This window comes from Tardiphaga sp. GW822-FHT04G09, assembly GCF_058800725.1.
The window spans coordinates 1-54,087 of sequence record NZ_JBXAMO010000020.1 but is presented as its reverse complement, the minus strand read 5'-3'; the positions used below and the strand labels follow the sequence as shown (position 1 = coordinate 54,087).

Below are 54,087 nucleotides of genomic sequence, written 5' to 3'. Positions count from 1 at the left end.
TTCAGCGAGCTGGCGGCATGTCGCTGGTTTGTTTCCACGAAGCGGCAATCAGGGATGTTCGCTGCAACCCTGGAATTTCAGGCAGCCGTGAAGCCATCCATGTCGTTGTGCATGATTTTCTGACTGCCGCGGCTTTCCCATTTGACGGTGACGCTGCTCCAGTCCTTGGCGATGACGGTGCCGAAATCGTCCCTATCGTTCTTCCAAAAGACTGTCGTTCCAACAACGAGTGATCTTGATTTTTCACCGGTCACCATGCGTCTCCCAAGACTGTGTTTTCACCGATTGACGACAAGCATTGATCTTTGAGCAGAGCGTTCGGAGCCGCATCCGGCTCCATCCCAATTGAAGCTCAGTCGATCGTCATCTGTCCATCGCTGCGAGGAGGCTTCTTATATCGATCGTCGCGATGTTCGAATAACTGTCCGAAATGGCATATGGAAAGATGATCCGGTCACCATGCCGCATCGCGCCACATGTGTAGACGACATTCGGCACATAACCTTCGCGTTCGGATGGCGCGGGTCGAAGTAGCGGTTCGTGCAGGCGTGCCAACACCTTCGTCGGGTCGTTCTTGTCGAGGAGCGCCGCTCCGATCGAATATTTGCGGACCGGGCCGACACCGTGGGTCAGCAACAGCCATCCTTCATCCAGCTCGATAGGCGAGCCGCAGTTGCCAATCTGCACGAACTCCCAAGGGGCGGCCGGCTTCAGAATCGGCGTGCCGCCATCCCATGTGTAAAGATCATCCGAATAAATCAGGTAGAGATTCTCGTTGTCCTGCCGCGCGATCATCGCGAACCGGCCATCGATCTTCCGGGGAAAAAGCGCCATGCCCTTGTTATGTGACGCGCTGCCTCGAAGGGTCGAAAAGCGAAACGTGATGAAGTCGGACGTTTCGATGATTTCGGAGCGGATCGCCCTGCCGCTATAGGCCGTGTAAGTCGCGTAATAGACCGTTCGTCCCGAATGGGTGAATTTCACGAAACGCGCATCCTCGATGCCGTTCGATTGTGATTCCGTAATCGGAAAAATGACCCGCTCGCTGATTTCCTCGCCGCTACTGAACGTGACGTCGACATCCTCGCCGCCAGGCCCGGAGCCAAGGCGTCGCACTGTCGGATTTGATGCGAGGCGCGCGGTCGGATCGATGCTGACAGTTCCCTCGGCGCCCACGAGCCCGGTGCGAAACGTCAATGATGAGACATGGCCTTCTCCGACCGCGCGCAGGCTGAGGATGAAGCGCAGGGCGCCGGCTGTCGTTCCGGATTGATCGGGATGAGGTACGATGCTCGGATTGAAGAGTGCCGACGCTTCAAACGAGTATTCACTCAGGAAGTAGGCGCCGATCAGCTGACGCTGAATCGTCGTGAACCGGCTGTGGTCATGAAACGCATCTTCCATTTCGTCGGCGCGGGCCTCGAATGTCTGAAGCAAATTCCGGTGGCGGCCCAGAAAGTTCTCAAGCACGTCGGCCAATTGGTGTTCTGCCTGCTCGGGACTGAGTGCAAGGATCCGATCGACAATATGATTGGCACGCGTTTTATCTGTCGGATTGAGGTCGCGTGGCTCCGTTGCAGGTTTGAATGGCCGTACGATGACACGGGACGCGTCAGGCCGGAGATAGAGCTCCTGGCGATTCAGTATCGGAGATGAAGACAAGTGAATCTCATTTTTCTGCTGAAGGAGGCTACGTTATTAGGCCACGCGAGCCGCGGACTTCGATTGATCCTCGGCGATACGTGCCATGTGTCGAATTTCCGATAGCCCGAGCAGGTAGGACACGACTGACTCCCCACCACGGTTCTCATTGGCGCGGTCCGGATGCAGTCCGTCGCGGCAGCTTCCTGTCTCCAGGTCGACGAGCGAAATCGAAAGGTCATTGCTGCCGAGGAACCACGCGAATACCCGAGCGGCTTCGCTCTTCCATTCAGCGTCCTGATCGGCGCGCCACGCCGCGAGACTGGCTGCGATGGTGGCGGCGGCCTCTACAGGCTGTTGATCGAAGCTGCGCGGCTGGCGCCGGATGTCGTGAAATCCCTCCGTGCCCACCGGCCTGAACTGACCGCTGGCCGAGGTCTGCTGTGCCAGCAGCCAGCGCAGGCTTCTCAGCCCGGCATTCAGATAATCAGGCCTCTTCATCGACATGCCGGTGAGAATCAAGGCCTGGCACAGTCTCGCATTGTCATAGGAGAGCCCTTCCTCGAACCACACCCAGTCGCTCGTCTCGACTTTCTTCAGAAGCGACACCAGCCTGTCGGCCAGATCCGTCCGGATCGTGTTGGCGCTGCCATTGTCGGTGACGGTCGCGCAATACGCATCGAGTCCCAGCAATACGAATGCCCAGGCACGGGGCGAGAGGAAATCGCCGACCTTTGGCAGGGCCTCGGCAAAGAGTGCTGCGGCCCAGGTTCGCCGTGACGGGTTCGCATCGGAAAGAGCGCAAACGCCCAACGCCCAAAGCGAGCGTCCATGACTGTCTTCCGATCCGCTTTCTTCCAGCCAGCTGCGATCGAAAGCCATGAAGTTCCGAAACCGGTGCGTCTCAGGGTTCCACGCATGCTGGACGAAAGCTGCAAAGCGGGAGGTCAGGACCTCCGGCAGACGCAGTTCACCCGGCGTGTTCAACGCGCATGCCAGCAGCAGCGCGCGGGCATTGTCGTCGATGCAGTAGCCGTGCGAGCGATCCGGAACACAGTGGACCGCATGCTGGAACAGGCCGGTGTCATCGCACATGGACAGGAAGTGACCGATCTGCATCTCGGGCGGTGCGCGACTATCTCGCAGCAGCGTGCTCGTATCCGACTTCGCGATGGTCTTGAGCCGATGGCGACGACCCGCGTTCTCGAATACTGACATGTATCGATCGGCCGTCCGCTCCCAGGTCATGGAGCGGCTGCTGGCATAGGCGCGCTTGCGCATCGCCTGGCGCAGCGGCGCATTGGTCAGAAGCTTTTCGATCTCGATGCCGATTGCGTCCGCGTCCGCGAACGGGACGATGATGCCGCGGCCGTCGGCAAGCAGTTCCCGAGCGTGCCAATAGGGGGTCGATACCACGGCTTTTCCCAGGCCAAAACTGTAGGCGAGTGTGCCTGAGGTCATCTGGGCTTCGTTCAGATAGGGCGTGACATAGACGTCGCACATCGAAATGAAATCGAGCAGAGTCGCCTGGTCAACGAAGCGATCAAGGAACACGACGTGATCCGCGACGCCAGCTTCGCGGGCCCTTGCAATGAGGGATTCGCGATAGGTCTCGCCTTCGTCGCGTACCAGATTTGGATGGGTTGCACCCAGTACAACATAAACGGCATCCGGACAGGTGCTCAGGATGGACGGCATCGCATCGATCATGAATTCGATGCCCTTGTTGGGCGAAAGCAGGCCGAACGTCAGAATGACAGACCTGCCGGCAAAACCGAGCCTCGCCTTTGCGTCGTCGGGCTCGACAAACGCAAATTCGGGAATTCCATGTGGGATGACCTCGATCTTCTCTTCGGCGACCTGATAGATGGTCCGAAGCAGTTCCCGACCCTTCTCCGCCATCACCACCACCTTCGAGGACATCTCGACAACGCGGGTGAAGACGTCCTTCTGTGCGGCGGTGGGCTCTGCAAGAACCGTATGAAGCGTTGTCACGATCGGCATCTTGAGCAGCGAGAGAAGCTGGATGATATCGCTTCCCGCTACGCCGCCGAAAATGCCGAATTCATGTTGAAGCGACACCACGTCGAAACCGCCGGCGTTCAGGAATTCCGCGGCGCGTATGTAGTCATTGATCAGCCCGTCATTGATCTGGATGCCAACGGTGGCCGGATAATCATACAAATGACCGTGATCGGTCATGGCCACGATGGTGGTCTTGGAGTCTGCGCGGGCGGCTGCCACTGCGCTCTGCAGATCGGTGGTGAACGTGGCGATGCCACATCGGCGTGGAAGTGAATTGCCAATAAATGCAATGCGGCCGAACACCGTCAATCTGCAGCCTCGCGATTTCAAAGGTTGGAAGGAGCAATGGCTCAAAATTGGCAATGCTGCGCCGGCCGCGGCATGTCGGACAATTTCGTGGCAAGAGCAGCGCGCGCTCGGCAGGGACCGTCACGGTCATGAATGCGCGCGATCGCAGCGTGCGCTCTTTCCTCGCGAATAGCCATCAGTATCTTCAAGGACCGTGAGCCGGAACAAGTCGGTGAGAGGTGAGCGAGAGAATGATGATAATAAATCGGCCTTTCAGTGCCAGCCGTGGTAACGCTCAGGATCACACAGCGGGAGTACGACATGGCCAAGGGAAATCGCGAGACCAAGAAGCCGAAGAAGACGGCGGTCAAAACGATCGCTGCCGCAGAGAGCCTGAAAGGCGGCGGTCCCAAGATCATGCCGTCACTGGGGGCGGTTAGAAAGAAGTAGTGCAGATCCTATCGCGCCAGCACGGGATGTTTCCCGGCGACGATCAAGTCGTGGGCCTGCTAACGCAGTGAAATGCGTCAACGCCGCGACGTTGCAAGCTCACAGATCGAGGAACAGATGTCGATCAAGACGGCCATTCGAGATGCGTACGGCATTCCTGCGATGTTCGCCGGTTCCAAGACAGGCGGGGAAGATGCGCCGTTTGTTTTCATCAATGTCGGGGGCGAGGAACGGCGGATGAGAGCCGCCGAGTGGGACGCGCTGCCGCCATGGTTAGGGGAGCGCCCGGCCTGGGCAGGTAAAGGCTGACATTCGAGGTCTTTCCCCGCCCGCCGGAACATAATTCCTTACGGCGACTTGTCGGGCGTGCACAACCTCAACCAGAGAACGCGAGGCCCCTGCATCAGCAGGGGCTTTTTTATTGGAGAGATTCCATGGCCAAAAAACCCAAGCTGCTCGCCGACCTTTTTCACGACACCCTCAAGGATGTGTACTTCGCCGAGAAGAAGATCTTCGCGACCCTGCCGAAGATGGCCAAGGCCGCACAGGACAAGGGCCTGAAGGCGGCCTTTCTCAAGCATCAGAAGGAAACCGCAGGTCAGATCAAGCGCCTTGAGCGCGTGTTCAAGATCGCGGGCAAGAAGCCGGTCGCCAAGACCTGCGCAGCCATCATGGGCATCACCAAGGAGGGCACCGAGATCATGACCGAGTACAAGGGCATGCCCGCGCTCGATGCCGGACTCCTTGCTGTCGCCCAGGCGGTGGAGCATTACGAGATGTCCCGCTACGGCACCCTTCGCACATGGGCGCAAGAACTGGGGATGTCGGATGCGGCATCACTGCTCGATGCGACGCTGCAGGAAGAGAAGGCGACGGACGCTGCGCTGACCAGTCTGGCAGAATCGGTCGTTAACGTCGAAGCTGAAGCCGAGATGTGATACATATCCCGGCCGCTTCGGCGGCCGGGATATGCTTGTCGACACGAGGTGTTCATGTTTGCGCGCATCAAGAGCTGGGCGCGAAACGTCAGGACGGACGCGCACGCCATCTATCTCGCGGCGCGGGATCCGCGGGTGCCGTGGTTTGCGAAAGTTCTCGCGATCACTGTCGCCGCCTATGCGCTGTCGCCGATCGATCTCATTCCGGACTTCGTGCCGGTTCTCGGCTATCTCGACGACCTGATCATCGTGCCGCTGGGCATCTGGCTCGTGGTGGCGCTGGTTCCGGGCGAGGTGATGGCGGAGTACCGGATCATGGCGCGCGAGGCTGCGGAACGCCCGACCAGCAGATCGGGCATGATCGCGATCATCGCATTGTGGCTGGCGAGCGCATTGCTGATGGGGTGGCTCGGCTATCGCTACTGGATGCGGGCCTGATCGCCCGTGCCCGTCAGAACCTCACCTTCACGCCGGCATAGAAGGCACGTGGCCGCGCCGGGCTGACCGAACGAGCGTCCGTGAACTGAGCGCCGCCATTGGCAAAATTCGGCACCGAGTCGGTGTCGAAGAAAGTCCCGTAGGTCGAATAGCGTCGGTCGAGGATGTTGTCGACGCGGGCGAACACCTGCACGGACTTGTCGATCTGATACGACGCATGGGCATTGAACACGGTATAGGCTTCGAGTTTCGGCGCCTGGTTGGAGTCGTCGCCGACGAAATACTGGCTGCTGACGAACAGTGCGTCGCCTCCGACCTTGAATGCGTCGGTCAGTGCATAATCGAACCCGGCCTTGACGCGGTGGCGCGGGATTGCGGGAATCTGGTTGCCGGGCTGGATCTGGACGTTGCCGTCGTCATCCTTGAACGGGCTGTTCGATCCGATCGCAAGCGGATCGAGGAAGCGCGCATCGACGAAGGCATAGCTGGCATAGAGCTGCAGGGTCGGCGCACGCAATGTGACTTCCGCCTCGATGCCTTGCCGGCGTGTCGAGCCGACATTCTGGAAATAGCCGTAGCCTTGCAGCACCGGGCTCGGGATCGCGAGAATGTCATCGGTGTTGGTGGCGCGGAAGGCGCCGAGCTTCCAGCCCAGCGTGCCGGCATTCAGCTCCTTCGTGCCGCGCAGGCCAGCTTCTATCGTATGCGAAACCACCTGCTTGAGCGGCGGATCGGAGATCAGGAAAGCACCGACGATACAGGGATTGGCGGGATCGGCGCAGCCGAGTTCCAGCGGGGTCGGCGCGCGGTTGGCTTCCGAATAGCCGGCATAGGCGGTCAGTTCAGGCGTGATCTTGTAGGTGCCGCCGATGATGGGATTGAAACGATTGAAAGTGTGGTCGCCGTTGAGCGCGGTGCCGATCTGGTCCTCAAGCACGATCTGCGCCGTGTTGAAGCGCCCGCCACCGGTGATCGAGAAGGCATTGGTCACATCGAAGGTGTCGAGCGCGTAAATGCCGCCATAGCGATTGGTGGTCCGCAGCGACACCGGGCCGATCGCGATCGGATCGCCGGACTGACCGAGGGAAATCCCGCTGCCGGTGACGACGTAATCCGGGCCGATCGTACCGAGTTCGGCGCTGGCCGTGAAATGACTGGCGCTGGACGAGTAGCTGGCGCCCACGACGAAGCGGTTGTCATGGCCGAACAGCTGATCGGTATTGGTCGCCTGTAGCGAGCCACCCACCGTGGTCGAGCGCGTCGAGGTGCGGTCATTCTCGCCAAGAACCGCACCGGGGGCGAAGGGATTGGCAATTTGCGCACCGTTCAGGCCGTTGGCCGGCGTGTCGTCATTGCCGAAGCACAGGAGGGTCGGATCTTCGCAGGGGCGGGTGCCGGTCGGATTGCCATCCTGGGTCTTGTGCCTGAAGAATCTCAGATGCGCCGCCGCCTCCACCGTCCAGGTCGGCGTCGCCTCGACCTTGCCAGTGAAATTGAGATAGCCGACGCGGTTATTCGAGGTCTGCGGCGTCGTATAGGTGGCGCCATAATTCTGCTGCAGCAGTTCGACCGGAACCGTCGCCGTGGCGCCAAACTTGTTGTCGGCGACACCCATATTGAGGTGAAGCTCGGTGCTGTCGCTGCGATAGCCGACATCGCCATAAAAGCGTCGGACGTCCGATGTCGCAAAGTTGCGAAAACCCTTGTCATGCAGGCCTTCGAGCGCGCCATAGACGGCGAATCCCTCGACCTGCTTGCCCCATTGCGCCGAGCCCTGGATGCGGCCGAACGAGCCGCCCATGGTGCTGAGCTCGGCTCCCTGATAGTTGAAGCCGTCCTTCATCTGGATGTTGACCGCGCCGCCCAGCGCGTTGAGGCCGAAGGCGGGATTGTTGGTGACCACGCTGACCGAGCGGATCGCCGCGGTCGGGATCAGGTCCCAATTGACGGTGTCGCCGAAGGCCTCGTTGATACGCACGCCGTTCTGATAGACCGCGAGCCCCTGCGGCGTACCAGGCACCGGCGACGCCACGAAGCCGCGAAATTGCAGATCGGGCTGGAAGGGATTGCCCGCGACTTCGTTGATCAGAATGCCGGGCACTTGCTGCTGCAGCGCATCAGTGACGTTCAGGGAATTGGCACGCTCGATCGCGCGGGCATCGACATAATTGATACTCGCCGTGACCTTGTCGACGTCGATGCCGGAACGCGACGTCGGCGTGGTCGGATAGACATAGACCGTCCGCGGCCGCTCGGCGACCCGCTGGGTCGTCTGGCGCCGGGGAGCGCGCCTGCTGGCGGTGGCAGGGGCGGACACTACGACCGGTGGCAGTACCTGCGGTTCTCCGGGCGGACTTTGTGCAAAAGCTGTTTCGGAAACCGGTAGAAGACCCGTCGATAGCGAAGCCACGACCAGCACTCTTACGCGCATCTGTCTCATCCCATTCCGCGTCGGCGCTCTGATGGCACCATCCGGTAGCGTGATACTAGCGAGTGAGAGAGACTGCGCTATCTGCAAAGTGTCGAAATCCGGCTCAGCTATTTTCCCGATAAAGTCGGGACAAATTCCCGATCGCGCGTTACAGGCGCATTTGGCAGCGGCTCTGTCGCGGGAATGATGGCTTCGACAGTCACGCCGTCCATATCAGATCTGACCGTGAGCGTTCCGCCGAGGGCCCAGACCCGCTCCCTCATGCCGATGAGACCAAAGCCGCCGTTGCGATCAGGGTCGAAGCCGCGGCCATTGTCGCGCACCCGGACCAGCACGTTGTCGCATACAGGCTTCGTCACGGCCCCCATCACCGGTTCGATGACCACGCTGACGACAGACGCTTGCGCGTGGCGGAACACATTGGTGAGTGCCTCCTGAACGACACGATAGGCGGTCAGCTCGGCGACCTCACCAAGGGGAGCCAGAGCCGGCGATACTATGCTCTCGATCACGACCTCCGGATGGGATTCGCGCCAGAGACGCAGCAAGACCGCAACGGCACCGGACAGGCCGAGATCCGTCAGCCCGACCGGTCGCAATCGCTCGAGGATGCGGCGATTGAACTGCTGCAGGACATCGACCTGCGCCAGAATGGCAGTGCCGTGCCGCGACAGGGCACCAGTGCCCGACGGTTCGTGATCGGCGAGACGCATCACGGCGCCTGCATGGGCGCGCAGGGCGAACAGATACGGCCCGAACTCATCATGCAGTTCGCGTGCGATATCCCTGCGCTCGATATCCTGCAGCGAGACGGCCCGTTCGGCGAGGCGTCGCCGATCCTCGAGCACATCGCCCAATGTGGTAGCGAGATGATTGAGACGGATGCAGAGCGCGGCGAGTTCCGGTGCTCCCGCGGGTGCAACGCGCGCCTGATAGTTCCCCGCTTCGATATCGACCATGGCCTGCGACAATGCATCGAGCGGCGCCAGTGCCCGCCTGACGACCAGACTCGTGACGACGAACAGCACCAGTGCAACGATCAGACTGAGCGTCAGCTGGGTGACGATGCCATCCCATATCTCCCGCATCTCGTCATCGGGATGCGACGTGATCATCAGCGTCTGCCGCTTCTCGCCGACCATCACCGACACCGACTCCGATATCCGCTCGGGATGGATCAACGATACGAACCACGATGGCGGAGAACCTGCACTGTCGCTCCGTTCCTGACCGTCGCTCTTCGGGGAGGGCATGTTCCCATCGCCTTGTCTGACGATGCTGACATGTCGCAATCGATTGAGGTCGGCGACGATTTTATCGAGCCGCGCATTCGGATCCGGCGCTTCGTTCAGGCTCGTTCCGATACTTTCGATTACTTCACGTGTCAGCCGGATCACGCTCTGGTCCTCGGCCTGGACGCGCGGGCCAGCTTCCAGCGCAAGCCGCACGACATTGGCGACCAGGCCAAGAGCGAGCACGAGTGCCACCAGAAGATTGATCCGCGCGCGCAGCGAAAGTTTCTGCCACATAACCATGCTTTCACTCGCATCTCGCCTGCATGCCGCGACTATGAACTTGACAGCGAAATTCGACGGCGATCATATCGGATCGAGGCGACCTTCGATTGTCAATCATGTCACTCCAAAGGCGCGCGGCTGATGCAGCGCAGCAATCGAGGAGCAGGTCGAGACTTTCTGACAGAGTTTCTGGCTGACAGAGTTTACGGGGGTAACCCATGCGCGTTCTGATCGTCGATGATCATCCCATCGTCACATCGGGCTGCCGCGCGGTGTTCGCGGACGATCCGGAGATCGAACTGCTGGAAGCGTCCGATGCCGCGAGTGGGGAGCAGGTCTTCCTGACGGGCGATCCGGATATCTGCATCATCGATATCAATCTGCCGACAGTGTCCGGATATGAACTGGCACGGCGCATCCTGCTGCGCGACGACACGATGCGCATCATCATGTTCAGCATGAATGACGATCCGATCTTCGCGGCCCGTGCGATTGAGAGTGGCGCCAAGGGCTATGTCTCCAAGACCGGCGACCCACACGATCTGCTGGAGGCCGTCTATGAGGTTGCGCGCGGCGGCGTGTATCTCCCACCGGCGATGGCTCGAAGCCTTGCTTTTGCCGGGCCTGCGCTGACGCAAAGCCCGCTGTCGAAGCTGAATTCGCGCGAGATGGAGATCCTGCGACTGCTCGGTGCCGGCAAGAGCCTCGCCGAGATTGCCTGGATGGTTCACGCCTCCTACAAGACGGTGGCCAATACGTCGTCACTCATGCGGCAAAAGCTCGGCGTCCGCAGTTCGGTCGAGCTGGTGCGCTTCGCCATCGAGCGTGGCATCGCCTGACCGGGCCTCCCTGACCGGACATCACCTGTTTCTGCGGCGTCGCATCGCTGCCGCATCCAACCTGTAAAGTCATGACCATGCAGACAGTTTCGCTCAATCGATCATATGGCGGCACACAGGGTGTCTACAAACACGCCAGTCGCGCGACCGGAACTGACATGACATTCTCGGTCTATGTGCCGCCGCATCAGGACGGCGCCAGGCTGCCCGTGGTCTGGTATCTCTCGGGCCTCACCTGCACCCACGCCAATGTCACCGAAAAGGGCGAGTTTCGCGCCGCATGCGCCGAGCTGGGGCTGATCTTCATTGCGCCCGACACCAGCCCGCGCGGTGCCGATGTTCCCGGTGACGCCAACAATGCCTATGACTTCGGGCTGGGCGCCGGCTTCTATGTCGATGCCACCCGGGAGCCCTATGCGCGCAACTATCGCATGTGGAGTTATGTGACCGAGGAGCTGCCGCAGCTCGTGGCCGACCAATTCCCGATCGATAGCAATCGTCAGTCGATTCTCGGCCATTCCATGGGCGGGCATGGCGCGCTGACCATTGCGCTGCGTCATCCCGATCGTTACCGCGCGGCCAGCGCTTTCGCGCCGATCGTGGCGCCGTCGCAGGTGCCGTGGGGGATCAAGGCGCTGGGCGGCTATCTGGGTGACGACAAAGCGGCGTGGAGACAGCACGATGCGGTTGCCCTGATCGAGGATGGGGCGCGATTCCCCGAATTGCTGGTCGATCAGGGCGACGCCGACAATTTCCTGACCGAACAATTGCGGCCTGAACTGCTGCAGGGCGCTTGTAAAAAGGCAGGCATTGCGCTGACGCTGCGCCTCCAGCCCGGCTACGATCACAGCTACTATTTCATCTCGACCTTTATGGCCGATCATCTGCGCTGGCACGCGGCGCGGCTCAAAAAGTGAGTTGCGGCTCGCGTTACTGCGGCTGCGGGGCGCCGTAATTCGGTGCGAGCAGGCGGTTGCGCACCAGATAGCTCATTGCCCGAGACCAGCTTTCATCGGTGTTGCCACGCAGGTCGGCGCTCATAGTGGCGACCAGCCGCCCGGTGTGAACATTTCGCAGGGTGATGTTCATATTGAGAATGAGGTTCGAGACCTTCTGTACGAGCCCCGTAATGACGAGGTCGGCACCGATCTGCTGCGCGAGTTGGACGTCACAGCCGCCGCATGCCTGCAGGTTTCGGCCTTGCGCCGCAACATTGAGCGATGACATATCCAGCAGCTCGAAACGGCCGGATTGCTTCATCTCCTCGCGCAGCTGGTCGGCAGCATGGAGCAGTCTTGCCTGCTCGTCGCTGCGGCGTCCCTTCATCTCGCCTTCGAGGCTCGTGTCCAGCCATTCGAAATTGAACACCGCCACTTTGGGCGCTGCGGCCTGAGCCGTCGCCGTCATCATCAGTAACAGCACGGTGATCGATAGTGCTCTCATCGCAGACCTCGCATCGATAAAATGCAACGTGTCGGCAGAATCCGAGGTTGCAAGCTACGATAATTGGTTCATGTTTCAAGCTACGAGACCCTTCACCGGTGCCAAGCCAGGAAGGAGTAGTCGGAGGGAACATGATACGGTGGTTGATCGGCGCGATCAGTCTCTGCGCCGTGACGTCGTCTGCGCTGGCGGCCGAACCGCTGACGATCAGCATTGGTTATCTCGGTCAGGCCGGCATCAAGGCAACCCTTTCGCTGGTCGAATTACCGTCCGAGAATGATGGCATCGCCGGCGCGCGGCTCGCCATCGAGGACAACAACACCACTGGCAGGTTCCTGAAGCAGCAGTTCGGGCTGGAGGAGATTCGTGTGAAGGAGGGCGACGATATCGCCGCAGCCGCACGCGATCTCGCTGGTCGCAGCACCTTCGTCATTGCCGACCTGCCGCCCGATGCATTGCTGCAGGCGGCCGACGCGGTGCGTGACCGCGGCGGCATCCTGTTCAATGTGGGTGCTGCCGACGACCGCCTGCGCGAGGCGGACTGCCGGGCCAATGTGATCCATATTGCGCCGACGCGGTCGATGCTGGCGGATGCGCTGGCGCAGTATCTGGTGTGGAAGCAGTGGAAACGCTGGCTGCTGGTGACCGGCTCGCATGACGACGATCGGCTTGAAGCCGACGCCTATCGCCGTGCCGCCGCGCGGTTCGGCGCAAAGATCGTGCAGGAACGTGTCTTTGAGGACACCGGCGGCGCGCGGCGCACCGATAGCGGCGTCACATTGATCCAGCGCCAGATCCCGGTCTTCACACAGCAGGCACCGGCCTATGACGTCATGATCGCTGCCGACGAGAGCGAAGTCTTCGCTTCCTATTTGCCGTATCGCACCTGGGATCCGCGGCCGGTCGCGGGATCGGCAGGTCTGGTGCCGACCAGTTGGCATGCTGCACAGGATCAATGGGGCGCGGTGCAGATCCAGAACCGCTTCACCAAACTGAATGCGCGGCGCATGACAGCGCGCGACATGCAGGCCTGGCTCGCGACCCGCATGATCGGCGAAGCCGCGTCCCGCACGAATTCGGGCGATGGCAAAGCCATTCTGGCGTTTCTGAAGTCGCCTGATTTCTCCATCGCCGGCTTCAAGGGGCAGCGGCTCACGATCCGCGACTGGAACCTGCAGCTACGCCAGCCGATCCTGCTGGTCGACGGGCGCATGGTGATTTCGGTCTCGCCGCAGGAAGGTTTCCTGCATCAGGTCTCGGAGCTCGACACGCTCGGTATAGACCGTCCGGAAAGCAAATGCAGGCTGCAATGATGATGAACAGATCGAAGATGCTGTGCCGTGTCTGGCTGTGTGGAGTGGCAACATGGCTTGCAACGGCAGCGCCTGCATCGGCCTTTCTCGCTTATGTGTCGAACGAGAAGAGCAACACGGTCTCGGTGATCGACACCGAGAGCTGGACCGTCACCGCGACCATCAAGGTCGGTCAGCGCCCGCGCGGCATCGAACTGACGCGCGATGGCAAATCTGTACTGGTCGCGGTCGGCGACGACGACACCATCCAGATCATCGACGTTGCCAGCCAGAAGGTGGTCGACTCGCTGCCATCCGGTCCGGACCCCGAGCTGTTCACCCAGGATGCCGCCGGCAAGGTTCTCTATGTCGCCAATGAGAACGACAACACGGTGACCGTGATCGATCTCGAAAAACGCGTGCGCATGGGCGACGTGCAGGTCGGTGTCGAGCCCGAAGGCATGGCGATCAGCCCCGATGGCAAGATCCTGATCAACACGTCCGAAACCACCAATATGGCGCATTTCATCGACACGACGACGCGCGAGATCGTGGCGAATGTCCTGGTCGACGCACGCCCGCGCTTCGCCGAATTCAAGCGCGACGGCTCGGAACTGTGGGTGTCGTCCGAGATCGGCGGCACCGTGTCCGTGATCGATCCCGCCAAGCGGGTCGTGACCGACAAGATCGAGTTCAACATTCCCGGTCTGCGGCGCGAAGCCATTCAGCCGGTCGGCATCGGCATGACCTGGGATGCCAAAACTGCTTTCATCGCGCTCGGCCCTGCCAACCGGATCGCCGTCGTCGATGCGGCGACCCACAAGGTGATCAAGTATCTGCTGGTGGGCCAGCGGGTCTGGCACATGGCGTTTACCCCCGACGAGAAATATCTGCTGGTCACCAACGGCGTCTCCAACGATGTCTCGGTCATCGACGTCGCGGCGCAAAAGGTCATCAAGACCATTCAGGTCGGCGAATTGCCCTGGGGCATCGCCATGGCACGGCCATGACTACGATCGATACATCCCGCCCTGAACAGGTCGCGCACGACGCGCCGAAGCCAATTGGCGTGCCGGCAGTGACACCCGCTCTGTCGGTCGCAGGCATCAGCCATTGTTATGGTCGTCGGCAGGCGCTGTCGGATGTCTCCTTCAATGTCGCACCGGCGAGTTTCACGGCTCTGCTCGGACTCAATGGCGCGGGCAAGAGTACGCTGGTGGCGCTGATCACCCGGCTGTTCGGCATTCAGGCTGGACGGATCAGCGTATTCGGCCACGATATCAGCGATACGCCGGGCGATGCCTTGCGGCTGCTTGGCGTGGTGTTTCAGCCACGCACGCTCGATCTCGATCTGTCTGTCATGCAGAACCTGCTCTATCATGCCGCGCTGCAGGGCATCGCGCGGCGCGAGGCGCGGCTGCGCGGTGACGAGGTGATTGCGCGCATCGGCCTTGCCGACCGGGTAAACAGCCGGGTGCGCGATCTCTCCGGCGGACAGATGCGACGTCTCGAGATCGCCCGCGCATTGCTGCACCGGCCGCGGCTGCTGTTGCTGGACGAAGCGACCGTCGGGCTCGACGTGCAGGCGCGCGCCGATATTCTTGCGCATGTCCGGATGCTGGTCGCGGAACAAGGCATCGGCGTGCTGTGGGCGACACATCTGTTTGACGAGATCGCCGCCAGCGACGATCTCGTCGTGCTGCATCACGGCCATGTGCTCGCGCAAGGTCCCGTGACACAGATCCTCGGCGAAACCGGCGCTGCCAATTTCGACTCCGCCTTTCGGAGCATGACCGAGGCGGCCGACCAGCGCGGGAGGTCATCGTGAGTACGACATTCGTCACGCATGAGCGTCGCAAGCTGGGCTTCGGCAACTATGTCACCTGCCTCAATGGCATCCTGTGGCGGGAGGCGCTGCGCTTCCTGCATCAGCGCGAGCGTTTCGTTTCGGCGCTGGTGCGTCCGCTGGTCTGGCTGTTCATTTTTGCCGCCGGCTTTCGGCAGGTGCTTGGTATCTCGATCATCTCGCCTTACGAGACCTATATTCTCTATGAGGTCTATATTGCGCCCGGCCTTATCGCGATGATCCAGCTGTTCAATGGCATGCAGTCGTCGTTGTCGATGGTCTATGACCGCGAGATGGGGAATATGCGGACGCTTCTGGTCAGCCCGCTGCCGCGCTGGTTTCTGTTGATATGCAAACTGCTGGCGGGGACAGTCGTTTCCCTGCTGCAGGTCTATGCGTTTCTCCTGATCGCGTGGTTCTGGGACGTCGCTCCGCCGCTTATCGGCTATCTCACGGTTCTACCGGCGCTGATCCTGTCCGGATTGATGTTGGGATCGCTGGGCATGCTGATCTCGTCGCGCATCAAGCAGCTGGAGAATTTTGCGGGGGTCATGAACTTCGTGATCTTCCCGATGTTCTTTGCGTCGTCCGCGCTCTATCCCTTGTGGCGCGTGCAGGAGGGCAGCCCGATGCTCTATTATCTCTGCCTGTTCAATCCCTTCACCCATGCGGTCGAACTGATCCGCTTCGCGCTCTATGACAAGGTCAACTGGGTCTCCCTTGCGGTTGTCGCGGGCTGTACCGCCGTATTCATGATCGGTGCTATCATTGCTTACGATCCCGGCCGCGGCTTCGCCCGCCGGGCACCAGCCGGGGGCGAGACATGAACGGACCGTTTCGCATCATTGCAGTCCTCTCGTTGATCTGGTCGGGCGCGGCGCTGGCTGCCGATCCGCGTTATCCCGACTGGCCGTGCGTTCAGGCCAAGGTGCCGGAAATCTCGCTGGCTGCCGTCTGGGCCGGACCGCCGATCGACGATGTCGCCAGTGCCTGGAAGGACGACGCCGAGGTCAGCGCGCTGGTCGAACGTCTGGCGACGCGGCGTGTCCCCCTTGAGGAAGCGCAGAAGGCGATCATGGATTTTCTCTCGCGATCGCCGGACAAGGCGAGATCAGGCAAACTGGTCTTTGCCGGGTTGTTCGACAGTTTGAATGCGCAGCGCGCGACGGTGCTGGCCGGTCTCGAACGCGTCACGCGTAAACAGCGCGAAGCGGTCGACCGGGTCCGCGCCGACACGGCCATGCTGCAGACGCTGCAGAACGCGTCGCCACCCGATCAGGCGAAGATCGACGAACTCAACAACAAGCTGCTATGGGAAGCCCGCATCTTCGACGACCGGCGCCGCGTCGTCACCTTCGTCTGCGAGGTGCCGACGCTGATCGATCAGCGGCTGTTCGCGCTCAGCCGCACCATTCAGCAGGAGATGGAATAGCGCCGGGCGCTATTTCACGGATGATGTCGGCCGTGGCTCGGGCTGCGTATCGTCCAACGGCAGATCAGCCTGTTCCCAACCGTCGGTGCCTTCCGGATACCAGACGACATTGCTGTAGCCATAGGACACCGCGCGCTTTGCGGCATTCCACGACATCCAGCAATCGGCCTGACAGTAGATCACCAGAAGCGCAGCACGGTTGCCGGCCGATGCGCGCGCGAGACCATCCCGCAGATAGGCCTCGGTCTCGGTGGCCAGCCTGCCGTAGCCGGTGTCGGGCAGCCACAGGCTGCCCGGAATGTTGTGCCGCGGCTTATCGCGCCAGACCGTTTCCGGCGGCAAATTGGCCGGCTTCGGCGGACGCGGCATGACATCAATGAAAGTGCCACGTTTGTCGCGCCAGATCGCTTCGGCGTCTTTCGTCGTGATGACGCGTCCGCCTTTCAGCGTCGCGGGCACCGGCGCGCGATAATTGTCGGTGCGATAGTCATCGGGCTCCGGCACCACGTCTTGCGCCTGTGCCGTCGTGACCATAACGAGTGCCATCGCGAGAAGGATGGCGCAACGCATGGTCACGGCGACTTGGCCGCCGCCTCCGGCCCGATCGGACGATTGTTCTCATCGAGAATGGGAACACCGAAATCGAGCAGGATCTTGTTGATGGCCGGCTGGTTTTCCTGAATCAGCCGGTTGAGTTGCCGCTTCCAGTTCTGATCCGCGGAGCGCACGCCCATGCCGATGCGATAGACGAGGCGGGGCCCGGTGGTTTCCTTGACCAGCGGCGTGACGTGAAGCGGAGGATTGGCGTTCCTGGCATAGAAGCCCGCCATCGGCCCCCACAGGATTGCCGCGTCGATATCGCCAGATGTGAGGTCCTTGATCATGGCCTGTGCCGATGAATCGACGCGGGTATCGATCACCAGCGGATAGGGTTTCGCATTCACCATCAGGCCGTTGACCGCCATATTGGTGGCCGGCGGCGTTCCCGCCACGATGCCGATATGCTTGCTCTTCAACCTGGCGTCATCCAGCGTCGTGACGTCATCGAGACCGGCGCCGGTCTTCGATACCAGCGCATAGGCCGTCCGGTAATAGGGATTGGTCCCCTGGACGAGGTCGTCGCCCTGCGGGAAGCCCATGATGACATCGCAACGATGCGCGCCGAGAGTCATGCGAACGAAGCCCGTCGCCTGCGGAAAATAGACGTAATCGAGCTTCTTGTTCAGTTTGGCTGCGAACAGCTCGGCGAGCTTGTTCTCGAGACCCTCGCCCTTCTCATTCGAGAACGGCATGTTACGCGGATCGGCGCAAACACGCAGCACCTGCGGATCGACCAGTTCGATCGAGAGATCGTCGGTAGCAGCAGTTTGGGCAAGCGCGCTGCCTGCAAGCAATAGCGCACTTGCGAAGAGCGACGTCAGCAGCGCGCGACATATTCCGGATCGTTCCACTCGGTGCTGCATGCGCTACTTGCCGTTCACATTTTGATGGGTGACACGACAAAAACCTAGGCCTCTCATTTTGAGCGTGCAAGATGCAAATGGGCGCTTCCAATATTGCGCTGCACTTTCCAGGCGATTGCGAGGACGCTCTTTTCCGGGTGATATGGAGTTGCAAATGACATCTCGCATTGCGATGCACGTTGCACTCATGATGCTGGCAATGCTCTCAACTGCTCGTGCGCAACAGCAGGCTCTGGCGATCAATGAAGTCGCAGCAGGCGTCTTCATGCATCAGGGACGCATCGCCTTGATGTCGTCGGAGAATGACGGCGCCGTCGCCAATATTGGCTTCGTGATCGGCGATCAGGCGGTCGCCGTGATCGACACCGGCGGTAGTGTGCGCGAGGGACGGCAATTGCTGGCGTCCATTCGCGCACATACCGACAAGCCCATTCGTTACGTCATCAACACCCATGGCCATCCCGACCATATGTTCGGCAACGCCGCCTTCGTCGCCGGTGGAACCGAGTTTGTCGGTCATGTCAGGCTGCCGCAGGCACTGACCACACGCGGGCAGTATTATCTCGACGCATTCAGGCGCAGCATGGGCGACGCGCTGATCGATGACGTCCGCATCGTTCCGCCGACTCGCCTCGTCGATGGCGAGTTGACGCTAGATCTCGGCGGGCGCACGCTGATCGTCAAAGCCTGGCCCACCACCCATAGCGATAGTGATGTCACGGTATTCGACCCGGCGACGAAGACGTTGTTCGCTGGAGATCTGGTCTTTCTCCGCCATATTCCCGTGCTCGATGGCAGCATCCAGGCGTGGCTCAAGCTGCTGGACGATCTCGCGGCGCTGCCGGCCGAACGCGTCGTTCCCGGCCATGGTCCAGTGAGCGATTGGCCGCAGGCCCTCGCCGGCGAACGCCGGTATCTCGAAACACTCGCGTCCGATGTCCGCAAGGACGTCATCGACGGCAAGCCGATCGCGGAAGCTACGAAACGCGCGGCAGAAGCCGAACGCGGCAAATGGGAGCTTTTTGACGAATATAACACCCGCAACGCAACTGCAGCATACTCACAATTTGAATGGGAATGACCGCCGGTTGGGTTAGTATCAAGCGCGTCGCTACTTCCCTTGCGAGGCCCTACCATGCCGGGATTTGCACTCCGCAGCGTCTGTGCCGCCATCCTGCTGAGCGCCGTACTCAGTCCGCATTCCGTTTCCGCGGCCGGTCCGGAGCCTTACGATCCATGGCCGGGGCTGGTGCAGGACATTTTCGACAGCCGACCGATGGAAGACGGCAGCAACCTGATTGTACTCGAGATGCCGACGCGCGCGGAGGATGCCGCCATCGTCCCGGTGACGTTGCGCCTCAAGCCCACGTCGGACGCACACTCGCGAGTGGTGATGATCACGTTGGTGATCGATCAGAATCCGGCGCCCATGGCCGCGAAATTCAGGCTCGGGGCCGACGCCAGTGTCTCGGAGATTTCAACGCGTGTCCGAATCAACAATTACACCAATGTCCACGCCGTGGCTGAGACCAGTGACGGCAAGCTCCATGTGGTGCAAACCTATGTGAAGGCATCCGGCGGCTGCTCTGCACCAGCGGCGAAGAATGCCGAAGAGGCCAAGAGCCGGTTGGGCCAGATGCGCTACAGGCAGTTTGCCGGACCGCAAAACGAGGAAACAAGCGGTACGCGCGAGGCGCAGGTCATGATCGGCCACCCCAATAATTCCGGCCTGCAGATGGATCAGGTCACGCAACTCTATATTCCGGCCCGCTATGTCGATCGGCTCCAGCTATGGCAGGACGACAGCCCGGTCCTGTCGATGGAGGGTGGTATCTCGATCTCCGAAGATCCGAATGTTCGCTTCACTTACGTCTCAAATGGCGCAAAGACCTTCCGTGCCGAGGCCAAGGACACCGATGGGCACCAGTTCAGGCATGAGTGGAAGGTCAATGGTTCCGGCATGTAACGCAGCGCGTCATGCAGATGGCGGACGATAACCGCTAGAAGCAGCGCACCTCAGCCTCGGCCTGGGCGCGCCGGACGTCATTGATGGCGCTGGTGGCCTGTTCCGAGGTTCGGAACTGGGCGCTCAGATTGCCGCGCACCTGCGACATGCTCAGCGCCGTTTCCGCGGTGATATAGCGGGTATAGGGCACCAACGACGCCACGACATCGATCGAGCACGAACATTGCTCGATCGACTGCCGGGTCTCGCCATTCGCCTTCATGCAGCCGAAGACATATTCGGCGCGCGCGGATGTCGGATAGTCATTGATCTCCGCTGCTCCTGCCGACCCCGACAAAACGGCAACGGCCGCAAACGCGACGAGATATCCTGTCATGCGATCGGGTCCCACGAGAGCCTCGCAAAGCTGGCGAAGACGACCGGCAAACTATACTAAGAAAACGAAACGGCTCAATAAGCCGAACAGATATGGAGGGGACATGTCGCGCACATCTCTATCGATGGCTGTCATATTGCTGCTCATGGCAGGCAGCGCTCATGCCCAAGGCAAAGCCGGCAAGGGCATCAGGCTCTGGAACCTGACGACATCGACCATTACCGGATTCCAGCTATCCCCGGCCGGAAAGCAGCAATGGGGCGCCAATCTCACATTGGCGGACAAGGATAAGGAAGTCGATCACGATGAGCGGCTGCGCATCACGGGGATAGAGCCTGGCAGTTACGACGCCAAGGTCAGCTATCCCGAGGCGCGCCAGTGCGTGGTCAGGAATATCGAGATCAAGGCCGATGCCGTATTCTCGATTGCAGACAAGGACCTGCAGGACTGCAACAAATAGTCCCTGGTTGTTTGGTCAGCCGGCCTTTGTTCCCCGGGCAGTGTCAGCCCTGTCATGACCATGTGGATATTCGCAGCGCCACTTCACCGCGGTCCATTTCGGATGATCGCCGATCCACTGGGCGATATAGGGCGGCGCCGCCATGGCGCATTGCTGCAGCGAGAAGTTCGCCGTGAACGACAGGTTTCGCTCTTCGCAGGCGTTTGGTGACATCACCGCGCAGACTGTCAGGACCAGATTGATCATGTTCATGTCGGGGCATCCCAGATCATTCGCCGGACGATAACATCTCAAATACGCGCCGGGCAGGGCGAAGTTTCGGCGATCCCTGCGCTAAAAATTGACCCCATAGACCAGCCGGGCCTGGTGGCGTTCAAAATTGACCAGATCCAGTGTCGATCGTGGCAGCTCCGAGCGGCCCCATAACTGCGTGCTCCAGCTTGCAGTCAGCCGAGATCGTTCCGAGAGCTGGAAATAGGCGGTTGGCCCGACGAACAGCGCCTGACCAGCAAGTTCGTCAAGGCCGATCCCCTCATATCGGCGCATATAGCGCGCTTCGCCTCCGAGAAGGATGCCGGGACGCACCTGCATCATGACGCCGAGCGCCGCTCCGATGCTCGCCTCGCGTTCCCGCGTTCCGGTATCGGCATAGCGCGTCCATTCCGGCTGATAGATCAGATTGAGGGCCGCAACAGCGACGTCAGGGACGATCTCCCGATCGAAGGCCAGCGTCAGTCCTGTGCCGTAGCTCCTGACCCGCGCTGCGCTCGTTTCGTCGATCCCGTTGAACTGCGTCTCGATCGCGAGGGTCATGCCGAGGGGGGCCGTCTCGCGATCAAGAAATCTGTAGCGAAAGTCCACCGATGCGCCCTGCCAGCCGAGCGCGCGCTGATCGGTGAGCCCGGGAACACCAGCGATCCGATAGGCTGAGAAGCTGCTTCCGATCTCGATGCGAATGTCCTTGACGGGAACGAATTCCAGTTCGAATTCCTGCTCGCCCGCACGATAGCGACCGCCGGATTTCCCGAACCGTCCGGTCGTCTCGCTCTGGAATTCCCGTTCGCCCACCCGGCCGATGTCACTGCCGATCATGAAGCCGAAAATATGCTCGGTATCGATGTCACCCGCCTGCGCGCGCGGCACGGCGAGCATGCTCAATGCAAGAATCGCCGCGTAGACTGTCCTGACGCCGCGCTGCACCTGCATTCAATCCCGTCATCGAAGAGAGACGTCTATATAGAGATAACGCACCGTGCGAGGCTAGTCGAAATCGGCCCGGCCGCGAAGACGTCCTGCGATTGGCTTGAACATCGCGCCAGGATCGGTTGCTATATGCACGCGGCACGCACCGTTAGTGCCACTAGTCAGGGAAGGATAACGTCCATGGCGAGACTCCTGGTCCTTTACAAGACACCGAAGAAGCCCGCAGCCTTCGACAAATACTATCAATCCGTACATATCCCGCTGGCGAGGAAGATTCCGGGGCTGAGACACTATGGTGTCAGCACAGGGAGCGTCACAACGCCGACGGGAGACGGCGACATTCATCTGGTCGAGGCGCTGGATTTCGAAACGGTTGCGGTGCTCAAGCTGGGCCTCGCCTCGCCGGAAGGGCAGGCTGCCACTGGCGATCTCGCGAATTTTGCGGATGGCGGCGTAGATCTCCTGATCTTCGACACGAAGGACGCCTGACAGCCGCAGCGCGCGTTCAGCAGCCTCTGCCCGGCTCACAGACTTTCGCCTGCGAGCCGGGAGAGATCGATCAGGATGAACGATCCGTTACTTACGGGCCGCGCAAGCGTACATGTTGATTTCCATGCCGACCTGCACTTCCACGATCTTCGGAGTCTTCCAACTCATCTTGGTCTCCTCAGAGTTTGCGCAATGATTGCGCCGCCGGACGATAAGGAGTGAGGCGACTTCTTTCAACATAACTCCTCGCGGTTGCGGCGCGAAATGTGCACGGCAGCCGAAGTACAGTTACATTTCTTCAGCGAGAGCAGATCGCTGATGGCCGTGATGCGCTCTGTGAATAGCGGAGGGAACCACGCCAAAATATTTCCGGAACACGCGACTGAAGTGCGAGGAGCTTGAGAAGCCCCAGGAAAAAGCGACGTCCGTGATCGTCTTTCCGTTCTGCGCTTCCAGTTCCTGCCGGCAGTTCTGCAGCCGCGCCTGCCAGATATAGTCGCTGACCGTCATCCCGCGGTCGCTGAACAGCATATGCAGATAGCGTTTGGTGCAATGCAGTGCAGTGGAAATCTGATCGATGCTGAGCTCGGGGTCACGCAAATGTTCCCGAATGAAACCCTGCGCACGGACATACATGGCTTCCGGCCCGACGCGATCAAGCGTCGTGTCGACTTCCCGGAGCGGTAACAGCAACAGATCAATCAGCGAATCCGCAACGCCGATGGCATTGTTTGGCGATAATCTGGTCGCTTCGCTGAAGGCGGCCTGTACGAATTCGTGGGCGATGCGCCCCGTGCCGGCGCGGGCCGACAGCTTACAGGCGGCGATATTTCCCGCGCCGAGGCCACGCTCGTGCAGCAACTCCTTGGGTACGATCACGACGTCATGACGCGTAAAGGCCGGGCTGACGATGGTATGCGGGCACGACACGTCATAGACGAGGCAATCCCCGGGCCCGATATCGATCCGACGACTGTCCTGTTCGAAATGGGAGACGCCATAGGTTTGAAACAAGATCTTCACGTATGGATGGTCGCTTTGCCGAACCCGTGGGGCAGCGTGACCGATTCGATGCTGGCTCGCCTCGATCTGACACAATTTCAGTCGCGACACCGATGTGTAATTGATCAGTCCGTCGAATGTGGATGCTTCCAGCGGATCGACGTCAAATCGTCCACACAGATCGGTCAGAGCATCTGACCAAACCTGGATCTGCTTTGTCGGCGTCAATCCGGAGGTACTGAGAGAGCTAAGCGTATCGGACATGAACTGTTCACCGATGAAAGACCATCACGTAACGGTCGGCCACGAGATGGAACTATACTTACAGAACGAAGCACATATGGAACGACGCATATATGGAACAATGTGCGATACAATATGTGACGGCACAGCCCGCAGCTCAGGAATCGCGATCAGAGCAATCGACTTTTCCAAGTCAATCCTCTGACTTGATACCAGTCACGTCAAGTGAAACATCAGCCACGGATCGCGCTGCGGCGATCCGTGTGCAGTGCGAAAGACGCCGGCTTTTCAGGCCCGTTCAGGTTTCTCGTCCGCGCGCGAGAAAATTATCTTGCACAGGTTCTCTGTCGAGCAAGCCTGCTTCGCTCTTGGGCAAGTAAGCAGCAGCGGAGCTGGCTAATTATAGATTACCAAAATGAAGCTGGGCCGCTCGACGAGACCCGGCATTATGTCTGGGAGGACATCACAATGCGTAAGGTGCTGCTTGCGACCTGTCTTGGCACGATGGCGGCCTCTGCCGGAGGCGTTGCCATCGCCAATGATGAACTGACAAAGATGGCGCAGAACCCGAAAGACTGGGTGATGCCGGCGGGCGACTACGCCAATACGCGCTATTCGAAATTGAACCAGATCACGGCGGCTAATGTCGGCAAGCTGCAGGTGGCATGGACGTTCTCGACCGGTGTTCTGCGTGGCCACGAAGGCGGTCCGCTGATCATCGGCAACATGATGTATGTGCACACACCGTTCCCGAACAAGGTCTATGCGATGGATCTGTCGCAGGACAACAAGATCGTCTGGAAGTATGAACCGAAGCAGGATCCGAACGTCATTCCGGTAATGTGCTGCGACACCGTCAATCGCGGCGTTGCCTATGCGGATGGCAAGATCTTCCTGCATCAAGCCGACACGACGCTCGTCGCGCTCGACGCCAAGACCGGCAAGGAAATCTGGACGGTGAAGAACGGCGACGCCACCAAGGGCGCTACCGGAACGTCAGCTCCCCTCGTTGTCAAGGACAAGGTGCTAATCGGCATTTCCGGCGGCGAATTCGGCGTTCAGTGCCACATGACCGCCTATGACCTGAAGACAGGCAAGCTGGCATGGCGAGCCTTCTCGGAAGGACCGGACGACCAGATCATGGTGGACCCGGAGAAGACCACCGCACTCGGCAAGCCCGTCGGCAAGGACTCCAGCCTGAAGACCTGGCAGGGCGATCAATGGAAGATCGGCGGCGGCTGCACCTGGGGCTGGACCTCCTACGATCCCGAACTGAATCTCGTCTATTACGGCTCGGGTAATCCCTCCACCTGGAATCCGAAGCAACGTCCCGGCGACAACAAGTGGTCGATGACCGTCTTTGCGCGTGATGCCGACACCGGCATGGCCAAGTGGGTCTATCAGATGACGCCGCATGACGAATGGGACTATGACGGCGTCAACGAGATGATCCTGAGCGATCAGCAGATCAACGGCCAGCCGCGCAAGCTGCTGACCCATTTCGATCGCAACGGCCTTGCTTACACCATGGATCGCGTCACCGGCGAACTGCTGGTTGCCGAGAAGTACGATCCGAAGGTGAACTGGACCACCGGTGTCGACATGAACAAGTCGTCGCCGACCTATGGTCGCCCGAAAGTGGTCGATCAGTACTCCACCGAGAAGCAAGGTGAAGACGTCAACACCAAGGGCGTCTGCCCGGCAGCACTCGGCACCAAGGACCAGCAACCCGGAGCCTATTCGCCAGATACCCAGCTGTTCTATGTACCGACCAACCACGTCTGCATGGATTATGAGCCGTTCAAGGTGAACTACACCGCCGGCCAGCCTTATGTGGGCGCAACGCTGTCGATGTATCCGCCTCCGGGTGAAACCCATATGGGCAACTTCATTGCCTGGGACAACAAGACCGGAAAGATCGTCTGGTCCAACAAGGAACAGTTCTCGGTCTGGTCGGGCGCCCTCGCCACTGCAGGCGGCGTGGTGTTCTACGGCACGCTCGAAGGCTACCTGAAGGCAGTCGACGCCAAGACGGGTAAGGAACTCTACAAGTTCAAGACTCCGTCCGGCATCATCGGCAACGTCACCACCTACGAAAACAATGGCCGGCAATATATCGCCGTCCTGTCGGGCGTCGGCGGCTGGGCCGGCATCGGTCTTGCTGCGGGTCTGACGGATCCGACTGCTGGTCTCGGTGCCGTCGGTGGCTACGCGGCTCTGACCAACTATACCGCACTCGGCGGCGCGCTGACGGTCTTTGCACTCCCGCAGTGAACTGACTCATCAGTCACCGGCGCATGGCTTCGTTCATGCGCCGGTCTTTTCTGAAATCGCATGCCGAGGGACAAGCTCTTGCGTCACATCTGGTCTGTTATTGCCGCGATCGTTTTCGTGGCCTCTGGAAATGTCACTTTCGCCGGCGACGTCGGCGACCCCACAGCCGTCAAATCCGAAGACGGAAAGTATTTCGACAAGGATGGAAATCCGACCTTCAAGGTTTCAGCCGATGGCACCGTCGATTGGTACACATATTCCGGCTACCGCCGCTATCATTCGGAATGTCACGTCTGTCACGGCCCCGATGGCATGGGCTCGACCTATGCACCGGCGCTGCAGGATTCGCTCAAGACAATGAGCTATGGCGACTTCCTCGGTGTGGTCGCCAGTGGCCGCAAGAATGTCACGTCGTCGCAGGAAAACGTTATGCCGGCATTCGGCGATAATACCAACGTCGCCTGCTACATGGACGACCTCTATGTCTATCTGCGTGCCCGTGCCAACGATGCGGTCGGCCGCGTGCGCCCGGGCAAACGCGAGGAGAAGCCCGCCGCCTATACCCAGGCTGAGAGTGCTTGCATGGGCAAGCCCTGACAATGCGGGGCTCTAGCGACACAATGACCTGTAGTCCCGGATGACAAAGGGAGTTGAGAATGAAGACCCGCGCCGCAGTCGCCTTCGAAGCCAAGAAGCCTCTGGAGATCGTCGATGTCGATCTCGAAGGGCCGAAGGCCGGTGAAGTTCTGGTCGAGATCAAGGCGACCGGAATTTGCCACACCGATGCCTATACGCTGGACGGTTTCGACAGCGAAGGCATCTTTCCTTCCATCCTTGGCCATGAAGGCGCAGGTATCGTTCGCGATATCGGCCCCGGCGTCAGTTCGGTCAAGCCGGGCGATCATGTCATCCCGCTCTACACGCCGGAATGCCGGCAATGCAAAAGCTGCCTGAGCCAGAAGACCAATCTCTGCACCGCGATCCGCGCCACCCAGGGCAAGGGCGTGATGCCGGATGGCACGTCACGCTTCAGCTATAAGGGCAAGCCGATCTACCACTATATGGGTTGCTCGACCTTCTCGAATTTAACCGTGCTCCCTGAAATAGCTGTCGCGAAGATCCGTGAGGACGCACCGTTCGACAAGAGTTGTTATATCGGCTGTGGCGTCACCACCGGCGTCGGAGCCGTGGTCAACACCGCCAAGGTGACGCCCGGCGCCAACGTGATCGTTTTCGGTCTCGGCGGGATCGGGCTGAACGTCATTCAGGGCGCCCGGATGGTCGGAGCCGACAAGATCGTCGGCGTCGATCTCAATGACGAGAAGGAGGAGTGGGGCCGCCGCTTCGGCATGACCCATTTCGTCAATCCGAAGAAGGTCGATGGCGACATTGTTCAGCATCTGGTGGGGCTGACCGACGGCGGCGCCGATTACACATTCGATTGCACCGGCAATACCACGGTCATGCGACAGGCGCTCGAAGCCTGCCATCGCGGCTGGGGCGTCTCCGTTGTCATAGGCGTCGCGGAGTCCGGAAAGGAGATCGCGACCCGGCCATTTCAGCTCGTCACAGGTCGCGTCTGGAAAGGCACAGCCTTCGGCGGTGCACGCGGTCGTACCGACGTGCCCAAGATCGTCGACTGGTACATGAACGGAAAGATCGAGATCGATCCGATGATTACGCATGTCCTCAAGCTGGAAGAGATCAACAGGGGCTTCGATCTGATGCACGAAGGAAAATCGATCCGATCGGTGGTCGTGTTCTGAATGCAGGCCGCAACACAAGAGTGCCCATACAACTATGCCTCACACGAGTGAGGCATCATACCAGGAGGATAGACTGATGACTGTTCATATCCACCCGTCCGTTGACGGCGGCGTCAAACAAGGTTCAGGCCATTTTGCCGGTGGTACACTCGTCTGCAAATGCAGCGACAAACCGGTCAAGGTCGGCGTCAAAGGCGACGTCGCTCATAACCACGCCTGCGGCTGCACCAAATGCTGGAAGCCGGAGGGGGCAACCTTTGCGGTGATCGCTGTGGTTCCGCGTGAAAACGTCACCGTGCTGCAAAACGGCGACAAGCTGCGCATCGTCGATCAGGCCGCAACCATCCAGCGCCATGCCTGCACCGGATGCGGCACCCACATGTTCGGCCGTATCGAGAACAAGGGACATGCGTTTTACGGCCTCGACTTCATTCATCCCGAATTGTTCGAAGAATCCGGCTCGGCCGCACCGGGCTTCGCCGCCTTCGTCTCGTCGGTGATAGAATCCGGCGTGAAGCCGAGCGACATGGCTGCCATACGGTCGCGCCTGAAGGAGCTCGGGCTCGAGCCTTATGATTGCCTGTCACCTGCGCTGATGGATGTCCTCGCCAATCACGTGGCAACGGCCAAAGCGGCCTGAGTGAGCACAGCATAAGAGCATCTGCCGGTGGGGACATGTCGCCACCGGCATTGCAATCAGCAGACCTCCCTCTGCAAACGGTACTTCAAGCAGGGCGATGGATATCTACGACAATTGCTCGTCGTCGGAGCGCCTGCCGTCATCCGGCATGCGCAGCGCCGTGGGACGAAGCGTAGCTGGTTGCTTCATCTCGGACGTTGACGTGCAAATCAATCCCGAAGCAAAGGCAGGAGTATTTTGCCTTGCCGCTCGATCTCTGCCAGATAGGGCGTGTCGGACAGGATGAAATATTTGATTCCGAGATCGCGGTATTTCTGCAGCGAACTGGCCACTTCGGATGCCGAGCCCACCAGCCAGGTGGTGCCTGCGCCGGCTGCGCCGAATTTTCCTGGTGCCGTATAGAGATTGTCATCAAGGACGTCGCCGCGGGCCTGCAGATCGAGCAGTCGCCGTTGGCCGATGGCGATGGCGGGGCCGTGGTCGTTCCAGCCTGCGCCGGCTTTCCTCGCCATATCAGCAACCTTGGCTTCCGCCGCAGCCCAGGCCTCGGCCGAACTCTCCCGGACCAGCGTCGTGATCCTCAGACCAAACTCCAAAGGCGGGAGATCCCGATCGAGGCGCTGACTCAAGGTCTTGAGCCGCTCAATTCGCTCTTTGACGTCACCGAGCGGTTCGCCCCAGAATAGCTGGACATCGGCTTCGGTTGCGGCGACATGCTCGGCCGCGTCCGATGCCCCGCCGAAATACAGCTTCGGATGGCGGCGATTGCCGCGCTGGACGATGCGCGGCGCCGCGGTCGAGTCCGACACGCGAAAGTGCGCGCCGGAATAGGTGACGTTTTCTTCGGTCCACAGCCGCCGGACGATGCGCATGAATTCCTTGGTCCGCGCATATCGCTGCGACGAGTCGGCCTCGTCATCCCCGTAAGCCGCCAGATTGTCCTTGCCGGACACGATATTAATGCGAACCCGGCCGCCGCTCAATTGATCCAGTGTGGCTACGGCAGATGCAAAATGCGCCGGCTGCCAATAGCCCGGGCGGATGGCTATAAGCGGTTCGAAAGATGTCGTTCGGGCCGCCAGCACCGATGCCACGGTGAATGTGTCCGGCCTTCCCCAGCCGGTTCCGATCAGCGCGCCCTTCCACCCATGGCGTTCCAGCGCTTGCGCCTGGTCGGCAAGCGTCTCGACGCTGTTGTGGTTTGGATCGACGACATCGCCGCGGTGACCTGCCTTCACGTCATTCGGGATGTACCAAAGAAACTCCGAACGATCGCTCATGATGTCCCCTGACGATGCGACCGCATTTTTGCGTGCGGCTCACCGTCCCGTGCCGGTTTCAAAATGGGCGTACCGATGTTGCGCCGAACACGATGGCTGCGATCAGCGCCAATGCGCCGTAAACGGCGGCGGTGTGCAGGCGCACCGCCGTGCGGTTCGACGACGCGCGCGCACGGCTATGCAACCGGGCTTCCGCCGATAGTTCACGCATCATCGTTCTCCAACGCGCCATTTGCCAATAACCAAAGCGATAAACCCGGTCTGCGCAAGCGCGCGCCAGAAATAACGATGATCAGCGCGTCGGGGCGTTCCGGTGTGGAGCAATATTCTCCGCGCCGTCCGCGCCAGGCAATTTTGTTCGTCTGGCGCTGATTGTCATTCAGTTAGGAACTCAGCGAGCCGTGGCGATACGGGATTGGCCAGCCTTGTGACTTCGCTGGAGCACGAGTGCTTTTGCCGCGCGTTCCGCTGCGCGTGCCGATCCGAAATGGTCACCTTCGAGCGCGTCGAAGGCAGGCTCTGATGAGAAGAAACGAAATCCGCGCTCTTCGGCGACGACGATCCCGGCAGTGCGATGGAAGACTTCGATGACATAGGCATTGGACATGCGCGTTCCGTTCGCCGCCGAAGCAGCGATCCTATCTGTGAGTGATGGGATGTTCGATGTGAGCCGTTACGGCGGAATCAACAACACGCGCCGGTGGCCGCGGACACGCAGCGGCAGGTCACGCGCTTGCGCGACTGGCTCACTACTGTTGTCTCATATGCGGTCATGCAGGCATTCCGAAGTGCATAATCTGTGTCACGAATATCCGACGGTGGTGTTCGTTCGTCAATGAAATGGCCATCCAAATTTAGCGGCGCCGCAATGATGACGATGCTGCGCGCGGGCATGTGCGGCGAATGAACCGCTGCCGGACGACGGCGCAGCCATAATCAAAGTCGACCTCGCGCGCGCCGGCGGTGGTGCCGAGATAGTGGCTATCGCCGCTGGTCGGCAGGATCTTGAGATCGCTGTGTGCCGCGGGGAAGCAGACGATCCGGAGAACTCCAAAAACCGGGACGATCATGGGTTGATTGCTCTGCACAATGCGGCCATCTGGAGAATGTTACGCCTCGATGCGGCACCCTTGATCTTTGACCAATGCGTTGCGGCGTTTGGCGCGCAAGCCTGTGATCTGCAGCAGTGCCACGATGCACTGCGCGAAAGATGTATCGGACGTTTTGCTCAACCGTAGCAAAAATCCATCGCTATCGATCACCCGCCAGCGCATCCAATATGGCGCGATCAAGTGTTGAGGCATGAATTACTTTATTGCGATCAGCACGTTGACATCTCTTTTGCGCTCGGAGACATGCCGCGGAACTCATAAGGAGATGATCATGAAGTTGGGACGTTCGCTGCTGGCCGCCGCCGCGGCCATCGTGTTGCAGGCGGGTATCGCAAGCGCGCAGGATTCCCTGCGCATAGGCGCCCCGCTTCCGCTGACGGGGGCATTGGCTCCGGAAGGCGCAAAACTGAAGCAGGGCTATGAGCTCTGGCAGGAGAAGGTCAATGCGGCCGGTGGCATCAAGGCGGGCGAGAAGAAGCTGAAGATCGAGCTGGTCTATTATGATTACCAGTCCACGACGCCCAAGGCGGTCCAGCTCGCCGAGAAGCTGATCACCGATGACAAGGTCGATTTCCTGTTCTCGCCGTTCGGCTCCGGCGCGGCCAAGGCCGTGAGCGCGGTGGCCGAGAAGGCCGGCGTGCCGCTACTGGCATCGAGCGCATCGTCTGCCGAAGTGTTCGATCAGGGCTACAAGAACCTGTTCGGCATTTATACCGACAACAGCACCCTGAGCGAGCCGATCGCGGATCTGATCAAGGCGAAGTTGCCCAATGTGAAGCGTGTCGCAATTCTGGCCCGCAACGATCTCTATCCATTGTCGCTGGCCAATGAATTCGAGAAGAGCGCCAAGAAGCGCGGCTTCGAAATCGTGTTCTTCGAGAAGTACCCGATCGGCACGCTGGACCACTCTTCTGCGCTGACGCAGTTGCGCGCCGCCAAGCCCGATTGGGTCGTGGTCACCGGCTATATCAACGACCTCATCCTCGCCCGCAAGCAGGCGGGTGAGCTGAAGGTCGGTGGTCAGGTCTACACGCTGATCAATGGTCCGGCCTACAAGGAATGGATCGACGCCGTCGGCCCGCTGTCGGAGAATGTCACCACTGCAAGCTGGTTTCATCCGGTCCTGAATTACAAGAGTGAGGATGTTTTCGGCTCGACGCAGGATTTCGTCGCGCAGTTCAAGACCAAATACGGTGCCGAGCCAGACTTCACCCAGGCGTCAGGCGCCGCCGTGGGTGTCATCCTGCAACTGGCCGTCGAGCGCGCTGCCTCCAAGGATCGCGATGCAGTCCGCGAGCAACTCGTGAAGGGCGGCTTCAAGACCTTCTTCGCGCCGATCTCGTTCGGCCCGACAGGTATCGCCAATTCCTACATCCCGCCGGTCTATCAAATCCAGCAAGGCAGGGTGCAGGTGGTCTATCCCGCCGACATCGCCACCAGCGATTTCCGGGCGACCCCGGGGAACTGATTTTCTGACGCTTGCGAGGCCGTGGCAGCACGTTCTGCCACGGCCTCTGCATTTGAGGCATCGACATGCTCTGGATACAGGTGCTGGTCAACGGACTGGCTTTAGGCGGGCTCTATGCCTGCATCGCCGCCGGCTTTTCGCTGGTCTGGGGCGTGCTCAACATCATCAACATCCTGCACGGTTCGCTGATCGTGCTCGGCGGATATCTGGCATTCTTCGCTCACCAATCGTTCGGTGTCAGCCCGTTCCTGTTCGCGCCCGTGGCCGGGGCGATCCTTTTCGTGCTCGGTTACGTCATCCAGCGCATCGCGATCAACCCGGTGATGGGGCGTCCCGTGCTGATGACGCTGGTATTGACCTTCGGTCTCAACCTGTTTCTCGACAATGCCATGCTGGCCGGCTTCAAGGCCGACTATCGCAAGATCAATCTTGTCCCGCCGCTTGGCGTGTTCGAGTTCGGGGACATCATCCTCCCAATCGATCGCGTTTACGCCACGGCAGTTGGCCTGGCACTCGTCATCGCCCTGGGGCTGCTGCTGCGTTTCACCCAGCTCGGCCGCGCCATCGTGGCGGTGCGCATGGACCGCGATGCCGCATCGCTGATGGGTATCGATGTGAAGCGCACCTATGCGATTGCTTTCGCCCTCGGGACCTTCATGGCGGGATCTGCGGGTGCGCTGCTCGCCGCCATCTTTCCGATCTCACCAGTGTCGTCCGGCGGATATCTCGGCAAGGCGTTTGTCATCTGCGTGCTCGGGGGTCTCGGCAGCATTCCCGGCGTCGTCGCCGGCGGCTTTGCGCTCGGCGTGATCGAAAGTTTCGGCGCGCTGTTCATCGGGCCCGAAAATGCACTGACGATCTCCTTCCTCCTTTTGCTGGTGTTGCTGGTGGTCAGGCCCACCGGGCTGCTCGGCCGCAAGGGGTTCAACTGATGCGCTGGAGGATATTCTCGATCGCTGCCGGGCTGGTTCTGTTCATTGGGTTGTTGACGTTTGGCGATAACTATGTACTGCGCCTCGCCACTACGGTCGCGATGTATGCGACGCTGGCCGTCGCCTGGAACATCGTCGGTGGTTTCTCCGGCTATCCGTCATTCGCGACAGCAGCCTTCTTCGGGCTCGGCGCCTATGCCGGCGGCCTTGCATCGTCGGCAGGCGTGCCGGTCGTTGCCGCCTGGATCGGCGCCGGTCTGTTCACGGCTCTCTTCGCGACCGCCCTCGGCTTTGCGATCCTGCATCTGCGCGGGCACTATTTTGCGATCGGCAGTCTCGTCGTTGCCGACGTGCTTCGCGAGGTGACCAATTGCTGGACGTCGCTGACCGGCGGCGGCATGGGCCTGAACGTGCCGTTGCTGGGTGGTAGTTCGAGCAGCCAGGCGCAGTTGTTTCTGGTGGCCATGAGCGTGGTCGCGGTGGCGGCCGTTCTGGTGTCGATCTGGATCGACAGGGCACGACTGGGCGTTGCGCTTCGCTGCATCGAGCAGAACGAGGACGCTGCCCAGGTGATTGGCGTCGATACGCGGCGCGCCAAGGTGACCGGCTTCGCTTTGTCCAGCCTGTTCATCGGCATCGCCGGTGCGATCTATGCGTCATGGGTCAGCTATATCGATCCATCCGACGTCTATGACGTGTCGCTCTCGGTCAAGCCGATCATCATGGCCTTGCTTGGCGGCGTCGGCACCATCGCCGGACCGGTGATCGGCGCTTTCGTCTTCCTCGGGCTGGAAGAACTGATCTGGCGCAACAGCCTGGAATTTCATGCGGGCTTCCTCGGCCTGTTGGTGGTGGCGCTGGTGTTGTTTTTGCCGAGCGGGCTTGGGGCGCTACGGGGGCGAGGTCTATGGTCGTCGCTTGTCGGGATCATGCGGAGGGCGCCGCGATGAGCGTGCTTCTCACAATGAATCATGTCTCCCGCCGCTTCGGAGGCTTGCTCGCGCTCGACGATGTTTCTGTGTCGCTCAAGGAAGGCGAGGTCATCGGCCTGATCGGTCCCAACGGCGCGGGCAAGACGACCTTTGTCAATGTCGTTACGGGTGTTCTGAAGCCGACATCGGGGACGATCGATTTTGCCGGCCGGCTGATAGGTGGATTGCGGCCGGATCTGGTGGCTCGCGCGGGCATCGCGCGCACATTCCAGATCGTGCAGCCGTTCCCGCGCATGACGGTGCGTGAGAATGTTGCTGCAGCCGCGTTGTTTGCCGGCGGCGTTCCGACACGCGAGGAGGCCAGCCGCGATGCCGACCTGCATCTGGCTTTCTGCGGGCTGACGCGCGAGGCCGATACATTGGCATCTGCGTTGACGCTGGCCGGCCGCAAGCGGCTCGAACTGGCGAAGAGTCTGGCATCGAAACCGAAGCTGCTGCTGCTCGACGAGGTCAATGCGGGCCTCAACGCGGCAGAGATCGACAATGCCTTGCGCCTGATCGCGGAGATTGCGGCAAAGGGAATTACCGTCCTGCTGATCGAGCACCTGATGAAGGTGGTGTCACGGTCCTGTAGCCGGCTGCTGGTGTTGCATCAGGGCCGGCTGGTGGCCGATGGCCCGACGGCCGAGGTCATGCAGGACGAAGGTGTGATCGAGGCCTATCTCGGCAAGCGCTTCGCCAGGCTGCAGAAGGAGATTGCACCATGAGCGCAGCTTTGCTCGAGGTTCGCCATCTCGCGGTTGGCTATGGCGACGTGCAGGTGGTCTGGAACGTCGATCTCGCTGTTCCGCAGGGCGACGTCGCTGCTCTCATCGGTTCGAATGGTGCCGGCAAGAGCACCATCCTGCGTGCCTTGTCCGGACTGTTGCATCCCACCGGCGGCACGATCGTGTTTGACGGCGAGGAGGTGCGGGCGGCGTCGCCGCTGGATTTCGTGCGCCGCGGTCTGATCCATGTGCCGGAGGGACGGCGGTTGTTCGCTGGCCTGTCGGTGCTGGATAATCTGATGCTCGGCGCCTATGGCCGCAGCGATCGCGGGGCGATATCCGCGGACATCGAGCGCGTCTTCGATCTGTTTCCCCGTCTGCGTGAGCGGCGCAGGCAGGATGCCGTGACGCTATCGGGCGGCGAACAGCAGATGTGTGCGATCGGCCGTGGGCTGATGGCGGCGCCGCGCCTGCTGCTGATCGACGAATTGTCGCTGGGACTGGCGCCAAAGGTCGTCGACGAATTGATCGAGGCGCTGCGCAAGGTGAATGCGGCCGGAACGAGCCTGCTCGTCGTCGAACAGGATGTGGCCACGGCGCTCGAATTCGCCGATCATGCCTATGTCATCGATCAGGGTCGCAGCGTTGCGGCCGGAACGGCGGCAGAGATATTGCGTGATCCGTCGGTTCGCGCCGCTTATCTTGGAATCTAGGTTTTGCATTCAGAAGGACACGGCATGGCCAAGCAACCTCCCCGGGTCGATTACTATTTCAGCTTCATTTCGCTGTGGTCGTATATCGGCAGCCTGGTGTTTCAGGACATCGTGAAACGCCACGACGTGGAGGTTACTTACAAGCCCATCGATCTGCTGACGGTTTTTGCGGCCGGGGGCGGAAAGCCGGTACGTGAACGGCCGCTCCAGCGGCAAGCTTACCGGTTGGTCGAAATGGAGCGCTGGAAGGCGATCCGCGATATTCCGCTTGTGACCTGGCCGAAGTTCTATCCCGCCGATCCGTCGCTTGGCCATCGCATGCTGCTGGTTGCCATTGCGGAAGGTCGTGACGTGGCCGCCTTCGTTCATGCCGGGCTCAAGGCGGTATGGGCCGACGAACTGGACGTTGCTGATGCCGAGACTCTGGTGCGTCTGGCCGATCAGAGCGGTCTCGACGGACGGTGGCTGCTCTCCGGCGCCAACGACCTTGCCGTGCAGGAACGCGAGGCGAGCCTGACACGCGAGGCTGTCGACAGGAAGCTGTTCGGCGCACCCTTCTACTTCTATCGCGACGAGCCGTTCTGGGGGCAGGATCGTCTCGATCATCTCGAACAGGCGATCGTATCAGGGCGCCCGCCGATCGCGACACCTGTTGTTTAAAAGCTGGCTTATAGGCCTGCGGTGGTCGCTCAGGCCTGTTCCTGGCCCCAGCGCTGTACCGTGATCCGCGTCAGCGTCCGGAAGATCACGCCTTCGATCACGAGGCCTATCAGGATGACCGTGAGCAAGCCGGCAAAGACGCTGGCAGTCTCCAGTTGGGCGCGGCTGGTATAGATGAACCAGCCGAGGCCACCAGAGCGCGCGCTGACGCCGAAGACCAGTTCCGCGGCGATCAGGGTTCGCCATGCGAAAGCCCAGCCGATCCGCAGGCCGGACAGGATCTGCGGGAAGGCCGCAGGCACCAGGATCTCCACGACGAAGCGGCCACCGGACAGGCCGAGATTGCGGCCCGCCATTCGCAGCGTCGGCGGGACGGCGAGGAAGCCGCCATGGCAGGCCAGCGCAACCGGCCATAACACGGAATGGACGATGACAAAGATCAGGCTTGGCGTTCCGATGCCGAACCACAGCAACGCGACAGGCAGTAGTGCAATGGCCGGCAGCGGATTGAACATCGAAGTCAGCAGGCCGAGCGCCTCGTTGCCCCAGCGTGACAGCGCGGCAAGGGTGGTAAGGATCGCGGCTACTGCTACCCCGAGCGCATAGCCGGTAATGAGAACGCGCAGCGAGGTCAGTGTGCGGTCGGGCAGCTCGCCGGACAGGATTGCCGACCACAGCGCCGACAGCGTTGCACCCATGGTCGGCAGCAGAAGCGAATTGTCGAGCCAGCGCGCATAGAGCTCCCAGATGAGTGCGAACGCAGTCAGGATGACGGCGCGGCGCCAGGGCGTATCGGCGAAGGCGCGCTGCAGGGCGGATGCGCGCACCAGTTTCGGCGCTGCTATGTCAGACATGTTCGGTTTCCGGATCGGCAAATACGCTCTGCTGGATCTGTCGTTCCAGCTCAGCGAAATGCGCGGTGCCGCGCACGCGGCTATCGGGCGGGACATCGAAGGTCGCGGCAAGACGGCCGGGATGCGGCGTCAGTGCGATGATGCGAGTGCCGACGCGGATCGCCTCGTCGATGCCGTGGGTCACGAAGAGAGCCGTGCTACCGGTCTCCTCGCAGAGCTTGAGCAACTCATCCTGCATCTGCCGCCGCGTCAGAGCATCCAGTGCCGCGAAGGGTTCGTCCATCAGCAGCAGCGACGGTTCAAGCGCGAAGGCCCGCGCAATGGCGACGCGCTGCTTCATCCCGCCGGACAGGGTGTGCGGAAAAGCGTCGACGAAGTTCTTCAGCCCGACTCGTGCGAGCCAGTGACGCGCAATGTCTTCTGCATCCCGGCGCGGCAGCGACTTGCCCCGTTCGAGCGCGTAGCGGACATTGCCGAGCACGGTGCGCCACGGCAGCAGCTGGTCGAACTCCTGAAACACCGTCATGCGATCGGGGCCGGGTGCACCAATGCGCTTGCCGTGTAACCGGATCTCGCCGGCGCTTGGCTTCAGGAAGCCGCCGACGGTACGCAGCAGCGTGGATTTTCCGCAGCCTGACGGGCCGAGCAGGACCAGCCGCTCGCCGGCCGAGAGCGTGAAGCTGACGTCTTCCACGGCGGTGAGAATGCCGTCGCGGGTCGGATAGCTGATGCTGACGTGATCGAGCGCGAGCAGCGGCAGCGACACGGCGTCGCCGATCAGGCCAGCCAGGCGCGGTGCGACGTTCATGTCAGCTTCCCGGCTTCTCTCCGAGGCCGGACCAGAACAGATCCCGCCACGATGCCGGCGCCTGCTTGATCAGGCCGACCTTGGCCTCGAAGTCGGCGAATTTCTGGGCGCCTTCGGGGGCGGTCGTGAAGTTGATGTCCTTGTCGCGGATGATGCTCTCGACGAAATCCGGCGCGAGCTTCGAATTCTCGGCCTTGATATAGAGCGCGGTGGCTTCCTTCGGGTTGGCCTTGATCCAGTCATTGGCGCTGTCGAGGCCGCGCACGAAGGCCTGGATCGTTTTCGGATTATCGTTGACGAATTTGGTGGTGGTATAGACCACGTTGAATGTGTGCGGGCCGCCGAGCACGTCGTAGCTGTTCAGCACCTGGTGCACCTTTCCGCTGGCAAGCTGCTGCTGGGAGAACGGCGGCGAGGTGAAGTGCGCCGTGATCTCGGAGCGGCCCGACAGGATCTGTGCCGTCGCGTCCGGGTGGGGCATGCTGACGGTCAATTCGTCGAGCTTGTCGTATTGACCGAACGCCTTGTCGGCCGCCATCTGCAGTACGATGGGCTGGAAACCGACCTTGACCGACGGCAGCGCGATGCGGTCCTTTTCGGTGAAGTCAGCCAGGGTCTTGATGTTCGGATTGTTGGTGGTGAGGATATTGGCCATTGATCCCAGCGCGGCGACGCCGATGATCTTGGCGGTGGTCCGCGTCTTGTCCCAGGTCAGGATCATCGGAGTGATGCCGGCGGTGGCGAAATCGAGGCCGCCCGAGATCAGCGCCTCGTTCATCGACGCGGCGCCCGAGAGCCGCAGCCATTCGATCTTCGGCGGCGTGATGCCGAGCGCCTTGGCTTCCTCCTCGATCAGCCCGCGCTCGCTGGCGACAATGAGCGGAAGATAGGCAATGCCGAACTGCTGCGCGATCCGAAGCTGAGCCGTTTCGGCACGAATGCCAGGCGAATTCGCCATGACCAAGCCGAAAGCGAGCGCGCCCACGCGCATAAATCTTGCTGTCTTCATGATGTGTCTCTTCGGTGCCCGCGATGCGGCATAGTGTGCGTTTCGAGAAGTTGCAACTACACTTCAGGAAATCGCGCAAAGCGTCCAGCGCGGAGACGCGTCGTCGCTATCTTCAGTACAAGCCCACTGGCGCGGCGACAGATGCGAGATGGTTTTTCTCGAAATCCCGTCGTGGAGAGAAGGTCGTCTGTCCTTGATCGGCGCTCGAATGGAGATGCTGCTTGTTTATGGACGAGCGCCGTTCGAGGCGCGTGTCATGCCGGAGCCGCGCTGACGTCGCGCGATACGCTGCGTCGGAGACGGGGGCGACGCACTTATTCGCAAGCACGATGCGTCTTATGAGTGTGGGAACCAAAATCTCCGGCGCTGTGCCTCGGCATGCGCGCAGGTCCATCGGGATGTATCGGTTGTGCTCGCGGCGAGCCTCGCTGCGCCATCGATGTCGCTCGCTCAGCAATCACCGATTCCTATCGGATTGCTCGCGCCGTTGACAGGGATCGGCATCGCCCGCGCGAATGGACCGTGGCGGGTCACGAGACCCAGCCGACCGCCGGTATCGCTGCCGCACGCAAGCTGATTGATGTGGACAAGGTTGCATCCATCGCTGACGTCGGGAGCAGTGCCGTCACAAGTATTTGATTTATTTCTGAAATTGGCTGGGGCGGGAGGGTACGCACCCTCATGACCCCAACATCTAACCGACTGAAAACAAACAGCAATTCGCTGCGCCACCAGCGCTGTATAGCACCCAAGTATGGCCCCAAGCAACAACGCATTTCTTCGCGAGCGAGCCGCACCCACGCGGGGTGGAAACGCAATAATGGTCCGTTGAAACGGCAATCAAGCCGCGGCACTCCCGCCGCAAGCGGAGGGTTATTCTCATCGGTTAACCAGCCCCGCGCGAGAGATTGCTTGGCTTCAACGCCGTTGATTCACACCGTTAGGCTGCAATGCGAATCTTTTGCCCGGAAACATACCTGGTCAATACAGCGAACTAAAAATTATGCACACGCTTGTCAGAAACGCACGCGGTCGCCTGATCCGCATTTGCAAGTGGGCGATAGAGTTCAACCATGGCCGAGGCTGCCAATAAGGCCGACACTAGGCCAAGCACGACCCACGAGGCATTAGATTTTGTCGGGAGGTGCCTTGTGACGGCGTATTCCCTTAGAGAGACCCAACAAAACAATCCCATAAATACTCCGGCACCAACGGCTAGATACATCCTGAGGATCATCGCCGAATCTAACCCACATTCATCCACGATCTTTAAGTATTCGGACACGCTCCAATTCGGACCTAGTGCGCTCCATATCTTTGAGGAGAAAAGAAAAGTCGTGCTGGCCAACGGAATGAACACATCCACAAGCAAGAAGCCGATGATTGCAAACAAGACCGCGGGGATCAATGCAAGCAGAAACGGCACGCCAGGTCTGTCAATAACTAACACTCTCACGTACTATCCAATCTCAGTCTATTCCATTTACGATCTGCCTCAGGTGTGCCGTCCGTTGAGAACATCGACTCGTCGGTCAGAGCGCCGCACCCGGGCATGAAGAGCGTGCGTATCATGTCGCTCGCCATCGAACACTACTGTTCAAATTTGTCGGATCCATTAATATTATCGCGCAATCTGCATCGCGGTTGATACTCGTTTATAAACACATTCTCAGATAGCTTCTTAGGATGCCGCAACGACGCCTTCGCGGTCTCTTTGGATCTATATTTTTCTAGCCACGTTGGCGTGCACGCACCTTCTGTGAAGCCACAAAGTGAAGCAATTTTAACAATTGACTAAGTTATAGAGTTTGAGAGATGGATTTACGGCCCCAAGACGATTGAGGAATAACAGGCCGAAGTCGTATCGAACTTGTCGACAGCACGTTTAGGCGCCTGGCCGCATTTATCCTTGATGCTCGCAACAGATCCCGGCAAGCGACCTGAACATTATTGAAGCATGGTGAAACGACGAACGCATTGAGGACAAGGAATTTCAGGCTGCGCTCACAGCGAACAGACGAGCCGCCGAACTTGCAGTTGCGACGCTACAATCAGCAAGTGGATCGCGCGAAATCCAGACGAGATTAGCAACCGGGATTTAATGGGTTGCGTCAAATTGCAAGTTTCGACATCTCGAAATGGTAATAGCTCAAGCAGTAGACGGAAGTCGGCGCTTTCCAGTGCATTATAAATAGAGAGATAGAATGCCCGACCAGGATAGAGACCTGAACAGAGAAAATGTCTCTTCGGAGAAAGCACCAGAGACTCCCCGTCAGCCGGCGACTCTAGCCGATCTCCTTCCTAACTTGACAATTAGCGTTTATGCCAAAATGGCAATCAAAGCCGGTATCGCTAAGATTGAGCTACGATACAGAGGCCAAGTCCATGACACGGAAAAGGACGGGTATTGGGAAGCGACCGAGCGTCTTCAGGAGGGTGCAAGACATCGGGTCGCAAACACCCTAGCGGAGCTTGAGAATATGGAGGACAGTGCGAGAAATAATCATTTTATCGATGGATTTCGAACAGATCCTGATCTTGTGTAAGCGTCGTCCTCAGGCCGCGGCTTTGAGGTCTTGCTTTCGGTAGGCCCACGGCAATAGCGCGTCGATGTCGCGGTTGGGATGACCGTTGGCGATCCTGGTGAGGACGTCGGTCAGATAGCCAAGCGGATCGATGTCGTTGAGTTTGCAGGTCTCGATCAGCGAGGCGATGGTGGCCCAGTGCTCGGCACCGCCGTCGGAGCCCGCGAACAAGGCATTCTTCCGGTTCAGCGTAATCGGGCGGATGGAACGCTCGACTGCATTGTTGTCGAGCTCGATGTGGCCGTCGTCGAGGAACCGGGTCAAGCCTTCCCAGCGCGACAGAGCATAGCGGATCGCTTCGGCGAGTTTGCCCTTTTGGCTGACCAGCCCGAGTTTTGCGCGCAGCCATGGCTCCAATGCATCGATCAGCGGACGGCTCTTCTGCTGCCGCACAATCCGGCGCTCCGCGGCGCTGCGGCCGCGGATGTCGTTCTCGATCGCATACAGCGCGGCGATGCGCTGTAGCGCTTCGCTGGCGATCGGCGCAGGTCCGGGCATGGCCAGCTTGTAGAAGTTACGCCGCACATGGACCCAGCAAAACGCGAGCTGCACGTCGCCGCGCTCGGCCAATTTGCGGTAGCCGGCATAGCCGTCCACCTGCAGGATGCCCTTGAAGCCTTCGAGATGGATGATCGGCCGCTCGGCTTTCCGGTCCGGAGCATAGACGTAGGCCACGCCCGGCGGATCGGATCCGTTCCATGGCCGGTCGTCGGCGGCATAGGCCCACAACTGCCCGGTCTTGGTGCGACCGCGGCCAGGATCCAGCACCGGCAACGTGGTCTCGTCGGCAAACAGTTTGGGTCGTGCCTTGAGCTTGTCGAGCAGGCGTTGGTGCAGCGGACGCAGATGCCAGGCGGCATGGCCCACCCAGTCTGCCAGCGTGGATCGGTCGAGGTTGACGCTCTGTCGAGCGTAAATCTGCGCCTGCCGATAGAGCGGCAGATGATCCGCATATTTGGAGACGAGTACCTGGGCGATGGTGGCTTCGGTCGGCAGCCCGCCCTCGATCAGCCGGGCCGGTGCCGGAGCCTGCACGACACCATCTTCGCATTGGCGACAAGCGTATTTCGGCCGGATCGTGACCAGCACTCGGAACTGCGCCGGCACGATATCCAGCCGCTCGCTTTTGTCTTCGCCGATCCGGTGTAACGCGCCCTGGCAGCAGCGGCAGGTCTTGTCGTCGATGTCGATGGTGGTCTCAATCCGCGGCAGATGCGCCGGCAGCGCGCCGCGATTGGCCCGTCGCTTCGCAGCTCCCGCCTGTCGTGCGGCCGGTGCCGCCTGCTCAGCTTCTGCTGCGTTACGCGCCGCAGCCTGCTCAACCTCTTCCAGACCGAGCAGCATCTGCTCCTCGGGCAGCGTCTCCGCCCGGCGACCAAACTGGTGGCGTTGCAGGTCCCTGATGATCTGGCGCAGCCGATCGTTCTGCGCCCGCTCGGCGAGCAGCATCGCTTTCAGCGTCTCGGAATCATCGGGCAATGCGTCGCGCGGCATGATCAAAGCAGAGCATATTTACCGGCATTTTGCGACGCGCTCGATGCGGTTGATTCACTTTGCCACAGCAACAGGCATCAGCCAGGCTGCGCCGGCGTCACCGTCTCGCGCGCCGTGTGGACACGCCGCCAGTCCAGCCCTTCGAGCAGCGCCGACAACTGCGCGGCCGACAAATGGATCACGCCGTCTTCGATCTTCGGCCAGCGGAAGATGCCATCCTCCAGCCGCTTGGCGAACAGGCACAGACCTGTGCCGTCCCAATACACCAGCTTGATCCGATCCGCGCGCTTGGCGCGGAACACGTAGACCGCGCCAGAGAACGGATCTGACGCCATGCTCTCGCGCACCAGTGCCGCCAATCCATCGGCGCCCTTGCGGAAGTCCACAGGCCCGGTCGCGACCATGACGCGGACCGCGCCGGTCGGGCCGATCACGCGCCGGCTTTCAGCGCCCGGAACACCGCGGCGATCGTGTCCGCCGGCGCGCCCGCGCCGATACGCACCGTCACGCCGTCGATCGCAACCTCGATCGTTCCTGCGGACGGTTCATCCCGATGCTGTCGCCGCGTCTTGCGCTGCAGGTGTTCAGCCGTGCCGGACGGTGCCGCGTCAACGACCGCCGGGACAAACCGTGGTTCGTCATCCCTGGAAATGATCGCTCGAGCTCCTTTGACCTGCCGGCGCCAGCCAAACAATTGCTGCGGCGACAATCCGTGCCGGCGGGCTACCGCGGAAACCGTTTCGCCGCTGGCCTCGATCTCCGCGACGACCCGCGCTTTGTCCTCGTCACTCCATGTCCGACGGCGCCCCGCACCGGTGAACACCTCCAGCCGGCGAACCGGCTTAGTGATAGCACTATCCACTGTGTCCATTCTAAGCCTAGCGGTTCGAAAGAACCGCAACGTCGCAGATCAGGACGTCAGCCGGAAGGTGGGGATGGGACAACGCTTACGATCTTGTCAGCGGGCTGCTCGCCTTTAATCAGCTCGTGGAACACCACCGCGCTTCGTTGGACCAAGTTTTGAACGACGAGTGGGAAATCAGTTGCAGAGAGCTTCAACGAGTAGCGGCAATCTGAAAACGGCCGACCGGACCCCTAGTATTCTGAAAGCACGCACTATCACTGTTTACCAGAGTTCGCGCTGTGTTCATTTAGCGGCAGTTGCTTTCGCTCGGCTATCCCACGTCCATTAACGTCACGCGCGGCGTAAATCATGGATTGCGAGCCTCCCATTGGCCCCCAACGCGTGGCTGTAAGCAATACCTATATGTCCTTCACCTTTTCTCCTTATAGCCGGTCCGAAAAATGGATCAGGATGGCAGCCAATGTTGCGATATCTTCGGAATGGTCTTGTCATTGCAGGAATTTCTTTCGCGCTCATCCTGTTTGGCTATCCGCTCGCAGCCACGGGGCAGCACGGCTTCAATAGTGCTTTATGGCCGAACGGCGTCGTACAATGGGGGCAGTGGTATGGCTATGTGGCGTCAGTCAATTGGTCAGAAATCTTTGATCGCTACGGACAGATGCTGCGCAATGTCTCCAATGATTTTGCGTGGGGCGGGCGAGTAGTGCTGGGTTTCACTGCCGCTCCCTTTGCGATTGCAGCAGTATGGCTGATCAAGGGAAACGATTTCGGGCTGGTTCGTGATTTAAGTGGTGTATTTGGCGCTGCGCGTTGGGCGAATGCGGCGGAGCTTGGCTTGATGAAAAGTGGCTTAGAGCTTGGAACCGATAAGTCGACTGGCCGGGCAGTCCGCGTTTCGGTTGAAGGAAATCTGTTGACGATTGCGGCCCCGCGCAAAGGAAAGTCAGCGGGGCTGTTGATCCCAAACCTAGTTTATCCAGAACTTGCGGCCTGGGCTGGTCCGGCGGTGGTGATTGATCCCAAGGGCGCGGTTTTTCTATCGGTATCCAAACGCCGGAGAGAATTGGGCAGAACCGTCAGGTGTGTCGATCCCGTCAATCTCGTCGGCGGAGCCGATTGCTGGAATCCATTTAAGCACCTCGACCCTAACGATATTCTATATCTACAGCTCACGGCGCAAGCGCTGTTGCCAGAGTCAGTCGGTGCGACTGATAGTACGGGATACTTCCGTAGTCGGGCAGTCGATCTGCTTGTTGGAGCGATGCTTGTCGCCCACCAATCGGACGAGCCTGGCCTGCCTGAGGTGCTGCGGCTGCTGAGTGAAGAACCAGCCATCTTTGTGGAGGGGCTGAATAAACTCTCCTCGCGGCCTGCCGCAAAGATTGCGCTCGGGATCATGATGGATGATCCGAAGACGAGAGACCCCATAAAATCGACAACAGCGCAGGCTCTATCTTGGCTCGCTGATGAACGACTTCGCAATCTCGTCAGTTCCAGTTCCTTCGATCTCACCGATCTCATGAGCGGCGATGTGGATCTGTTCATTGCAGTTCCGACTGACTACAACGAGACGCTGGCGCCGCTCTTTCGCTGGCTCTTGGCAGATATCTTTAATACCATTCGTAGGCATCGTTTGGCAGAACGTCTAGTTATTTTCATTGATGAAGCAGCGGCTCTGGGACGGTTCGACGCAATATTGAAAGCGAGCGGGGAGCTTCCTGGATATGGCGCCAGCCTTTGGACATTTTGGCAGACGCGGCAACAAATGGTTGACACATACGGAGAATCCGGCGCCGCCACGCTCCTTGGAACGGCGGAAATCGTAACCATCAGCGATGTTCCAGCTTCGGATCCCGATGAAAGTGAGCGATGGTCGAGAGCGCTCGGCGACTTCACAGCATTGGTCAAAACAAAAACCGATGCTAAGAAAGGCGAAAAGCCATCGATATCAACTGCGTCGCAAGCAGCTCGTCTGATGACGAAAGAAGAACTCACCACTAATTCGGAAAGTGAAGTAATTGTGTTTCCCAACAGCAGATACTACGCTCGCCATCCTATTCGACTTAGAAAGACGGATGTCCTAGCTGACAAACGATTTTTTGGAATCATTGCCGGCGTGAAGCCGGTCGGGCGCCTATAATTGATGACCGTCACCTTGAATGTCTAAGCTTTGATTACGCCCATGGTCGACTATGGATCGGATGGGATTGTTAATCGGATCTTTCTACCACCTGACGTCAGACCGGTAAGTTCTCGCAAAAATCGCGCGTCGTCTGAAGCGAGCCGATGATCGGTCTGTCGCGAGTTTGCCGTTTACGCGCTACGGTCGTGCGATAATCTGCGACGGCACTTCTATTTCCTGATATCCTTGCCTCGGGAACCAAAGCCTCAATACCGCTTGGTCACCCCGGATATGCAGAAGCTGCCAAGGCTTGTCGCTTCCCATCCTCAGCAACTGCATCGAACCGTCGGGATATTGGAACGGAATATCGATCGGATGTGTGATTGCGACCAACTGTGCCGTGCTGTACCAGGCGATAGAGATGTAAATCGACGCCATAGTTAGAAACAGCAGTGTGGTCGAAGAGAAAATCCGGCCGATTTTTATCCGATTGAAGATCGCTTTTATTTTAGCCGCAAGTGACGCGCGATAATAGCGTCGGGATGCCAGGTTCGCCCTCAATGAACGCGTCAATCGTAAAGCGTCTACGCGCGTGAGCAGCGGATCGGCGAAGTGGGCGATCCGCTCGCTCGGGAACAATTTTAAAAGCTCATTTAAGCGCGCTTGGCTTGAGCGTTCGACAGCGTGGAGCACGCGCGCGAAGCGCTCTGCCGCTTGAGCGTAGTTCGCCTCCATCTGCTGCTTTGCGGTAGGCATGCCCGCTATCCTACCAGCCATTCGGCCACCGGCCTCACCGCCAGCATGGCCTCCAGCCGGAATTTTTCGAGGTCGCGATGGATGCGAAGGGAGGGACCGATCCCATGCTTTTCCCGTAGCTTTGCCGGATCAAGCTTGGCGATTGTAGATAACCCGCCGGCCTGCAAGTATTCTTCCGCGCCCTCCTCGAGGGACTGGTGCTCGAACGATGAAGCGATGACGCCTTCGGTCATCTTCTTTAGCGCGTTTGGGGACACGGCGCCGTGCAGACGATTTTCGACCAGGAAGAGAGCCTTGGCCCACGGTTTCGCCAGCGCCAGCAAGTTCGGAGCTTCGGCAAGGGCGCCCGGTTCGTTGGTAACCACCACACAAACACCGAACTCGACGCCTTCGCCGGCGAGAAGAGGGGCGACTTCCGACAGGACCTTGAGGAACGTCACGGACGTGTTGGCGCCGACGTCGACGATGGTTGCTGTCGAGGCTTTTTCGATCGCGCTCAGCACGGCGTCGAACTCGGCGCGTGAGGCCTTACCACCCGTCTTCTCGATCGCTTCCCGGTCCGCACGCATTTTGAAGAACTTTACGCGGTCGCCCAGTTCACGCATTCGATGGCTCGAGTCGATCTCGATGATGGGAGCCCCGTCGATGGCTTCGGCGAGGGCGCGCGCGAACACCGTTTTGCCAACTCCACCCTTTTCTTGCGCAATTAACAAAATACGAGACATCGATTAGTCCTTTTTCAATAAGCTTTTGATGTTTTCGAAGGCCGCGCTGCGAAGCTCGTCCTCGGTCGAAGACGGCTGAGGATCAACTGGCACGGGACGCGCTGCGAGGTCGGATGACAGAGATAGACGAAGGGCTGGCTCAGTCGGACGAAGCGGGGTGTCGCTCCTGACGCGACTGCTGGCCTTGTTTGCCTTTCTGCGGTCTTGTTCTTCGATCTGGCTTACAATCGCTGTGAGTCGCTTGGTTGTCAGAGGTACCCGGTCTTTGCCTTGTACGACGCCTTGGGCGGCAAGAGCCTCAGCGATCGCCGGCCAGGACACGCCGTCCTTGCGTAGCTGGTAGATGACCGGCAGGGCGGTTCTGATGGCCTTAGTCGTGCCCGTGCTCTCCCGGCCGACCGGACGGGCGTCCTGGAGGCGTCTGGCGTCTTGGCGGAGTTGTTTGGGATCGAGGGGCATTTGCGGGCTGGACCATAAGCCACAAAGCCAAACTAGCTAGGACTAGTGGGACTAGCAGTTACCAGTCTCAGAACTAGTCAATTACCATTTATCTCAGTTTGCACACCATACGCACTAAATTGCTTAACCCCGCCAAAAGGCACTTTTCGGAGCAGCTTGCCGTACGTTCCCCAAGGTGCGAGGCCTAAATATAGATTGTTCTATTAAGAGATGCATGAGAGACGCCTTTATGCCTTCGGTTGAGTACAAATTCCGGGTTGATCGTGATTTCGCTGACCGACTGGAGAAAGCCTCGAAGACCGCCAAGATTCCAGTGGAGGAGTTGATCATCGAGTGTCTCTGCCAACACCTCGATTTTGCGACCCGGCATCGGCTGCTTGTCGAGCGAATAGAGATAGTCGACCAAGCGCTTGTCGAGCTCGCGGAGTTCATTGGTGAAGCCACCGCGGAAAGCGGTCAAGTCGACCTCTCACACCTTTGCAAGTACGCCGTCGTAAAACCATGACGGCGTCTCTTCATGCTCTCGGCACCGGAAGAGACGCCGGCCTGTACTATGTCAATGATCCCAATCGTGAAGCACGTCCGCACGCACGGGACGAGTATTATGTGCGCGACGGTGGCGGGGTATGGTGGTCGAGTGGCCAGCGGATCGTCCGGCACGGAGCCGAAATTGATCGCGACACTTTTCGCGACTTGTGTGCAGGCAATAGCCCCTCGACCGGAAAACCTCTTGTTCGCGGTTCTGGCGCAATGCACCGCGCCGGTTGGGATATAACCTTCTCAGCACCGAAAACACTATCGATTTTATGGCTCGCCGGTAACACACAGCAACGCGAGGTGCTGCATAGCATGCACCGCGACGCCGTCGAGAAAGCCCTGCAGTTTCTCGTAGATGACGGGATGCTAGAGGTTCGCCTTGGGGAAGGCGGCTACCTCCGCGAAGAACCCAACGATGTCATCGTGGGACGATTTGACCATTTCACGTCGCGTGAAGGCGATCCGAATGTTCATACGCACTCGGTGGTACTCAATGTAAGCGGCTCGCGTGAAAAGTTCCGCACACTTGAACCAAAAAAGGCCTTTCAAAATCTCTTGGTCCTGGGACTCGTCTATCGGAGCAGCCTTGCAAAAAATTTAAGCGAGCGCGGTTTCCAGTTAAGGCCGGCCGGTCGTGGACAGTTCGAAATTTCCGGAATCCCCGATGACCTGATTCGCCATTTTTCGAAAAGATCCCTTCAAATTGAGGAATTAGTCGGCCGCGACGCCAGCACCGCGCAGAAGGAAATCGCAGCTCTTTCCACTCGTGGCGCAAAAAGCGAAGTTCCCGTCGGTGAAGCCTTAGAGGAGCGTTGGAAGGATGAGCTTGCCCAGTTCAAGATCGATCCCTGGGATGCCGCCCGCGATTTTGTCGCTGAGAGAAATGCGGAGCAGCAGATAGATCGCGAATTTGATCCGCCGGGTATCGAAGGAGACGGTCCTGTCGCGATCGCAGCGTCCGCACTTTTCAAACATCAGAGCGTTATCAGCAGAAAAGAACTCCTCGTTCGTGCACTGGCTGAAGCAACGTTTATGTCGAAAGGAATCGACGACGTCATCTCTGAACTGCGTACACACGAGGCGCAAGGTCTCCTCCTTAAATTGAACCAAGAAGATTTGGCGGAATGCTGGACAACGCCAACGATCGCAGCGGCGGAGGCGAGCCTTCTCAGAGCAGCAGACAGACCAAATGAGAGAAATTGGTTTGACGAAGCGGCTCTCAACAGAGTTCTCAAGGACGCATCTCATCTATCAGAAGAACAGTCCCGGGCCGTTCGCTTTGCATGTAATCGCGATGGTGTAACCCTATGTGAATCGGCTGCGGGTACAGGAAAGACAGTTCTTGCGAATTCTCTAGTAGCTGCTGCGCATGGTTCGGGCCTTCGGGTTTTGGGGTTATCACCGACCTGGACCGCTGCAGACGAACTTTCACGATCGAGCGGCATTGAAGCGGTCGCAATAGCGAAATGGAGATACGATCATAGCAGAGGCCTCGGCCAAACCATCGATAATACAACGCTAATCGTCATTGACGAAATCGCAATGGCAGGCATTCACGATTTAGCGTTCACCCTTAACTTTGCGCGAGAAGCTGGGGCGAAGGTGGTCTGCTTCGGCGATAGGCGTCAGCTCGAATCCGTGGCCGGAGGCAGCGGTTTGAAGGCCATATCAGATGTTGTTTCGCGTCGTACGGTCTTGTCCGAAATCCGCCGTCAGCTTGTCCCGTGGCAACGAGCGGCATCGATAGTAATGGCGCAGGGAGACTCCGAGGCGGGTCTAAGAGCTTACGCCAACAAAAATGAGATCGAACTTGTTTCTGGTGAAGCCGTAGCCCGAGATCGGACAATCGAAGCATGGACTGAGCTTCGCCAAAAGCACGGCAGCGACGTTTTGATCATCACACGTCGTAACTCCGATGCGAAACAGCTCAATATTGCGGCGAGAACTCAACTACTCTCTGAGGGCGCCTTGCGGGGACCGGAATTCACGTTGCTCGCAGTTGATCGAGACAAGAAGGTGGTTTCGATTGAGCTAACCGTCGGCGACCAGCTTCGCTTCAGCGAAAACTTAGAGCAGTATAACATCAGAAATGGAACTCGCGGCCGAGTTGAAGCGATGCAGGAAACGAAAGAAGGTGTGCGAATAGCGGTTAGGCTCGAAGATGGCCGGCTGGTCGAAGATAAGTGGTCATCGTTCGTTCGACAGTATCCCGGTAGCGCAAAGTCGCCGCCCCGGATTAGCTTGGCTTACGCTGGAACCGCTTACTCGGTGCAAGGTCGCACAGCAGCAGCATCCGTTCTGTACATAGCAAGGCAGACCAACGCGAGGGAAGTTTATGTAGGGCTCACTCGCCATCGAAAAGAGGCTCGCATCATCGTTGAGAAAGATCGACTATCCGCAGCCGCAGTTCAAAAGCGGCCGGAATTAAAAAGATCCCCATCCAATTTTTTTGCCAGGGAACAATTATTTGCAGAATCGCGATCTTATTCAGAGAAGGCGAATGTCGTCGACTACGTGCAGGATCGTCTGAATTTTATTCGTAATGGCGAAATCGTTCTCATATCCCAGCGGCCATCGCTTCATCTTGGTCGAATTGCCACATCGGTCAAACGGGCTGTTGAGATTGCGCGCAACATCGGCGAAGACGTTGATCGAGCTAATTCTCTTCGGCGTTTCTTACAACGTTCCAATGTACTGAGCCGCACCGTCCCAGAAAAGGTCGCGCAATTAATTGCGGGAGTTAAACGCAGACTTGGATCACGCGATTGGAGCCGCCGGGCTTCTCAGCAGGAGCGAGACAGTTCGCGAACTCAAGAAAGGTAGAACGAAGGCTCATCAGACCGAATTGCCTCCCCATTCCGGTCGCCACTGACCATGTCGCTTCTTTCTGCTGCCCCTTAGCCTATAAAAGGCACATATCAAACCACGGGAATATTGGCGCTCAATCTGGGGATGGCAAAATCACATCTTTTTTCACGCCATCGCCGGACATGCCGTCCCTGACATTGAGTAGCAATCCGTTCCGTCGCGAGCCGAAGCCGATGGCTGTTTCCCGCGGGTGCACCTTCTTGACAGCGGTAACTACCGAAGGGATCAGAAGATTGCGCCAAACGCGATCGACGGAGGAAATTCCGATAGAATACCATCTGCAGCGTCATCCCAGCGGTATGCCCAATCAGCGCCGCCGGAGGCGACAATATCTGCTTGTCCCAGCGCGAAGAACAATCTTCGCATGCTTTTAGTCCGCTTGCGGTTGTCGGACTTGCAGGACGGCCTCCTCGTTCCGGAGCGGCAGCTATTCAGGCTTTCCGCTGAGAGGCCGAGACATTTCGCCCGCCCTTCGTGCGCGATTCTGCCCTAACGCCTTCTAGTGGGCATAGAGGGGGAAAGACCTTCCCTAGTTCGCACCATGCTAAGCGCGAACAAAGCCACCAAGCTCAGGCCAGAAGAGACAAGCAGCACCTGTCCGCCGAAGTGGTCGATCAGCACACTGAACGCCAACGGCGCCGCGGCCTGGGCGATCCGTGCTGGCGCGCCTAGAATGCCGAGTCGGTAGCCGTAATCTTTCGGACCGAAGATCGCGAGCGGTAGGGTCCCCCGTGCGATAGTAAGAATGCCGTTGCCAGTGCCATGGCAGATTGCGAAGATTATCGCAGCGGGTCCTCCGACCAGCGCCATGATCGCGGCCCCAATAGGGTGCGTCACGCAGGAGATCCGGGTCGAGACGATCGGATGATGGCGGCTCAGCAGGCTGGCCTACGCGATACGTGCCAATACCTGAGCGGGGCCAATGAACGCGCCGGCGGCCACGGCCTGGAGGCCAGTCGCGCCCATCGATTCCAGTATGCGGGGCAGGTGCGCGGCCATTGCGCCCGTCACCGACCAAGCGCAGGCGAACGCGATGGCCAGCAGCACCATTGTGCGGTCGATCGGGAATGTCCGGTGTGGCGGCAGCCGCTGCTGTTGCAGCCGCGCGCTCGACCCGCGGAATGAAGATCAGATTGAGCGGCAGCCCGATCAGGATGTGAGCGGCGCCCCAAGCGAAGCAGGTGTTTCGCCAGCCGATCGTCTCCAATCCCCATGCCGATAAAGGCCATCCCACCGAGCTGGCGAAGCCTGCCAGCAGCGTGATGCCTGTGATCGCTCGCCGGGCCTTTTCGCCGTAGATGCGCCCCAGTGTCATTCGGCCTGCAATATTGACCCCCTAAGCCGGGGGATCGGCGTCCAAAATTGACCCCCTAATGTTGGTCTGTTGCGCTGCCTGCTTCTTAACAAAGCAGGTGGTCGGAGATGCTGATCGTGGAGACGATTGCCCGGATACGGCGCGAGCATTTCATCAAGGGCAAGACGATCAAGGAGATCGCCCGGGACCTGAAGGTATCTCGGAACACGGTGCGGAAGGTGCTGAGGTCGGGCGAGACATCGTTCGAGTATGAGCGTGCGGTTCAGCCGCGTCCAAAGCTGGGACGATGGGCAGCAGAGCTCGACAGGGTGCTGGCGGCCAATGCGACCAAGCCCGCCCCACCCGCCAACATCATGACGCCGGCTGCGCTGACGTTGCGCCACGCTCCGATCGCCGACTGTGCCCGTTACGACAACCTCAGGAGAACCATCTGATGGAACGTACTCAACTGTTCGACCTCATGGGCGAACTCAAGCTCTACGGCATGAAGGCCGCCTTCGACGAGATCATGACGACCGCCGTCAAGCGTCAGCACGAACCCCAGCGCATTGTCGGCGACTTGCTCAACGCCGAGATCAACGAGAAGCAGGCCCGCTCAATCAAGTACCAGCTCACCATCGCCAAGCTACCGCTCGCCAAGGATCTGGACGACTTCCAGTTCGTTGGCACCCCTATCAACCAGACGCTGGTCAATGACCTCGCCGGCGGCGGCTTCATCGCTCAGCAACGCAATGCCGTCCTGATCGGCGGCACCGGCACCGGCAAGACCCATCTGGCCATCGCCATTGCCCGAAGCTGTATCCGATCCGGCGCGCGCGGGCGCTTCTACAACGTGGTCGACCTCGTCAACCGTCTGGAGATCGAGACCCGGACCGGACGGCAGGGCCGGATCGCCGAGCATTTGACCCGGCTGGACTTCATCGTTCTCGACGAACTCGGCTACCTGCCGTTCGCGCAATCCGGCGGTCAGTTGCTGTTCCACCTCGTCAGCCGGCTCTACGAGCGCACATCCGTCGTCGTCACCACTAATCTGGCGTTTGGCGAATGGCCCAGCGTGTTCGGCGACGCAAAGATGACCACCGCGCTTCTCGATCGCCTGACGCACCACTGCGACATCGTCGAGACCGGCAACGACAGCTGGCGCTTCAAGAGCCGCGACGATGATCATGCCACCCGCGCTCGTCTCGTCTCCGCAATCCCGGCCAGCTCCGACGAGACGAGCGCTACCGCCAAACCGAGCCGCTCAAGGGGGTCAAAATTGGAAGCCGATACGGGGTCAAATTTGAACACGATGACGTAATTGCGGTCAGCGCTCGAGGCGCGAAAGATCCGTTAGCATTGAGCCCTCGCAATCAACCGATTCG

General features: G+C 59.8%; 56 protein-coding genes and 2 pseudogenes. 30 read left to right on the top strand and 28 right to left on the bottom strand.

Annotated elements, in window-relative coordinates; genetic code table 11:
* Positions 1–77: 77 nt before the first annotated feature.
* The 3 genes from AC1RLZ_RS25215 to AC1RLZ_RS25205 form a co-directional block, all read right to left on the bottom strand.
* The gene (locus tag AC1RLZ_RS25215; protein WP_493190847.1) at positions 78–257 is read right to left on the bottom strand and encodes a hypothetical protein; all 180 of its coding nucleotides are present in this window, start codon (positions 255–257) and stop codon (positions 78–80) included.
* 106 nt (positions 258–363) lie between these two features.
* Positions 364–1,662, bottom strand: coding sequence for a glycoside hydrolase family 130 protein (locus AC1RLZ_RS25210; protein ID WP_493190846.1), 1,299 nt, complete (start codon positions 1,660–1,662; stop codon positions 364–366).
* A 36-nt stretch (positions 1,663–1,698) separates the two neighbouring features.
* Complete coding sequence (locus tag AC1RLZ_RS25205) at positions 1,699–3,975, bottom strand: glycosyltransferase family 4 protein (RefSeq protein WP_493190845.1); 2,277 nt, start codon at positions 3,973–3,975, stop codon at positions 1,699–1,701.
* 300 nt (positions 3,976–4,275) lie between these two features.
* Between AC1RLZ_RS25205 and AC1RLZ_RS25200 the strand changes: the two genes are divergently transcribed.
* The 4 genes from AC1RLZ_RS25200 (at position 4,276) to AC1RLZ_RS25185 (ending at position 5,780) form a co-directional block, all read left to right on the top strand.
* Positions 4,276–4,404 (top strand): hypothetical protein, encoded by a 129-nt coding sequence (locus AC1RLZ_RS25200; protein ID WP_493190844.1) that lies wholly within the window; start codon positions 4,276–4,278, stop codon positions 4,402–4,404.
* Positions 4,405–4,521: 117 nt separating this feature from the next.
* Positions 4,522–4,713 carry a hypothetical protein gene (locus AC1RLZ_RS25195; protein WP_493190843.1) on the top strand — a complete coding sequence of 64 codons (192 nt, stop codon included), beginning with the start codon at positions 4,522–4,524 and terminating at the stop codon, positions 4,711–4,713.
* Positions 4,714–4,838: 125 nt separating this feature from the next.
* Positions 4,839–5,342 carry a YciE/YciF ferroxidase family protein gene (locus tag AC1RLZ_RS25190; RefSeq protein WP_493190842.1) on the top strand — a complete coding sequence of 168 codons (504 nt, stop codon included), beginning with the start codon at positions 4,839–4,841 and terminating at the stop codon, positions 5,340–5,342.
* Between the two features lie 54 nt (positions 5,343–5,396).
* The gene (locus AC1RLZ_RS25185) at positions 5,397–5,780 is read left to right on the top strand and encodes a YkvA family protein (RefSeq protein ID WP_493190841.1); all 384 of its coding nucleotides are present in this window, start codon (positions 5,397–5,399) and stop codon (positions 5,778–5,780) included.
* A gap of 13 nt (positions 5,781–5,793) precedes the next feature.
* On the opposite strand, the gene AC1RLZ_RS25180 is transcribed toward AC1RLZ_RS25185, so the two are convergent.
* Both AC1RLZ_RS25180 and AC1RLZ_RS25175 read right to left on the bottom strand, forming a co-directional pair.
* Positions 5,794–8,211 (bottom strand): TonB-dependent receptor, encoded by a 2,418-nt coding sequence (locus AC1RLZ_RS25180; RefSeq protein ID WP_493190840.1) that lies wholly within the window; start codon positions 8,209–8,211, stop codon positions 5,794–5,796.
* A gap of 107 nt (positions 8,212–8,318) precedes the next feature.
* Positions 8,319–9,740, bottom strand: coding sequence for a histidine kinase (locus AC1RLZ_RS25175; RefSeq protein WP_493190899.1), 1,422 nt, complete (start codon positions 9,738–9,740; stop codon positions 8,319–8,321).
* A gap of 206 nt (positions 9,741–9,946) precedes the next feature.
* Between AC1RLZ_RS25175 and AC1RLZ_RS25170 the strand changes: the two genes are divergently transcribed.
* Together AC1RLZ_RS25170 and fghA are read left to right on the top strand one after the other, a co-directional pair.
* Positions 9,947–10,567 carry a response regulator transcription factor gene (locus AC1RLZ_RS25170; protein WP_068734560.1) on the top strand — a complete coding sequence of 207 codons (621 nt, stop codon included), beginning with the start codon at positions 9,947–9,949 and terminating at the stop codon, positions 10,565–10,567.
* A 71-nt stretch (positions 10,568–10,638) separates the two neighbouring features.
* On the top strand, positions 10,639–11,484 hold the full coding sequence (gene fghA / locus AC1RLZ_RS25165; protein ID WP_493190839.1) for an S-formylglutathione hydrolase: 846 nt from the start codon (positions 10,639–10,641) through the stop codon (positions 11,482–11,484).
* Positions 11,485–11,497: 13 nt separating this feature from the next.
* Here fghA and AC1RLZ_RS25160 read toward each other — a convergent pair whose 3' ends face one another.
* Positions 11,498–12,010 (bottom strand): DUF3280 domain-containing protein, encoded by a 513-nt coding sequence (locus AC1RLZ_RS25160; protein ID WP_493190838.1) that lies wholly within the window; start codon positions 12,008–12,010, stop codon positions 11,498–11,500.
* Between the two features lie 131 nt (positions 12,011–12,141).
* Here AC1RLZ_RS25160 and AC1RLZ_RS25155 point away from each other — a divergent pair, with 131 nt between their 5' ends.
* Genes AC1RLZ_RS25155 through AC1RLZ_RS25135 form a run of 5 tightly spaced genes read left to right on the top strand, consistent with a single transcriptional unit; the run spans position 12,142 to position 16,580 of the window.
* Positions 12,142–13,323 carry an ABC transporter substrate-binding protein gene (locus tag AC1RLZ_RS25155; protein WP_493190837.1) on the top strand — a complete coding sequence of 394 codons (1,182 nt, stop codon included), beginning with the start codon at positions 12,142–12,144 and terminating at the stop codon, positions 13,321–13,323.
* Positions 13,320–14,312, top strand: a complete 993-nt coding sequence (locus AC1RLZ_RS25150; RefSeq protein WP_493190836.1) for a YVTN family beta-propeller repeat protein — start codon at positions 13,320–13,322, stop codon at positions 14,310–14,312. The genes AC1RLZ_RS25155 and AC1RLZ_RS25150 overlap by 4 nt, the downstream gene beginning before the upstream one ends.
* Complete coding sequence (locus tag AC1RLZ_RS25145) at positions 14,309–15,130, top strand: ABC transporter ATP-binding protein (protein ID WP_493190835.1); 822 nt, start codon at positions 14,309–14,311, stop codon at positions 15,128–15,130. The genes AC1RLZ_RS25150 and AC1RLZ_RS25145 overlap by 4 nt, the downstream gene beginning before the upstream one ends.
* Positions 15,127–15,975 carry an ABC transporter permease gene (locus AC1RLZ_RS25140; protein ID WP_493190834.1) on the top strand — a complete coding sequence of 283 codons (849 nt, stop codon included), beginning with the start codon at positions 15,127–15,129 and terminating at the stop codon, positions 15,973–15,975. The genes AC1RLZ_RS25145 and AC1RLZ_RS25140 overlap by 4 nt, the downstream gene beginning before the upstream one ends.
* Entirely contained in the window at positions 15,972–16,580 is a 609-nt protein-coding gene (locus tag AC1RLZ_RS25135) for a hypothetical protein (RefSeq protein WP_493190833.1), read from the top strand. The genes AC1RLZ_RS25140 and AC1RLZ_RS25135 overlap by 4 nt, the downstream gene beginning before the upstream one ends.
* 9 nt (positions 16,581–16,589) lie before the next feature.
* Here AC1RLZ_RS25135 and AC1RLZ_RS25130 read toward each other — a convergent pair whose 3' ends face one another.
* Both AC1RLZ_RS25130 and AC1RLZ_RS25125 read right to left on the bottom strand, forming a co-directional pair.
* Entirely contained in the window at positions 16,590–17,150 is a 561-nt protein-coding gene (locus tag AC1RLZ_RS25130) for a PQQ-dependent catabolism-associated CXXCW motif protein (protein WP_493190898.1), read from the bottom strand.
* A gap of 2 nt (positions 17,151–17,152) precedes the next feature.
* A complete protein-coding gene (locus tag AC1RLZ_RS25125; RefSeq protein ID WP_493190832.1) occupies positions 17,153–18,043 on the bottom strand; it encodes a substrate-binding domain-containing protein in 891 nt (296 codons plus the stop codon).
* A 154-nt stretch (positions 18,044–18,197) separates the two neighbouring features.
* Between AC1RLZ_RS25125 and AC1RLZ_RS25120 the strand changes: the two genes are divergently transcribed.
* Entirely contained in the window at positions 18,198–19,124 is a 927-nt protein-coding gene (locus AC1RLZ_RS25120; protein ID WP_493190831.1) for a quinoprotein relay system zinc metallohydrolase 2, read from the top strand.
* A 54-nt stretch (positions 19,125–19,178) separates the two neighbouring features.
* Positions 19,179–20,009 carry a quinoprotein dehydrogenase-associated SoxYZ-like carrier gene (locus AC1RLZ_RS25115; RefSeq protein ID WP_493190830.1) on the top strand — a complete coding sequence of 277 codons (831 nt, stop codon included), beginning with the start codon at positions 19,179–19,181 and terminating at the stop codon, positions 20,007–20,009.
* A 34-nt stretch (positions 20,010–20,043) separates the two neighbouring features.
* On the opposite strand, the gene AC1RLZ_RS25110 is transcribed toward AC1RLZ_RS25115, so the two are convergent.
* The gene (locus AC1RLZ_RS25110) at positions 20,044–20,385 is read right to left on the bottom strand and encodes a hypothetical protein (RefSeq protein WP_493190829.1); all 342 of its coding nucleotides are present in this window, start codon (positions 20,383–20,385) and stop codon (positions 20,044–20,046) included.
* A 103-nt stretch (positions 20,386–20,488) separates the two neighbouring features.
* Here AC1RLZ_RS25110 and AC1RLZ_RS25105 point away from each other — a divergent pair, with 103 nt between their 5' ends.
* Positions 20,489–20,845 (top strand): hypothetical protein, encoded by a 357-nt coding sequence (locus tag AC1RLZ_RS25105; RefSeq protein WP_493190828.1) that lies wholly within the window; start codon positions 20,489–20,491, stop codon positions 20,843–20,845.
* A 15-nt stretch (positions 20,846–20,860) separates the two neighbouring features.
* On the opposite strand, the gene AC1RLZ_RS25100 is transcribed toward AC1RLZ_RS25105, so the two are convergent.
* Together AC1RLZ_RS25100 and AC1RLZ_RS25095 are read right to left on the bottom strand one after the other, a co-directional pair.
* Positions 20,861–21,097: a hypothetical protein gene (locus AC1RLZ_RS25100; protein ID WP_493190827.1), complete on the bottom strand. Its 237-nt coding sequence runs from the start codon at positions 21,095–21,097 to the stop codon at positions 20,861–20,863.
* A gap of 81 nt (positions 21,098–21,178) precedes the next feature.
* Positions 21,179–22,051, bottom strand: coding sequence for a DUF6662 family protein (locus AC1RLZ_RS25095; RefSeq protein ID WP_493190826.1), 873 nt, complete (start codon positions 22,049–22,051; stop codon positions 21,179–21,181).
* 177 nt (positions 22,052–22,228) lie between these two features.
* Between AC1RLZ_RS25095 and AC1RLZ_RS25090 the strand changes: the two genes are divergently transcribed.
* On the top strand, positions 22,229–22,537 hold the full coding sequence (locus AC1RLZ_RS25090; protein ID WP_493190825.1) for an EthD family reductase: 309 nt from the start codon (positions 22,229–22,231) through the stop codon (positions 22,535–22,537).
* An 87-nt stretch (positions 22,538–22,624) separates the two neighbouring features.
* Here AC1RLZ_RS25090 and pqqA read toward each other — a convergent pair whose 3' ends face one another.
* On the bottom strand, positions 22,625–22,705 hold the full coding sequence (gene pqqA / locus AC1RLZ_RS25085) for a pyrroloquinoline quinone precursor peptide PqqA (RefSeq protein ID WP_081421972.1): 81 nt from the start codon (positions 22,703–22,705) through the stop codon (positions 22,625–22,627).
* Between the two features lie 120 nt (positions 22,706–22,825).
* Positions 22,826–23,803, bottom strand: coding sequence for a helix-turn-helix domain-containing protein (locus AC1RLZ_RS25080; protein ID WP_493190824.1), 978 nt, complete (start codon positions 23,801–23,803; stop codon positions 22,826–22,828).
* A gap of 447 nt (positions 23,804–24,250) precedes the next feature.
* Between AC1RLZ_RS25080 and xoxF5 the strand changes: the two genes are divergently transcribed.
* The 4 genes from xoxF5 (at position 24,251) to gfa (ending at position 28,462) form a co-directional block, all read left to right on the top strand.
* Entirely contained in the window at positions 24,251–26,056 is a 1,806-nt protein-coding gene (gene xoxF5, locus AC1RLZ_RS25075) for a lanthanide-dependent methanol dehydrogenase XoxF5 (RefSeq protein WP_493190823.1), read from the top strand.
* 108 nt (positions 26,057–26,164) lie between these two features.
* Positions 26,165–26,653 carry a c-type cytochrome, methanol metabolism-related gene (locus AC1RLZ_RS25070; protein WP_493190897.1) on the top strand — a complete coding sequence of 163 codons (489 nt, stop codon included), beginning with the start codon at positions 26,165–26,167 and terminating at the stop codon, positions 26,651–26,653.
* Between the two features lie 59 nt (positions 26,654–26,712).
* Positions 26,713–27,822 (top strand): S-(hydroxymethyl)glutathione dehydrogenase/class III alcohol dehydrogenase, encoded by a 1,110-nt coding sequence (locus tag AC1RLZ_RS25065; protein WP_493190822.1) that lies wholly within the window; start codon positions 26,713–26,715, stop codon positions 27,820–27,822.
* A gap of 76 nt (positions 27,823–27,898) precedes the next feature.
* On the top strand, positions 27,899–28,462 hold the full coding sequence (gene gfa, locus AC1RLZ_RS25060) for an S-(hydroxymethyl)glutathione synthase (RefSeq protein ID WP_493190821.1): 564 nt from the start codon (positions 27,899–27,901) through the stop codon (positions 28,460–28,462).
* A 209-nt stretch (positions 28,463–28,671) separates the two neighbouring features.
* Here the strand turns inward: gfa and AC1RLZ_RS25055 are convergent, their stop codons facing one another.
* From AC1RLZ_RS25055 to AC1RLZ_RS25040, 4 genes are all read right to left on the bottom strand, one after another.
* Positions 28,672–29,742, bottom strand: a complete 1,071-nt coding sequence (locus AC1RLZ_RS25055) for an LLM class flavin-dependent oxidoreductase (protein WP_493190820.1) — start codon at positions 29,740–29,742, stop codon at positions 28,672–28,674.
* A gap of 58 nt (positions 29,743–29,800) precedes the next feature.
* Complete coding sequence (locus tag AC1RLZ_RS25050; RefSeq protein ID WP_371422365.1) at positions 29,801–29,953, bottom strand: hypothetical protein; 153 nt, start codon at positions 29,951–29,953, stop codon at positions 29,801–29,803.
* Positions 29,954–30,133: 180 nt separating this feature from the next.
* The gene (locus tag AC1RLZ_RS25045; RefSeq protein ID WP_493190819.1) at positions 30,134–30,349 is read right to left on the bottom strand and encodes a hypothetical protein; all 216 of its coding nucleotides are present in this window, start codon (positions 30,347–30,349) and stop codon (positions 30,134–30,136) included.
* 247 nt (positions 30,350–30,596) lie between these two features.
* Positions 30,597–30,812, bottom strand: a complete 216-nt coding sequence (locus AC1RLZ_RS25040) for a hypothetical protein (protein ID WP_493190818.1) — start codon at positions 30,810–30,812, stop codon at positions 30,597–30,599.
* Positions 30,813–31,125: 313 nt separating this feature from the next.
* Here AC1RLZ_RS25040 and AC1RLZ_RS25035 point away from each other — a divergent pair, with 313 nt between their 5' ends.
* From AC1RLZ_RS25035 to AC1RLZ_RS25010, 6 genes are all read left to right on the top strand, one after another.
* On the top strand, positions 31,126–32,322 hold the full coding sequence (locus tag AC1RLZ_RS25035; protein ID WP_493190817.1) for an amino acid ABC transporter substrate-binding protein: 1,197 nt from the start codon (positions 31,126–31,128) through the stop codon (positions 32,320–32,322).
* A 65-nt stretch (positions 32,323–32,387) separates the two neighbouring features.
* Positions 32,388–33,254, top strand: coding sequence for a branched-chain amino acid ABC transporter permease (locus tag AC1RLZ_RS25030; RefSeq protein ID WP_493190816.1), 867 nt, complete (start codon positions 32,388–32,390; stop codon positions 33,252–33,254).
* Positions 33,254–34,204 (top strand): branched-chain amino acid ABC transporter permease, encoded by a 951-nt coding sequence (locus tag AC1RLZ_RS25025; RefSeq protein ID WP_493190815.1) that lies wholly within the window; start codon positions 33,254–33,256, stop codon positions 34,202–34,204. Before AC1RLZ_RS25030 ends, AC1RLZ_RS25025 begins: the two co-directional genes overlap by 1 nt.
* Positions 34,201–34,953: an ABC transporter ATP-binding protein gene (locus AC1RLZ_RS25020; protein ID WP_493190814.1), complete on the top strand. Its 753-nt coding sequence runs from the start codon at positions 34,201–34,203 to the stop codon at positions 34,951–34,953. The genes AC1RLZ_RS25025 and AC1RLZ_RS25020 overlap by 4 nt, the downstream gene beginning before the upstream one ends.
* Positions 34,950–35,666: an ABC transporter ATP-binding protein gene (locus AC1RLZ_RS25015; RefSeq protein ID WP_493190813.1), complete on the top strand. Its 717-nt coding sequence runs from the start codon at positions 34,950–34,952 to the stop codon at positions 35,664–35,666. Before AC1RLZ_RS25020 ends, AC1RLZ_RS25015 begins: the two co-directional genes overlap by 4 nt.
* Positions 35,667–35,690: 24 nt before the next feature.
* On the top strand, positions 35,691–36,326 hold the full coding sequence (locus AC1RLZ_RS25010; protein WP_493190812.1) for a 2-hydroxychromene-2-carboxylate isomerase: 636 nt from the start codon (positions 35,691–35,693) through the stop codon (positions 36,324–36,326).
* A gap of 29 nt (positions 36,327–36,355) precedes the next feature.
* Here the strand turns inward: AC1RLZ_RS25010 and AC1RLZ_RS25005 are convergent, their stop codons facing one another.
* From AC1RLZ_RS25005 to AC1RLZ_RS24990, 4 genes are all read right to left on the bottom strand, one after another.
* Positions 36,356–37,180: an ABC transporter permease gene (locus AC1RLZ_RS25005; RefSeq protein WP_493190811.1), complete on the bottom strand. Its 825-nt coding sequence runs from the start codon at positions 37,178–37,180 to the stop codon at positions 36,356–36,358.
* Positions 37,173–37,988, bottom strand: coding sequence for an ABC transporter ATP-binding protein (locus AC1RLZ_RS25000; protein ID WP_493190810.1), 816 nt, complete (start codon positions 37,986–37,988; stop codon positions 37,173–37,175). The genes AC1RLZ_RS25005 and AC1RLZ_RS25000 overlap by 8 nt, the downstream gene beginning before the upstream one ends.
* 1 nt (position 37,989) lies before the next feature.
* Positions 37,990–38,997, bottom strand: a complete 1,008-nt coding sequence (locus AC1RLZ_RS24995; protein WP_493190809.1) for an ABC transporter substrate-binding protein — start codon at positions 38,995–38,997, stop codon at positions 37,990–37,992.
* 994 nt (positions 38,998–39,991) lie between these two features.
* On the bottom strand, positions 39,992–40,453 hold the full coding sequence (locus AC1RLZ_RS24990) for a hypothetical protein (RefSeq protein ID WP_493190808.1): 462 nt from the start codon (positions 40,451–40,453) through the stop codon (positions 39,992–39,994).
* 748 nt (positions 40,454–41,201) lie between these two features.
* Here AC1RLZ_RS24990 and AC1RLZ_RS24985 point away from each other — a divergent pair.
* Positions 41,202–41,543 carry a hypothetical protein gene (locus AC1RLZ_RS24985; RefSeq protein WP_493190807.1) on the top strand — a complete coding sequence of 114 codons (342 nt, stop codon included), beginning with the start codon at positions 41,202–41,204 and terminating at the stop codon, positions 41,541–41,543.
* 9 nt (positions 41,544–41,552) lie between these two features.
* On the opposite strand, the gene tnpC is transcribed toward AC1RLZ_RS24985, so the two are convergent.
* The 3 genes from tnpC to tnpA form a co-directional block, all read right to left on the bottom strand.
* A complete protein-coding gene (gene tnpC, locus AC1RLZ_RS24980) occupies positions 41,553–43,076 on the bottom strand; it encodes an IS66 family transposase (protein WP_493190806.1) in 1,524 nt (507 codons plus the stop codon).
* Positions 43,077–43,153: 77 nt separating this feature from the next.
* Positions 43,154–43,510 (bottom strand): IS66 family insertion sequence element accessory protein TnpB, encoded by a 357-nt coding sequence (gene tnpB / locus AC1RLZ_RS24975; protein ID WP_493190805.1) that lies wholly within the window; start codon positions 43,508–43,510, stop codon positions 43,154–43,156.
* A complete protein-coding gene (gene tnpA / locus AC1RLZ_RS24970; RefSeq protein ID WP_493190804.1) occupies positions 43,507–43,947 on the bottom strand; it encodes an IS66-like element accessory protein TnpA in 441 nt (146 codons plus the stop codon). The genes tnpB and tnpA overlap by 4 nt, the downstream gene beginning before the upstream one ends.
* A 454-nt stretch (positions 43,948–44,401) precedes the next feature.
* Here tnpA and AC1RLZ_RS24965 point away from each other — a divergent pair, with 454 nt between their 5' ends.
* On the top strand, positions 44,402–46,081 hold the full coding sequence (locus AC1RLZ_RS24965) for a type IV secretory system conjugative DNA transfer family protein (protein WP_493190803.1): 1,680 nt from the start codon (positions 44,402–44,404) through the stop codon (positions 46,079–46,081).
* A gap of 180 nt (positions 46,082–46,261) precedes the next feature.
* On the opposite strand, the gene AC1RLZ_RS24960 is transcribed toward AC1RLZ_RS24965, so the two are convergent.
* The 3 genes from AC1RLZ_RS24960 to AC1RLZ_RS24950 all read right to left on the bottom strand — a co-directional run bounded on the left by AC1RLZ_RS24960 (position 46,262) and on the right by AC1RLZ_RS24950 (position 48,463).
* Positions 46,262–46,819 carry a hypothetical protein gene (locus AC1RLZ_RS24960; RefSeq protein ID WP_493190802.1) on the bottom strand — a complete coding sequence of 186 codons (558 nt, stop codon included), beginning with the start codon at positions 46,817–46,819 and terminating at the stop codon, positions 46,262–46,264.
* A 5-nt stretch (positions 46,820–46,824) separates the two neighbouring features.
* The gene (locus AC1RLZ_RS24955; protein ID WP_493190801.1) at positions 46,825–47,544 is read right to left on the bottom strand and encodes a P-loop NTPase family protein; all 720 of its coding nucleotides are present in this window, start codon (positions 47,542–47,544) and stop codon (positions 46,825–46,827) included.
* A 643-nt stretch (positions 47,545–48,187) separates the two neighbouring features.
* Entirely contained in the window at positions 48,188–48,463 is a 276-nt protein-coding gene (locus tag AC1RLZ_RS24950) for a hypothetical protein (RefSeq protein ID WP_493190800.1), read from the bottom strand.
* A gap of 41 nt (positions 48,464–48,504) precedes the next feature.
* On the opposite strand from AC1RLZ_RS24950, the gene mobF reads away from it, so the two are divergent.
* Positions 48,505–51,363 carry a MobF family relaxase gene (gene mobF / locus AC1RLZ_RS24945; RefSeq protein WP_493190799.1) on the top strand — a complete coding sequence of 953 codons (2,859 nt, stop codon included), beginning with the start codon at positions 48,505–48,507 and terminating at the stop codon, positions 51,361–51,363.
* Between the two features lie 534 nt (positions 51,364–51,897).
* Here mobF and AC1RLZ_RS24940 read toward each other — a convergent pair.
* A pseudogene (locus AC1RLZ_RS24940) lies at positions 51,898–52,723 on the bottom strand (MFS transporter); the annotation flags it as partial.
* Between the two features lie 107 nt (positions 52,724–52,830).
* On the opposite strand from AC1RLZ_RS24940, the pseudogene AC1RLZ_RS24935 reads away from it, so the two are divergent.
* Together AC1RLZ_RS24935 and istB are read left to right on the top strand one after the other, a co-directional pair.
* Positions 52,831–53,055, top strand: a pseudogene (locus AC1RLZ_RS24935) (IS21 family transposase); the annotation flags it as partial.
* Positions 53,056–53,156: 101 nt separating this feature from the next.
* On the top strand, positions 53,157–54,023 hold the full coding sequence (istB, locus tag AC1RLZ_RS24930) for an IS21-like element helper ATPase IstB (protein WP_320109727.1): 867 nt from the start codon (positions 53,157–53,159) through the stop codon (positions 54,021–54,023).
* Positions 54,024–54,087 lie beyond the last annotated feature (64 nt).

Coding starts and splice junctions, on each gene's coding strand:
- AC1RLZ_RS25190 (WP_493190842.1), top strand. CDS start 4,839: ATGGCCAAAAAACCCAAGCTGCTCGCCGACCTTTTTCACGACACCCTC.
- AC1RLZ_RS25015 (WP_493190813.1), top strand. CDS start 34,950: ATGAGCGCAGCTTTGCTCGAGGTTCGCCATCTCGCGGTTGGCTATGGC.
- AC1RLZ_RS25100 (WP_493190827.1), bottom strand. CDS start 21,097: ATGAACATGATCAATCTGGTCCTGACAGTCTGCGCGGTGATGTCACCA.
- AC1RLZ_RS25180 (WP_493190840.1), bottom strand. CDS start 8,211: ATGCGCGTAAGAGTGCTGGTCGTGGCTTCGCTATCGACGGGTCTTCTA.
- AC1RLZ_RS25105 (WP_493190828.1), top strand. CDS start 20,489: ATGTCGCGCACATCTCTATCGATGGCTGTCATATTGCTGCTCATGGCA.
- AC1RLZ_RS25080 (WP_493190824.1), bottom strand. CDS start 23,803: ATGTCCGATACGCTTAGCTCTCTCAGTACCTCCGGATTGACGCCGACA.
- AC1RLZ_RS24965 (WP_493190803.1), top strand. CDS start 44,402: ATGTTGCGATATCTTCGGAATGGTCTTGTCATTGCAGGAATTTCTTTC.
- AC1RLZ_RS24960 (WP_493190802.1), bottom strand. CDS start 46,819: ATGCCTACCGCAAAGCAGCAGATGGAGGCGAACTACGCTCAAGCGGCA.
- xoxF5 (WP_493190823.1), top strand. CDS start 24,251: ATGCGTAAGGTGCTGCTTGCGACCTGTCTTGGCACGATGGCGGCCTCT.
- AC1RLZ_RS25115 (WP_493190830.1), top strand. CDS start 19,179: ATGCCGGGATTTGCACTCCGCAGCGTCTGTGCCGCCATCCTGCTGAGC.
- AC1RLZ_RS25215 (WP_493190847.1), bottom strand. CDS start 257: ATGGTGACCGGTGAAAAATCAAGATCACTCGTTGTTGGAACGACAGTC.
- AC1RLZ_RS25155 (WP_493190837.1), top strand. CDS start 12,142: ATGATACGGTGGTTGATCGGCGCGATCAGTCTCTGCGCCGTGACGTCG.
- pqqA (WP_081421972.1), bottom strand. CDS start 22,705: ATGAGTTGGAAGACTCCGAAGATCGTGGAAGTGCAGGTCGGCATGGAA.
- AC1RLZ_RS25185 (WP_493190841.1), top strand. CDS start 5,397: ATGTTTGCGCGCATCAAGAGCTGGGCGCGAAACGTCAGGACGGACGCG.
- AC1RLZ_RS25000 (WP_493190810.1), bottom strand. CDS start 37,988: ATGAACGTCGCACCGCGCCTGGCTGGCCTGATCGGCGACGCCGTGTCG.
- AC1RLZ_RS25110 (WP_493190829.1), bottom strand. CDS start 20,385: ATGACAGGATATCTCGTCGCGTTTGCGGCCGTTGCCGTTTTGTCGGGG.
- AC1RLZ_RS25020 (WP_493190814.1), top strand. CDS start 34,201: ATGAGCGTGCTTCTCACAATGAATCATGTCTCCCGCCGCTTCGGAGGC.
- AC1RLZ_RS25170 (WP_068734560.1), top strand. CDS start 9,947: ATGCGCGTTCTGATCGTCGATGATCATCCCATCGTCACATCGGGCTGC.
- AC1RLZ_RS25145 (WP_493190835.1), top strand. CDS start 14,309: ATGACTACGATCGATACATCCCGCCCTGAACAGGTCGCGCACGACGCG.
- AC1RLZ_RS25050 (WP_371422365.1), bottom strand. CDS start 29,953: ATGCGTGAACTATCGGCGGAAGCCCGGTTGCATAGCCGTGCGCGCGCG.
- AC1RLZ_RS25135 (WP_493190833.1), top strand. CDS start 15,972: ATGAACGGACCGTTTCGCATCATTGCAGTCCTCTCGTTGATCTGGTCG.
- AC1RLZ_RS25035 (WP_493190817.1), top strand. CDS start 31,126: ATGAAGTTGGGACGTTCGCTGCTGGCCGCCGCCGCGGCCATCGTGTTG.
- AC1RLZ_RS25125 (WP_493190832.1), bottom strand. CDS start 18,043: ATGCAGCACCGAGTGGAACGATCCGGAATATGTCGCGCGCTGCTGACG.
- AC1RLZ_RS25055 (WP_493190820.1), bottom strand. CDS start 29,742: ATGAGCGATCGTTCGGAGTTTCTTTGGTACATCCCGAATGACGTGAAG.
- AC1RLZ_RS25005 (WP_493190811.1), bottom strand. CDS start 37,180: ATGTCTGACATAGCAGCGCCGAAACTGGTGCGCGCATCCGCCCTGCAG.
- AC1RLZ_RS24995 (WP_493190809.1), bottom strand. CDS start 38,997: ATGAAGACAGCAAGATTTATGCGCGTGGGCGCGCTCGCTTTCGGCTTG.
- AC1RLZ_RS25130 (WP_493190898.1), bottom strand. CDS start 17,150: ATGCGTTGCGCCATCCTTCTCGCGATGGCACTCGTTATGGTCACGACG.
- AC1RLZ_RS25030 (WP_493190816.1), top strand. CDS start 32,388: ATGCTCTGGATACAGGTGCTGGTCAACGGACTGGCTTTAGGCGGGCTC.
- mobF (WP_493190799.1), top strand. CDS start 48,505: ATGACGGCGTCTCTTCATGCTCTCGGCACCGGAAGAGACGCCGGCCTG.
- gfa (WP_493190821.1), top strand. CDS start 27,899: ATGACTGTTCATATCCACCCGTCCGTTGACGGCGGCGTCAAACAAGGT.
- AC1RLZ_RS25120 (WP_493190831.1), top strand. CDS start 18,198: ATGACATCTCGCATTGCGATGCACGTTGCACTCATGATGCTGGCAATG.
- AC1RLZ_RS25045 (WP_493190819.1), bottom strand. CDS start 30,349: ATGTCCAATGCCTATGTCATCGAAGTCTTCCATCGCACTGCCGGGATC.
- AC1RLZ_RS25095 (WP_493190826.1), bottom strand. CDS start 22,051: ATGCAGGTGCAGCGCGGCGTCAGGACAGTCTACGCGGCGATTCTTGCA.
- AC1RLZ_RS25040 (WP_493190818.1), bottom strand. CDS start 30,812: ATGATCGTCCCGGTTTTTGGAGTTCTCCGGATCGTCTGCTTCCCCGCG.
- istB (WP_320109727.1), top strand. CDS start 53,157: ATGGAACGTACTCAACTGTTCGACCTCATGGGCGAACTCAAGCTCTAC.
- AC1RLZ_RS25195 (WP_493190843.1), top strand. CDS start 4,522: ATGTCGATCAAGACGGCCATTCGAGATGCGTACGGCATTCCTGCGATG.
- tnpA (WP_493190804.1), bottom strand. CDS start 43,947: ATGGACACAGTGGATAGTGCTATCACTAAGCCGGTTCGCCGGCTGGAG.
- AC1RLZ_RS25150 (WP_493190836.1), top strand. CDS start 13,320: ATGATGATGAACAGATCGAAGATGCTGTGCCGTGTCTGGCTGTGTGGA.
- AC1RLZ_RS25160 (WP_493190838.1), bottom strand. CDS start 12,010: ATGAGAGCACTATCGATCACCGTGCTGTTACTGATGATGACGGCGACG.
- AC1RLZ_RS25010 (WP_493190812.1), top strand. CDS start 35,691: ATGGCCAAGCAACCTCCCCGGGTCGATTACTATTTCAGCTTCATTTCG.
- AC1RLZ_RS25200 (WP_493190844.1), top strand. CDS start 4,276: ATGGCCAAGGGAAATCGCGAGACCAAGAAGCCGAAGAAGACGGCGGTC.
- AC1RLZ_RS24985 (WP_493190807.1), top strand. CDS start 41,202: ATGCCCGACCAGGATAGAGACCTGAACAGAGAAAATGTCTCTTCGGAG.
- AC1RLZ_RS24955 (WP_493190801.1), bottom strand. CDS start 47,544: ATGTCTCGTATTTTGTTAATTGCGCAAGAAAAGGGTGGAGTTGGCAAA.
- fghA (WP_493190839.1), top strand. CDS start 10,639: ATGACCATGCAGACAGTTTCGCTCAATCGATCATATGGCGGCACACAG.
- AC1RLZ_RS25065 (WP_493190822.1), top strand. CDS start 26,713: ATGAAGACCCGCGCCGCAGTCGCCTTCGAAGCCAAGAAGCCTCTGGAG.
- tnpC (WP_493190806.1), bottom strand. CDS start 43,076: ATGCCGCGCGACGCATTGCCCGATGATTCCGAGACGCTGAAAGCGATG.
- AC1RLZ_RS25025 (WP_493190815.1), top strand. CDS start 33,254: ATGCGCTGGAGGATATTCTCGATCGCTGCCGGGCTGGTTCTGTTCATT.
- AC1RLZ_RS25090 (WP_493190825.1), top strand. CDS start 22,229: ATGGCGAGACTCCTGGTCCTTTACAAGACACCGAAGAAGCCCGCAGCC.
- AC1RLZ_RS25175 (WP_493190899.1), bottom strand. CDS start 9,740: ATGTGGCAGAAACTTTCGCTGCGCGCGCGGATCAATCTTCTGGTGGCA.